Below are 54,076 nucleotides of genomic sequence, written 5' to 3'. Positions count from 1 at the left end.
TCTGTCTGCGGCGGTTCGCTGTCGATGATGGATGCGGGTGTTCCGCTGAAAGCGCCAGTTGCCGGTGTGGCCATGGGTCTGATCCTGGAAGATGACGGTGAATACGCTGTTCTGACCGACATCCTGGGTGACGAAGACCACCTGGGCGACATGGACTTCAAGGTTGCGGGCACCGAAAACGGCATCACCTCGCTTCAGATGGACATCAAGGTTGCCGGCATCACGCCTCAGATCATGGAAACCGCCCTGGCACAGGCCAAGGAAGGCCGGATGCACATTCTGGGCGAGATGGGCAAAGCCCTGTCCGAGACCAACGATTTCTCGGTCCACGCCCCGCGCATCGAGACCATGAACATCCCGACCGACAAGATCCGTGAAGTGATCGGTTCAGGCGGCAAGGTCATCCGCGAGATCGTCGAGGTTTCGGGCGCCAAGGTCGACATCAACGACGATGGCGTCATCAAGATCGCCTCGCCCGACGGGGAATCGATCAAGAAGGCCTATGACATGATCTATTCGATCGTGGCAGAGCCTGAAGAAGGTCAGGTTTACACCGGCAAGGTGGTCAAGATCGTCGATTTCGGCGCCTTCGTGAACTTCTTTGGCAAGCGTGACGGTCTGGTCCACGTGTCGCAGATCGAAAACCGCCGCCTGAACCATCCGTCGGATGTTCTGAAAGAAGGTCAGGAAGTCAAAGTCAAACTGCTGGGCTTTGACGATCGCGGCAAGGTGCGCCTGTCGATGAAAGTCGTCGATCAGGAAACCGGCGAAGAGATCGTTCCGGAAAAGAAAGAAAAGAAAGAGGAAAACGCAGAGTAATCTGCCCCTCTGACAGACAGCGGAAGGCCCCGGTTTCATCCGGGGCCTTTTTGTTTGCGCGGCACAGGACGGTTAACTGCGCCGCAACTTTGGTAAATCAATTATTAACACTTATTGCGTGTATTAGCTCAACCTTAAGGGGGATATTGCCGTTTTCAAGGAAGCTGTTCGACCGTGGCATCGATTACTGTTTACGAAATCAGCGCAGACCCGTTCAGCAACCGCAGTGTTGATATTACTGCTGCGTATTCGGTCGAAGTCACGGATAATGACGCCCTGCTGCAAGATCCCGACCCGGATGGCAGCTCGCAACTTGACCTCGCGTCTCTTCCCGGCTTTTCCGGCTCGACCCAGAATTTCAGTACTTTCGAAAACTACACAGGCACGGTCGATGGCGCGCCGGTCACGTTCATCCTGATCCAGTTTTCAAACCCGCGTTACATCATAGTCACTTCGGGTCAGGCCGAACTGAATGACACGATTTCAGATACCAGTTTTGCCGGCACCGCGCCGTCATCCGCGTATGACACTTTGCCTTCTTTCGTGTGTTTCACCACAGGATCTCTGATCCAGACACCGACTGGGCTGCGCAGGGTCGAGGCGCTGGAGCCCGGCGACCCGGTCATCACCGCCGGCGGCCATGCACGCCCGGTCCGCTGGATCGGCAAGCGCCGGTTGTCCGCGGCTGAGTTGCGGCGAAACACGCACCTGTCCCCTGTACGGATCAAGGCGGGCTGTTTCGGGCCGAACAGCCCAAGCCGCGATCTCGTCATTTCCCCACAGCACCGGATTGCCGTGACCTCGACCATGATGGAGCTTATGCATTGCGAGCCGGCGATGCTGGCCCCCGCAAAGGGGCTGATCAATGGGCATACCATCGTTCAGGAAACGCCCGCACATGGGGTGGAGTACATTCATATCCTCTTTGATCAGCATGAGTTGGTGAATGTCGAAGGACTCTGGTCCGAGTCCTTTTACCCCGGTGATACAAGTCTTAGGGCAATGGCATCCGCCACCCGAAGCGAGCTGTTCGAACTGTTCCCGGAACTGGCCAATGGTGAAGGCTGTTACGGTTCGACCGCATTGCCGGTCCTCAAACCCTTCGAAGTCCGGGTGCTGTCGGCGGATCTGGCGGTTCCGGGCTGGAAGATCCGCCCCGATGAATCCGCGAAAGCCGCCTGACCGCAGGTCAGTGCGCGACGCCACCGGGGCCATGTTTCAACAGGTGCCACTGGCCGTAGCTGTCTTTCAGATCCAGTTTGATCGCCGCATAAGCTCGGGTCGAGGCGCTGCCGATCTCGGCAATGGTGAATTCGATCCCGCCGGGAATATCGATGCGTACACGGTGTTCGCCGCCACCATGCGGGGCCTGAATCGGGCGCCCGGTCGACTTTAGAACGTCGCCAACGGCAACGCTGGCCGTTCGTCCTTCGATATCCATCTTAAGCTCGATCGGCAGGTACAGCGTGTCGTGCACCGTCTCACACATGGCTCGGAACACGTACCAATGGGTTGCCATCTCTTCGGTTTCTTCGCCGTGAAAGACTTTTTCCAGCGCATCGCGCTGCGCCGGTGAGGCCGCGGGGTCGACGATCACCTGCATTTCACCGCCACCCTCGAATATTGGCCCGGGCCATGCATAGATCAACGCAGCCTTGGTTCCACTCAGATCCGTTTCGCCAAAATATCCGGTGGATATTTCAAGCACCTCGAAGCCGCGGCAATCGCCATGCGTCGGCAATTCCTCGAACTGGCAGGGGCAGGCATAGCCGCAGTTGCAGTTTCCGAAGCTTTCTCCCTCGACGTACCAATCTGTAAAAGCCATGGTTTTCTCCTGTTCAGGACAGTCAGAAAGCCCGACATCGTTGGTCCCATGCCCGTATGTTTCCGCAAAACAAACTAGCACAACTTGATTGCAATCTGAACCTGACGCGCGCAAACGGCTGCGAATGGCCTAAACCTTGGTTCTATTCACCCTGTTTCAACCAAAAACCAATCGCAGGGCGCCTCTGCCATCCCCAGTTCCACTGCATCGCCACAACGCAAAAAGGAGATGCGATATGGAAACCTTGAAACTGCTGACACTGACGGGATTGATCGCAACCGCACCAGTTCTTGCTTTGGCCAATGTCGGACTGGGCGACAAATTGGGCACAAGCGAAGCCGATATCCGCGCGGCGCTTGAAGCCCAGGGGTACCAGATCGAAGAGATCGAATTCGAAGGTGGGAAGATCGAGGTTGAACTCACCAAGGATGGCGTGGAAACTGAACTGGTTCTGTCTGACACGGACGGGGTGGTGACAGCCATCGAGCTCGAAGAGGACGACGACTGAACCCGCAACGTCCATGGGGCCGCATGAAAGTTACTCAAACGTCTTTGCTCTGGCTTCTTCTGGTGGTGCAGGCCCTCTGCGCCGCCTTTTTCATGACGGATGCGCTGCTGGATTGGACAGGCGGCGACGGCGCGGGATTTCGTCACCTTCATTCGTTCGAGCTGTTTTTGTCGCTGGCGCTTGTCGGCGGCCTGAGCGCCACGATCGCCCTGATCCGTTCCCAGTCCAGACGGGTGCGCGACATGCAGCGGCAACTGCAAGTGGCGCAAGGGGCTTTTGCCCAGGTCATCGAAACCCAGTTCAGCGCGTGGCAGCTTAGTGAGGCTGAGCGTGACGTTGCCATGCTGACGATCAAGGGGCTTTCCATCGCGGAAATCGCCGGAATGCGACAGACGAAAGAAGGGACGATCAAGGCCCAAAGCGCTGCGGTCTATCGAAAGGCGGGCGTTTCCAGCAGGGTGCAGTTGCTCAGTTTCTTTGTCGACGAACTCCTGTCAGAACCGTTGGTCAGGGATGTGCCCTGAAACAGTGGCAGAGCCTCGTGCCTATTCACTCACACATTCCTAAAAACCTGTGAAACGAAGTGAAGGCCCGGCGCCTTTCTTTTTGGGCCAGCCTCGTCCACATCCATGGCATGCGGACTTTGGGACACTGGAGATGGTTATGTTCACGCGCCTCATTCTCGCCTCTTCGGCTCTGGCGATCAGCGCAACGGCGCTTGCCGCGCAGAGCCTGGGCGACGGCACCTATATTCACGGCTTCATCGGCTACAGCCAGCTACAGGACAGCGATTTCACCGGGACGATCGGTGGCGCGACGCAATCGGTCGATACCGAATTCGACGCAGGTTTCGGACTGGGCCTCGCGGTAGGCAAGGAAATCCCGCAATGGTCCAACGATATCATCGGAACGCGGATCGAGCTGGAACTGTCATATCGCGACAGTGACGTGGATGGTGTAAACTTTACTGGCAATGGTCCGGGGCCCGAGGGCAATATCTCGGGCGACGTCACGCAGACCTCGTTATTTGCCAATCTGCTGTTCGATTTCAAACAGGCCGGCGCGCTGACACCGTTTGCCGGGTTTGGGCTGGGTGCCACCTATACGAATCTGGATTTTTCTTACGGGCCGGGTGTGGCGCTGGACGACACCGACACCACCTTGGCCGCCCAGCTGATCGCCGGTGTGGCATATGACATCAACCCGTCGACAGCGTTCACGATTGACGCCCGTTACGCCCGCGCCTTTGATGTTTCGTCGCAGCGCCTGGCCCCCAACGGAGCTTTGACCGGCAACGTAGAGAACGATCTGGATACTTTCAGCATCAATTTCGGACTTCGCCATAATTTCTGATTGCTTCGGGTGTCAGGTTTCTCTCCGGTTTCCTGCACCTCTTTGCCCTCGCGCCTCAGGCGCGGGGGCACCCGGAAAACCCCGAAAAATGCAGTACGCGCAGGACATTTCGGTGGTCGCTCGACCTGCAACAACCGCCTGCTTCATCTGGCTAAAAATATCCTCGGGGGGAATCGTGCCTGCGGGCACGATGGGGGGCAGACAGCCCCCCTGACCCGGCAACCGGCTTACGACGGCGCTTTGGTCTTGCGCAGATAGGGGAAGATCGTTTCGAACTCGCCAAACTTGGCCTTGGCGTCTTCGTTCGACACGGTTGGCGGGATGATCACGTCTTCGCCCGGCACCCAGTTGGCAGGTGTCGCAACGCCCTTGGCCGACATCTGCAAACCGTCAAGCGCGCGCAGAATTTCGGCAAAGTTCCGGCCCACGGTCATCGGGTAGGTCATCGACAGCTTCAGCTGCTTGTCCGGTCCGATGATAAAGACGGAACGCACCGTGGCACTGTCAGCCGGTGTACGGCCGTCGGGCAGATATGCTTCGGCGGGCAGCATGTCGAAAGCCTTGGACACAGCCAGACCGTCGTCGGCGATGATCGGAAAGCCGGGTTCGGCCTTGCCGTATTCCTCAATGTCCTTCTTCCACTTTTTGTGGTCTTCGACACCATCGACCGATACGCCGATCACCTTGGTGTTGCGCGCGGCCCATTCGTCATTCAATTGCGCAACGGCCGAAAACTCGGTGGTGCATACAGGTGTGAAATCCTTTGGGTGCGAGAACAGAATGGCCCAGCTATCGCCAATCCAGTCGTGAAACTGAATGGTGCCCTGATCCGTTTCTGCCGTGAAATTCGGAACGGTGTCGTTGATACGCAAACCCATGGGGCATCTCCTTCTCTGTGAAAAACCTGAATCGGTTGTTTGGAACCTAATCACTTTGTGTGCAGGTTAAACCGTCCATCGCGCTTGAGGATACGGATTTCGTGGGCATTGCCAGAAAATAATTTGATCAAATTCACTATTGCTCAGCCTGTGCATGGGTGACAGAGTGGCCCCGAACAGCCGATTTCAGGCAGACCTTCAGGAGGGCTCAGGATGATCGAAAAGCGGGATTTCTATATTAATGGTCAGTGGGTGGCCCCATCGCAGCCCAATGACTTCGAGGTCATCAACCCGTCAACCGAAGACCCCTGCGCCGTGATCTCGCTTGGCGCCGAAGCCGACACGAATGCGGCCGTTGCCGCGGCCAAGGCCGCCCTGCCGGGCTGGATGGCCACGCCAGTGGAAACCCGCATCGCGCTGGTGGAAAAACTGGTCGAACTCTATGCAGCCCGGGCAGAGGATCTGGCGCAGGCGATGTCGCTGGAAATGGGCGCCCCGATCGATCTGGCGCGCTCAGCGCAGGCGGGTGCCGGCATCTATCACCTGAAGAACTTCATCCGCGCCGCCAGGTCGTTTGAATTTGAACGCCCGCTGGGGGATCATGCGCCGAATGATCGCATCATTTACGAGGCGGTTGGCGTTGCCGCTTTGATCACGCCGTGGAACTGGCCGATGAACCAGATCACGCTCAAGGTTGGTGCTGCTGCGATTGCGGGCTGCACGATGGTGCTGAAACCGTCGGAACAAAGCCCGCTGAACGCGATGATCTTTGCCGAGATGATGGACGAGGCAGGCTTCCCGCCCGGTGTGTTCAATCTGGTCAACGGCGACGGTGCGGGCGTTGGTTCGCAACTTTCGGGCCATCCGGATGTAGACATGGTCAGCTTCACCGGCTCGACCCGCGCAGGCACCGCGATTTCCAAAAATGCGGCTGATACCCTCAAGAAAGTACATCTTGAGCTAGGAGGCAAAGGGGCCAACGTCATCTTTGAGGACGCGGACGAAAAAGCGGTCAAGCGTGGGGTGCTGCACATGATGCAAAACACCGGCCAAAGCTGCAACGCCCCCAGTCGGATGCTGGTGCAGCGCCCGATCTATGACAAGGCTGTGGAAACCGCGGCCGAGGTCGCAAACATGGTCAAGGTTGGCCCTGCCTCAGAGGAAGGCCGCCATATCGGACCGGTGGTGAATGAAGTTCAGTGGATCAAGATTCAGGACCTGATCCAGAAGGGCATCGATGAAGGGGCGCGGCTGGTCGCAGGCGGCACCGGACGGCCAGAGGGGCTGAACAAGGGCTACTATGTCCGCCCCACGGTCTTTGCCGATGCAAACAACCAGATGACCATCGCCCGCGAAGAAATCTTTGGCCCGGTTCTGACCATGATCCCCTTCGACACCGAAGAAGAGGCTGTCGAAATCGCCAATGATACACCCTATGGCCTGACCAACTATGTTCAGACGCAGGACGGCGCGCGTGCCAATCGCATGGCGCGGGCGCTGCGGTCGGGCATGGTCGAAATGAACGGACAATCGCGCAGCGCGGGCTCACCGTTCGGCGGCATGAAGCAATCCGGCAACGGGCGTGAAGGCGGCGTCTTTGGGCTTGAGGACTTCCTCGAGATCAAAGCTGTCGGCGGTTGGGCGGCAGAGTAACTTACCTGCAAAGCAGACAGATCGGGCGGGGCAACGCGGTTGGCCCCGCCTGCAACCCCTTATAGGGGCCGCACCACAAGCTGGGGTACGCCATCGGACGTGTGGCGCCGGGATTGACCGTCCCACCCAATCTCGCCGGTGACGCGCTGTCGAAATGCGGAAAAGCTGTCAAAGCGCACCACATCGACCGGCGTATCGAAATGCAGGGTCACTCGGCGACGCGCGCCATCACCAAGCATGGTCAAACCGCGAATTTCGGCCGTGAACGCCTGACCCAGATAGCGCCCTTCGACCCGATCACCCACGCGCAGATGCATCCGGTTTCCGGCCATTGCGTGCAAGGTGTTCCAGTCTCGAACGCCATGCTGATGGGCCAGCAGTTCCAATGCCGCACTGTGCGACAGCGAAACGCCCTTCGTTTTCAAGTCTTCCCGCAGGCGTTTCGCCTGCGCTTTCAGCTCTTCAACCGGAGCAACGGTTTGGGATCGTATCATCATGTGCCTCGTGTCCTTGAACGGGCGCGAAGTCAGGACGGGGCTCGCATTTCCATCCGCGCGCCGGGAAAGGGCAACAGATGCTTGTCAAACCGGGTTTCACCAAAGCCAATGGCCGCGAACGGCAGGGGACCCGAACCTGAGGTGCCTTTTGGCAGCGGCCGGGCCGTCTGTCAATCAGGCGTCTGCCTGCGCCGCCTCATAGGCCAGCATGGCACGCTTGACAGGCAAGCCCCAGTGATAGCCCCCCAGACCACCTGATTTGCGCAATGCCCGATGGCAGGGGATCAACCAACTGACCGGGTTGCGGCCAACTGCCGTTCCCACGGCGCGAACGGCTTGCGGCGAGCCGACTCGCTGGGCGATCTCGGAATAGGTCGTGACCTGCCCGGACGGGATATGCATCAGCGCTTCCCACACCTTGATTTGCAAAGGTGATCCGATCAGGAAAACCGGTGTCGGCTCCAACCGGTCGCTGGCAGCGCCAAAAGCACTCAGCGCCCAAGGACGCAGACGCATCGGATCTTCGACAAACGTCGCCTTGGGCCAGCGCGAGATCATGTCTTCCATCGCGGCCTCTTCGCCGGTCTCGGCGCCGAAGGCAATGCCGCAGATGCCCTTGTCGGTCCCCATGACCAGCGCGGGGCCAAAGGGGCATTCGAACCACCCCCAATAGATCGTCAGACCTTCGCCTTTGCGGGCATATTCGCCGGGGCTCATGGATTCCCACGTCAGGAACAGGTCATGCAGACGTCCGCTGCCGGACAGGCCCACATTGTGGGCCGTTTCCAATGTCGTAAACCGTTCACGCAACAATGCCTTCGCATGGCCCAGCGTCAGGTATTGTTGATACCGTTTCGGTGACACTCCGGTCCAACGCGAGAACAAACGCTGGAAATGGGCCGGGCTCATATCCATCTGGCGTGCCAGTTCATCAAGGCTCAGGCCTTCACCACCCTGATCGATCAACTCGATTGCCCGGCGCATGACGTTGTAATGATAACCGCTTTCTGGGGTCTGGACGTTCATGGTTCCACCTCATCATCTGACAAAACCATAGCGCGCTGGCCACGCTGTCGCGACCCGGAACTTGCGCATTGGCTTTGTGCTTGTGTCAGGGCGCGGTGGACGGCATTAAGGCCCGGATGGCAAAGCAACTCGACTATCATACGATCCGCGAGATTTTCACGCGCTTTCAAAAGGCCGACCCGGAACCCAAGGGCGAGCTGGAGCATGTGAACGTCTATACTCTGGTCGTCGCCGTGGCCCTTTCGGCGCAGGCCACGGATGCGGGTGTCAACAAAGCGACGCGCGACCTGTTCAAGATCGCCGACACGCCGCAAAAGATGCTGGATCTGGGCGAGGACGGCCTGATCGAGCACATCAAGACCATTGGCTTGTTCCGCCAGAAGGCCAAGAACGTCATCAAGCTCAGCCGTATCCTGGTTGACGAATATGGCGGCGAGGTTCCCAATTCCCGGGCTGCCCTGCAATCCCTTCCGGGTGTGGGCCGCAAGACGGCCAACGTGGTTCTGAACATGTGGTGGCGGCAACCGGCGCAGGCGGTGGACACCCATATCTTTCGCGTCGGCAACCGCACCGGTATTTGCCCCGGCAAGGATGTGGACACGGTCGAACGCGCCATCGAAGACAATATTCCCGCTGACTTTCAACTTCATGCGCATCACTGGCTGATCCTGCATGGCCGGTACCACTGCAAGGCGCGCAAGCCGCAATGCCCGACCTGCATCATCCGTGATCTCTGCCAATTCGAGGACAAAACCCTATGAAGACTTATCAACTGACCGGCATCGGAAATGCCGTTGTGGACGTGATTTCCCAGGCCGATGACAGCTTTCTGGAGCTGATGGGCATCGAAAAAGGCATCATGCAGTTGATCGAACAGGAACGCGGCGAGGTGCTGTACGCCTCGATGGAAAGCCGAGTTCAAACGCCGGGCGGCTCGGTGGCCAATACCATTGCGGGCGCAGGCGCGCTTGGGTTGGATGCAGCATTCATCGGCCGGGTACACGATGACGCTCTGGGCCGGTTCTATGCAGATGCGATGAATGAAGATGGCGTCGACTTCGTGAACCCGCCTGTTCCGGGTGGCGAATTGCCGACGTCACGCTCGATGATCTTTGTGTCGCCTGATGGCGAGCGGTCGATGAACACTTATCTGGGCATTTCCTCGGAACTGTCGTCTCAGGACGTTCCGGATGAGGTCGCAGGAAACAGCCAGATCATGTTCCTTGAGGGGTATCTGTTCGACAAAGAGAAGGGCAAGGCGGCATTCCTTGAGGCCGCACGTGCCTGTCACAAGGGTGGCGGCAAGGCCGGAATTGCCATTTCCGACCCATTCTGTGTGGAACGGCATCGGGTGGATTTCCTGCTGCTGATTGAAAACGAGCTGGATTTCGTGATCGGCAACGAGGCCGAGATCAAATCCCTGTTCGAAACCGACGACCTGGAAGAGGCGCTGCGGCGCACGTCGGCGATCTGCCCGCTGGTGGTCTGCACCCGGTCGGGCGACGGGGTGACGGTTATGAACGGCGACGCTCGCATTGACGTACCGGTCGAGAAGGTCGTCCCCGTTGATGCAACAGGTGCGGGCGACCAGTTTGCCGCCGGGTTCCTGTTTGGCATGGCAACCGGCCGCGATTTCGAGACCTGCGCCCGTATTGGCAATGTCTGCGCCCGCGAGGTCATCAGCCATATCGGCCCGAGACCCGAGGCGGATATGCTGGAATTGCTGCGGGAGGAAGGGCTGCTTTGAGCCCAAAGCGGACTTAAATGTGCTCGCCAAAATGAATTGCGGCGATAGACATTCTCTTGAGCGGTCTAACCCATCACTAAATGCATTCACCGCCATCGATAACCAGGGCTTGCCCCGTCATAAAAGCGGATTCATCTGAAGCTAAATAGACGATCCCATGGCCAATCTCTTCAACTGTCGCCCATCGACTCATGGGGATCGCCTGCTCGATGTAGCTTTCCAGTTTGGCACGGCCTCCCATCTGCTTTTCGAAGCCTGCATTGAAAGGGGTGTCTACAAATCCTGGACATAGGGCATTGAAACGGATTGCATGGACAGCGTAGTCGGCTGCCATCTGCCGGACCATCGCAACAGCAGCGTGCTTTGTAGTCGCATAGGCGATCATACCCCGGTCATATTGAACCCCAGAATTGGAGGCCGTGACGATCACGCTGCCTCCACCTTGTGATTTCATATGGGCGACGGCTGCACGCGCGGCAATGAAGTGAGCGCGGACATTCAATGCCCAAGAAGCATCCATTCCATCTGGTTCCACTTCTTCCAGCGTTCCTTCGATCTGCAACCCAGCGTGAGAGTGCAACACGTCAAGCCGACCGAAGTTTTTAACTGCTTCGTCTATGGTTCTGGTAAGGGCATCGTCATCGGTCACATCAAGCTGTATGGCAGATGCTTGATTTCCCTGCGCTACGATCGCGGCCACAGTGGCTTCAGCAAGGGTTGCATCGCGATCGGTTACCACAACATGCGCACCCTCTTGTGCCATTGCCATTGAACCCGCCCGACCAATTCCTGATCCCGCGCCCGTCACGAGCGCGACCTTACCTGCAAGCCGCATGTCACTTGGCTCCTTTATTTAATTATTCGATTTTGAGGCGCCTCGGCGCAAAAGCAGCTGCGCTGCTACGAGCAACAAGAGCGACGCGCCCATAACCATAGTGCCGATGGCATTGATCTCGGGTGTTACGCCGCGCCGGATGGATGAGAATATGTAGATTGGCAGGGTTGTTTCTGAGCCAGCTACGAAGAACGCGATGATGAAATCATCAAATGAGAAAGTGAAGCTGAGCAGGAAGCCTGCCAAAATTGCCGGTGCTATCAACGGCAGGGTCACCTGTCGAAAGGTGCCCCAGGGCGTCGCAAAGAGGTCAGCCGAAGCTTCCATGAGCGCGCGGTCCATACCCGATAGCCTTGCACGTACGATGATTATGACCAGCGCCATTGTGAACATGGTGTGTGCGGCGACAAGCGTGGGCATCCCCATGGAAAGTTGCGGGGGATTTGCTCCATCGGGCCATAGGCTTGCAAGAAGCGGGTTTAGCCAGCCGAATACGGTGACCAGGGCAATGAGTGTCGCGATGCCGATGACGATACCGGGTATCATTATTGCAATATAAATCATCGCATCAAACAAAGTTCGGAGCCATCCCTTAACCCCTTGTAAAGCGATGGCCGCCATGGTTCCGAGAGTGGATGCGAGGCAAGCAGTTATGAATGCCGCAAGCAGACTGGTCTCGAGCGCGTCCATTACAAATGGGTTGTTCAGCGCTTTACCATACCATTGGGTCGAGAACCCCATGAACTGGCTTGCGTGTCGTCCGGCATTAAAGCTGAAAAGCGCGATGATGCCGATTGGAATATAGAGAAAAAGGTAGACGCAAATCGCGTATAAGCGCATCGGACCCTCACATCAGCGAGACATCTTCGCGCTGGCCACCCAGGCGCGAGATGAATTTCATGTAAATTGAGACAGTGACAAGCATTACGACAACCAGAGTCATTGCGACCGCCGATCCGTACGCCCAGTTCCGAGACTGCAGGAACAGGTCCACCAGCGCATTTCCGACGAAAAAGACCTTTCCGCCGCCCAAGATCGCTGGGATCAGAAACTCGCCCATCAGCAAGATGAAGACCAGCATGCAGCCAGTTGCGATACCAGGTACCGACAAAGGAAGTGTCACCTGACGGAACGTACGCCATGGGGTAGAGCCGAGATCAGCCGATGCTTCCAGAAGGCGTTTATCCAGTTTGTCTAAGCTTACAAAAATCGGGAAAACCATCAGAGGTAGATACCCATAGACAATCCCGACAAGCACAGCGAACGGCGTATTTATCAGGCGGATATCATCGATGCCGATCGACTCCAGTAAAGCGGGCAAGCCACGCCCCCCAAGGATGAAAATCCAAGCGTATGACCGGATCAGGATCGATGTCCAGAACGGCACGATCACTAGGATCAACAGCGAAGTTCTCCACTTTGGTGAACAACGCACCGCAAGAAAGTAGGCGAGCGGGTAGGCAATTACCAACGCAGCGATAGTCCCCAGAGGTGCAAGGATCAAAGTGTTCTTAAACGCCGTCCATCGCGCAGGAAGGTTGGCATATTGTTCCAACGTGAACGCTGGAACGTAGCCTCCGGCGGCACCCCGTTCGCCAAAGGAAAAGACGAAGACGACCAGCAGAGGAAGGGCTAGCATTACCAAAAGCCATATTCCTGCTGGAGCCAGCAACAGTGCTTTTCTGCCTCGTTCGGTCATTTTGTCCTCGTCTTTTCCGATATTGGCGGCCTTGCCGCTTAGGCCGACTTGAAGCGGGCGAGCAACTCGGCACGGTTTGGATCGGTTAGTGTAGCCGCCGCGCCGAACTCGAGTGCATTCAGAAGGTCAGCTGCCGGATAAAGGATCGGATCTTCCAGTAGTTCCTTCGGCAGCAACGCATTGGTGCGAGCATCAGCCGATGGATAGCCGTGAGCGAGGACTTCTTTCGCATTAACTTCCGGGTTCAGCAGGAAGTCGATCAAGGCATAAGCGGCATCCATATGGGGTGCGCCCTTAGGAATAGCGTAGTAGTCGGACCAGAGCTCACCGCCCTCAGTTCCCAGAACGTAGGCGATTTCAGGCATGTCGACATTCATCTGCTTGCCGTCACCTGTCCAGCACATCGTCATCCAGGCGTCACCGTTACGCATCGGTGGCTGATAATCCGACGAGATTGCAAACAGATGCGGTTTGGCATCCAGCAACAATTTCTCGGCATCCGCCAGTTCCTTCTCATCGACCGAGTTGAAGGAGTAGCCGAAGTATTTCAGGGCATTACCGATGGTGGTGAGTTGGTAATCATGCACCATTGTCCGGCCTGAGTAACCTTCCATAGTAAGGTCCCAGAACTCTTTCCATGTGGTTGGAGTCGGAGCGCCGTCAAGCTTGCTGGTGTTCACTGCAAAGCCAGTCGTGCCCCAGTTTTTTGGCACCGCGTAAAGCTGGCCATCGACAGAACCGGCATCGGAAAAGCGCTGTTCGAATGAACCTGCGTCGTAGTTTGGCAGTTTGGACGTATCGAGCGGGATGATCAGATCTTCACCCACATACGTAGTGATCGTGTAGTTGGTTGGAACGAAAACGTCCCAGCCGGACCCTCCAGCCTGTAGTTTTGCCAACATCTCTTCGTTCGAGCCAAAAACATTGACCTGAACATGGGCGCCAGTGGCTTCCGTGAAGGCTTCGAAGTTCATCTCGTCATGGTAGTTCGGCCATGTGGCGAGGATCACTCGGTCGCCAATGTCCCCGGCAGCAAATGCCGGGCGTGGACGCAACCCAGGAATGGCCGTGCCCAGAACGGCCGTTGCCATCCCAAGACCTGTCACGCCTAAGAAATGTCGCCGTGTAACCGAACCCTTTTGGTACCGGCGAAGCTCTTCCATGAACTTTTGCTTGGAAATAGTCCCATTATCCTTGGTCATTGTGAACCTCTCTGTTGTTGGATTGCGGGATTTGTTATTTTTCCAGGATCAGCAGTGCGCCTTCGCCCCATGAAACAAAGGCCTGCTCTCCTGCATTGAACGTCCCCTCGTTCAATTCCGCTTGCCTTGGCACAAGTACGTGGAAATCACCCAGTGCTTCGTTGCGCGCAAGGTATTCTGTGTGCTCCCCAAGGAAGATCCGATTTTGAATGGTAACTGGCAGAGCGATTTCAGCTGTGGGTAGCGCGCGGGTCAGCGTGATCTGTTCAGGACGGATACTAACGCACACTTCCTGCCCTGCATCTATTGGAATCTCCGGAGTTCCGCGCACCTTTTGGCCACTCGCTAAACGCACAGTGATTTGGTCGGCTGCTGAGTCAGTCACAGTTGCATCAAAGAAATTTGAGGTGCCTACAAATCCAGCCACGTAGCGGCTGCGGGGCATGTCATAGAGTTCGCGTGGGCTGCCAACCTGCACAATACTGCCGCCTTCCATCACACAAATTCGGTCGGACATTGAAAGCGCTTCTTCTTGGTCGTGCGTGACGAGGACAAAAGTTATTCCCAGTTGTCGTTGCAGGTTCTGCAGTTCAAACTGCATTTCTTTTCGAAGCTTTCGATCCAGAGCAGCCATTGGTTCATCAAGCAGCAAAAGCTTGGGCTCGTTTACGATCGCACGCGCCAAAGCGACGCGTTGCTGCTGACCACCAGACATCTCCCAGATGCGACGTGGGCCAAACCCACCAAGACGGACAGTTTCCAGCGCTTGCTCAACCTTTGTCGCGATTGTTTGTTTGTCTACGCGTGGTCGTTGTTGGCGCAGGCCGTACGCGATGTTGTCGAACACGCTTAGGTGAGGAAAAAGAGCATAGTGCTGAAACACCATGTTGACTGGGCGATGGTGCGCATCCAAGTCGTTGACGACTTCTCCATCGAGCAACACCTGACCTTCGGTTGGCTTCTCGAAACCTGCCAACATTCTAAGCGCAGTGGTTTTGCCGCAACCAGATGGGCCTAAGAACGACAGGAACTCTCCTTTCCCAATGGAAAGATTCAGGTCTTTGGCGGCGACCACATTCCCGAAGGTCTTGGTCACTCCTCGGAGTTCCGCAATCGTCTGCATGGTGACGCTCATGTCAAAGCTCATATACTGCCGTTTTCCTTTTGCTTGATTTTTTGGCACTTGTTGGCATACCACTCAAACAAGGAAAAAGTAACAATAACTCGGAATAACTGTATATACCACAATTGGGGTATAGAGGTGCTTTTCGAAAATCTGGAGCGGCGCGTGTACGATTGGATGGAAGAGGCCGGCAGGGTCGTGGAGAAGATCGGAACCCCAGAATTTCCATGTGCTTTGGCAGATGGCTTGCGGCAGGTCGCACCATTCGATTTTACGGTGGTGTTTGGCCATGTCGGAACCGAAGCGCCTATAGACCTTCACGACGATTTTCCCAAAAGCAAACGGCGTATTTTTGTTGAGGATTACCAAGCAGGGCCCTACGTACTTGATCCATTTTTTTTGGCCGCGACAAAACCGATAACACCGGGTCTGTACCGCATGCGCGATATCGCACCGGACAGGTTCTATCAGGGCGAATACTATCGCAGCTATTACAAAAGGACTGGGTTAGCAGAGGAGATTGGCTACTTTATCGATATCCCGAGCACTGGGATGGTTGTGGTCTCGCTCATGCGATCAGTGAAGCCTTTTTCAGCCAAGGAAATTCGTCATTTGCACGCTCTATGGCCGCTCGTTCGGGCAGCCTGTTGCAAACATTGGAGTGACTTTCCAACACTGGCCCGCGGCGCCGCAGCGAATGGCGTTAGTCGTCGCGTCGATCTTGCTTTCCAGGCATTTGGCGATGGCGTTCTGACACCACGAGAACGCGAAGTCGTTGAGTTCACGTTGAAGGGCCATTCGGCAGAAGCTGTCGGCACAATTCTCGGCATCTCTCCAGGCACAGTCCGCATCCACAGACGCAACATTTACGCGAAACTTAGGATCAATTCGCAGGGTGAGCTTTTTTCAAAGTTCATTGAAAAGGCACTTTAAAAGGTTCCTTGAACACCCACTTTATCCGTTTTGCCGACCTTGCTACCTTGTGACCCGGAAAACACCAAACATTTGGACGGCACTGTCTGATAGCCAAGGAACCCAAAGGGAGAGGGTTGGGACGCCCGGGACCCATGTTGGGCTAAATTAATACCCGAAAACGCTTTCGGGCCATTGTCTATCTAACCGGATCAGCCGTTTTAAAAAATCAGCCGTTTTAAAAATGGCGTCAAGATACGAAAGGCAAAATTTCATGGACGCACCAGTTATCCAGTTGATTTTTATGCTCATCTTGCTGGTTGTCGTGATCTGGCTTTATATCCTGCCGATCACGATGGCAGGGCGGCGCAACCGGTCTGGTTTGATCTGGTTCCTGATCGGTCTGGTTGGATCACCCCTTTTGGCTATTCTTTTGCTGCTGGCTCTGGGTGATGCACCCGAACAACCAACAACCTAATTTTGGGACGATACCATCTGACACTCAAAAGGGCTTAACCGGAGGGTATCTGGACGCTCGTGAGCCATAACGTCCTGCTCAGCATGCAATAAGGGTGCCAATTGAGACACTATACTTCCGGAAGTGAAGACAACTAATCCTTCTCACTCTCCACAACCGTGTACTGTAAACCCAAGGTCGGCCGATTTGATTGGAGAACCACAGACCGCTTTGTCCGCGTTGCGGATCAATCTGAAACGCAACCCAAGCGATCAGAATTCGCTTAGATAGTCGGAAAAAGCCTCGACCACGCGCTCATACACATCACGCTTGAAAGGCACGATTTCAGCGATCAGCCGGTCTGGCTCCTGCCATTTCCAGCAGGTGAACTCGGGGTGGTGGGTTGCGATGTCGATCTGGTCGTCGGTTCCCAGATACCGCATCAGGAACCATTTCTGCTCCTGCCCGCGGAAGCGGCCCTTCCATATCTTGGGCACGATGTCATGCGGCAGGTCATAAGGCAGCCAGCCCTCGGTTTCCGCGATGATTTCAACCAGATTAGCCGTGACTCCGGTTTCCTCCAACAGCTCTCGCAAGGCCGCATCACGAGGGTCTTCGCCCTTGTCCACACCGCCCTGCGGCATTTGCCAGGCGTTCGCGTGGCGGTCGTTGCGCTGTCCGACAAAGATCTGGCCCTGATCGTTCATCAGCATCAGCCCGACGCAGGGGCGGTAGGGCAGTTTTGCAATATCTTCGGGGGTCATGCGCGGCCTCATCGGGTTGTTCCGCCCACCTCTAGCAACCACCGGCGCAACAGCAAAGAGGGTGACGTGGGGTTTCGCGTGACAAAGTTTACGCGAACGTCAATCTATCACGCAAATTCAGGAGGGAGAGTTTTGCCATGACTGTGTACCCAAACATGCTGGCACCACTGGATCTGGGCTTTACCACGTTGAAGAACCGGGTCCTGATGGGCTCGATGCATACCGGGTTGGAAGAAACCGGCGACTGGAACCGGGTGGCCGAGTTCTATGCCGCCCGCGCGCGCGGTGGCGTGGCGCTGATGGTCACGGGGGGAATCGGGCCGAACCTTGAAGGCTCGGTCCTGCCGGGGGCGGCGATGATGACCGGCGACAAGGACGTGGCCAATCATTCCGTCGTCACCGACCGTGTGCATCAGGCAGGTGGCAAGATCGCGATGCAGATCCTGCATGCGGGCCGCTATGCCTATGGGCCGAAATGCGTGGCGCCCAGCCCGGTGAAGTCTCCGATCTCGCCCTTCTGCCCCAACGAGTTGGACGAGGACGGCATCGAGAAACAGATCAGCGACATCGTCAACGCCGCCGTGCTGGCCCAAAAGGCGGGCTATGACGGGGTCGAGATCATGGGGTCCGAGGGTTATTTCATCAACCAGTTTCTGGTGACCCACACCAACAAGCGCACAGACCGTTGGGGCGGGTCCTATGAGAACCGCATGCGCTTGGCTATCGAGGTGGTTCGCCGCACCCGCGCGGCGGTGGGAACCGATTTCATCATCATCTACCGGCTGTCGATGATCGATCTGGTACCCAACGGCTCGACCCATGACGAGGTGGTGCAACTGGCGCAGGAGATCGAAAAGGCCGGGGCCACGATCATCAACACCGGCATTGGCTGGCACGAGGCGCGGATTCCGACCATCGCCACCAGCGTGCCGCGCGCGGCCTTTTCCTGGGTGACCAAGAAGCTGATGGGCAAGGTGGGGATTCCGGTCATCACCTCGAACCGGATCAACACGCCCGATGTGGCCGAGCAGGTGCTGGCCGAGGGCTGTGCCGATATGGTCTCTTTGGCGCGGCCGATGCTGGCGGATGCGGATTTCGTGGCCAAGGCGATGGCCGGCGAGTCGGCCAGGATCGCGCCCTGCATCGCCTGCAACCAGGCCTGCCTGGATCACACCTTCAGCGGCAAGCTGACATCCTGCCTTGTCAACCCGCGCGCCTGCCACGAGACCGAGCTGGTGATCGAAAAGGCCGCCACGCCCAAGCGCGTGGCCATCGTGGGCGCGGGTCCGGCGGGCCTGTCCACGGCGATGACGGCGGCGGAGCGCGGCCATAACGTGACCGTGTTTGACAAAGCCGACGAGATCGGCGGCCAGCTGAACATGGCCAAGCAGGTGCCGGGCAAGGAAGAGTTCTGGGGCTTGGTGGACTGGTACTGCACCATGCTGAACGATCTGGGCGTCAAGGTCGAACTAGGCCGCAAAGTCGGCGGCGACGATCTGGTCGGGTTCGACGAGGTCGTGATCGCCACGGGCGTCAACCCGCGCGACCCGCAGATCCCGGGCGAAGACAGCGACAATGTCGTGAACTATATCGACGTGCTGCGCGACAAGGCCCCGGTGGGCAAATCGGTGGCCGTGATCGGCGCCGGCGGCATCGGCTTCGACGTGTCGGAATACCTGTTGGAGGAAGGCCATTCGCCCACCACCGACCTGCCTTTGTGGATGAAGGAATGGGGCGTCGCCGACCCTGAACAGCACCGCGCAGGCCTGGCGCCCGAAGGCCCGCAACCCGAGGCGCCCAAGCGGCAGGTCACGCTGCTGCAGCGCAAGAAGCAGGCGCATGGCAAGGGGCTGGGCAAGACCACCGGCTGGATCCACCGCGCCACGCTGAAGATGAAGGATGTCAACTTCGTGGGCGGCGTGAACTATGAACGCATAGACGACGAGGGGCTGCATGTCTCGTTCGGAGAAGAGCGCGCCGATCCGACCGTCATCAAGGCGGATACGATCGTTCTGTGTGCAGGACAGGTGCCCGAGCGGTCGCTGGCCGACGCGCTGATCGAACGCGGGATCACCCCGCATGTGATCGGTGGGGCGGACGTGGCGGCCGAACTGGACGCCAAACGCGCGATCAATCAGGGCACACGCCTTGCCGCAGAGTTCTGAAGCCACTCGTTCAGAGTGTCTTCAATCCGACAGCGCGAGCTTTGCACCCAAGGCACCAAAAGCGGTTGCGAAACACCGCTTTATCCACGCCATCACAGCAGGGCGCCGGATCACATAGTCCCGCGCCAGTGCGGCGCATGCCCCATACCCGACAAAAACAATAAATGTCATGGCCATGAAGGCCAGCGCCAGTTTGGCCAGCTCCATTCCTGCATTTGCTGCATTCGCCGGCAGGAATTGAGGCAGAAAGGCCAGGAAGAATAGCGACAACTTTGGGTTCAAAACGTTGATCAGCGTTCCTGTCACGGCAATTCTAAAGTCGCTTTTTGCGGATTTCTCCGCCGCGACGTCCATGGCACCACCGTCCTTCAGGATTCCCCATGCCATGTAGAACAAGTACAAGACGCCAAGATATTTGATGAATTGAAACGCGACGGCACTGGTGTGCAGCAAGGCTGCAAGTCCGATGATGCCGGCCAAGGCCGCCGGAACGATCCCAAGTGTGCATCCGAAGGCTGCGGCAAGACTTGCGCGAAACCCGCGCCCAAGACCGACAGCCAAAGTATAGATGACGCCGGTACCCGGCAGCAAAACAACAATCAATGATGTGACGAAGAATTCCAGCGACATTATTACCCCCTGCGAATGCAGGCAGATTCACTAAGTGCGCCGAAAATGTAAATGCCTTTCCATCACATGAACCGAACGGACGGTTTCAACGACCTGCGGCTATTCCACGGTGATCGTGATCACTTCGGATACAATCGGCGGGGAATGCGGCACATGCCCGGCATCGCCCAGAACCAATTGCAGGGTGTGTTGGCCCGGCGACAGATCCAATGTTACTTCGGTCTGACCGCCTCCGAAGTGCATGTGATTATCGTCGGCGGGCAGGCCATTGGCCAACTCATCCTCGCCATCCTCGCCTTCACCCAGCGGGGGACGGTCAAGCAGCAGGTGGTGGTGCCCGGTGTTTTCTTTGTCGGTTCCGGCGGGCGCGACGCCCATGCCGCTTAGGCCAAAGACAACCGTGACCGGTGATTGCACGGTATCGCCATCCGACAGGTTGACGAAATAGACTTTTGCATCAGGATTCGACGGAGTCTCTCCTCCGGCATGCGCAAAGCCCACAGAAAGGCAAAGCGCAGCAATGGCGAAAAAGGTTCTCATGATCTCCTCCCTGGTCACAAAAATGCCATTCTCAATGAGAGATCTTAGCGCGATTGCCTGAAAAACACAGCATCACAATGCCTGAGGTGAGTTTGGAAACCACTGTTTCTGCGTTTCTCATACGCAAACGATCCGATTCAAATCCCTGATATTATCCCATGTCTGCCCCGTTTCCGCCCAGATTCAGCGCCATAGTCAGGACGGAAATCAAGATCTGGGGAACGAGTATGGACCGACTGACCGAAATGGAAGCCTTCGCCAATGTGGTGGACCAGGGTGGCTTCACCGATGCGGCCAAAAAGATGGGCATCTCCAAATCAGCTGTGTCCAAACACGTATCGAGCCTTGAGGCGCGTCTGGGAGCGCGGCTGTTGAACCGCACCACGCGCCGGGTTTCACCAACGGAAATCGGGCTGGCCTATTATGACCGCGCGCGGCGCGTGTTGAATGATGCCGGAGAAGCGGATTCACTGGTCACGTCAATGCAATCGGCCCCGTCTGGTCTTTTGCGCATCAGTGTCGCCACGGATTTCGGCGTCAATCACCTGTCACCTGTTCTGTCCGAGTTCCTTGCAGCCTACCCCGACATCACCGTGAACATGGTTTTGAACAACCGCTATGTCGAGCTGATTTCCGAAGGATTTGACGTGGCCGTGCGCATTGGTGAGCTGGAAGACAGCACGTTGCGCGCCCGCAAACTGACCGAGACGGTCAAACGCATGGTCGCCGCGCCCAGTTATGTCGAAAGATTCGGCCGGCCGCAGAAGATCGATGATCTGAACGAACACAAGCTGCTGCATTATTCCAGCCAATCCTCGGGCAATGTCTGGAAACTGACCGCGCCGTCCGGCGAAAAACGTCAGGTTCGTACCGCCGGGTGGTTGAGTGTCAATGATGGCCAATCCCTGTTGAACGCAGCGGTTTCCGGCCTGGGTATCGCCTATCTGCCCAGCTATCTTTACGCCGAAGCCCTGAAGGCCGGGCTGGTTGTCGATGCAATGCCGTCCCTGCCTGACGAAGTTCAAGGCGTTTACGCCGTCTACCCGCCGGGCCGCTTTACGCAACCCAAAGTGCGGGCCTTCATCGATTTCCTCGTTGATTCCTTCCACGGGAAGGGTCCGATGGACTGGTAATTTCTCCCTGAAGACCAACCTTTGGCCCGCGTATGAAAGTGCGGGCCTTTTTTTACGGGTCGATCACTGACAGTCCCATGGACCGGGCGGAAGTGCGCAAGCTGTCCGTCAGCACATTCTGACCCGGCGGTGGGGTCTCGGAACTGCGTGCCAAAAGAGCAATATCGCGATTTGCATTGGCGATGGACAGCGGTCGCAAGCGCACCTCGTCGCGGTAGATCCCCTGTCTGCGAGCATAAAGATCAGGCAGTACCGCAACACCAACACCCGAAGCCGCCATCAGAACAATGGAATCAAGCGTCGTGCCTTCATACTCATCCGAAACAACCCCACCGCATTCCGCCGCCAATGCATAGACGATGCGCGACAGGCGGTGGCTTTGATCCAGGGTGAGGAAGATCCGGTTCTGAAGATCGGTGGCACTGACACCCTGCAAGTCCCGCGCCAGAACGTCATCAACGGCAACCGCGACCCAAAGAGGTTCGTTGAACAACCGGTGTTGCACGGTATTCGGATGATCTTCGGGCGTGGACAATATCAGATCAAAGCGACCGGATTTCAGACCCTGTTCCAGATCCAGTGTGTTTTCCTCGCGAACCGCAATACGCAATCCGGGACGAATCCGGTGCACCTGTTTGATGGCTTGCGGCAACAGATAAGGCCCGATCGAAGGCAAAACCCCCAGTCGCAATCGTCCTCCGACGGGCATATCGTTCGACATGGCGTGGCGAAGGTCCTTGACCTCTGCCAGGATCTTCTGTGCGCGCAAGATGAATTCTTCTCCTTTCGCCGTCACCTGGATACCACCCCGGTTACGCTCAAAGATCCGAACGCCAAGCTCTTGTTCTACAGTCGCAATTTGCGTCGACAGGCTGGGCTGGCTGACATTCAGCACCTCGGCAGCCAAACTGAATCGCCCAAGGCGACTGACCGTAACGATGTATTCCAACTGTCGCAATGTGGGACGCATTTCATAGCCTAAAACTATATATAACTTAGAAAGATAGTATTTGGCGAAATCAGTTTTGCAAGGCACCTAACCCGAAAACGAGGGATCAGGAGTCAATTATGCCCGGAGTGATCGAGACGCTTTCCAGCAACCTGCTTGTGCCGACCATACTGTTTTTTGCCCTTGGGCTTCTGGCTGCCTTTGTACGCAGTGACCTGTCCATTCCGGCGGGCGCGGCCAAGTTCATGTCGCTTTACCTGCTGCTGGCCATCGGGTTCAAAGGCGGTGCCAGTCTGGCCGCGCATGGCATTCACCTGCAACTGTTCCTGACGCTGCTGGGCGGTGTCGCCTTGTCCTTTACCATCCCCTTCGTGGCCTTTGGCCTGCTCAGGGTGATGACACGGCTGGATGCGCTGAACGCGGCGGCGGTGGCAGGGCACTATGGTTCGATCTCGATCGTCACCTTTGTTACGGCCACCAGCCTGCTGGATCTGGTGGGGCTGACCCATGACGGATTCATGGTGGCCGTTGCGGCTGCGATGGAGGTGCCCGCAATCCTGTCGGCGCTTTGGTTGGCGCACAAGACCGGAAGCAATGGCGTCAAGGATGACAAGCTGTGGCGCGATCTGCTGGCCAACGGCTCGATCGTGCTGCTTACCGGTGCCTTCCTGATCGGAGCCATCACCGGTGGTGAAGGCATGCAGATGATCGCGCCCTTCATCGTGACGCCTTTCACAGGAATCCTGTGCCTGTTTCTGCTGGATATGGGCCTGTCGGCAGGGCGCAGCCTGATCAGCAACCGAGACAAGCTGTCGGTTGGCCTGTTCGCCTTTGGTGTTTTGATGCCCCTGATCGGCGCATTTATGGCCTGGGCGGTAGGTGCCGTGATCGGCTTGCCACAGGGCAGCTTGTTCCTGTTCATGGTGCTGTCAGCCTCGGCTTCGTATATCGCGGTTCCCGCCGCGATGAAGATCGCCCTTCCAAAAGCCGAGGCCGGGATCTATCTGACCTTGTCGCTGGGGGTGTCGTTTCCGTTCAACATCACCGTCGGATTGCCGCTGTACCTGTGGTGGGTCAGTTGACCAGCAACACGGCTTCGACCCGACGGTTGAGATCGCGCCCTTCCGGAGTTGCATTCGATGTGAGCGGAGACAGATAGCCAACACCCTGCGCTTCGATCCGGTCGGGTGCCACGCCATGTGCATCAATCAGGCGGGTTCGCACCGCTTCGGCCCGGCTTTTGCTGACCGCAATATTCGCCTGCAAGGCACCGGTATCGTCAGTGTGCCCCACCAGTGCCAGACGCGTTTCCGGGTTGTCGGTCAAATATCCGGCCAACAAGGTCAGTGAGTCAAACGGACCCTCGCCCAGGGCAACCTCGCCCGTAGGGAAATGCAGATCATCCAGGATCACGTGGCCCGTTGCCGCCAAGGCCTCCAGCACCCCGACCGAACCTTCTGCGGCTTGCTCGACCACCACAGGGTCCGGGTCCGGTGCATCTTGAGGCGTCACCCGGATCATCTGAACATAGCCATCCGGGGGGTTGCGGCTGACCAGCAGACTAAGGGCAACCGGCCCCTTGGTGGCCGACAAGAACCGGTAATCCTGAATGGCGACATACATGTCCGGGGTTGGCACGACCTCGGTGCCAAAACGGAAATCGAAACCGCCACAAACCCGCGCGTCGCATTCGAACAGGATCTTGTAGCCCTGCGCCTCGATCTGGTCCCGCAACGGTGCCAGCAGCTGCAATGTCGTGCTCGACCCCGCCTGAAGCCGCCACGTATAGCGTTCCACGCGCCCTTCGAGCGTTTCTGCGGGAACCGAGCCATTTGCATAAGGCCCCGTCGGCAGGTCATAGCTGTCCAGTGGCGATGTTCGGTCGCTGATCTGTCGGGCACTGGCCGGCAAGGTCAGGTCCTGCGCGGCAACAGGTCCTGTCATCAGCAGGGCAACAAGGGCGGTGGCGCGGATCATCGAAACTGTGCGTGATATTCTTCGTTGGGCACCATCGCCGTTGCGCTGGCGACCCGGTTTGACATGTTGAAAAACCCGGCGACATTGGCGATGTCCCAGATGTCGCGGTCGGAAAAGCCTGCATCGCGCAGGCGCTGGCGGTCGGGCTCTTCGATCTCGGCGCTTGCGGTGGTCATCTTTGCGGCAAAGTCCAGCATCGCCCGTTGACGCGGCTCCAGCGGGGCGACGCGATAGTTCATCACCAGCATTTCGCCCAGTTGCGGATTGCCCGAAAGCTGACGCACCGCCGCCCCATGGGCGACCAGACAGTAGAAACATTTGTTGATTGACGAGACGACGACCGCGATCATCTCGCGTTCCAGTTTGGTCAGCCCGCTGTCAGCCAGCATCAGGTCGTTATACATCGCGGTGAAGGCGTTCAGCTTGTCGATGTCGAATGCGTTGGCTTTCAGCACATTCGGCACCATGCCCAGTTTTTCGATACAGATATCAAAGTATTTCTGCGTTTCCGGCGGCAGCGGATCGACCATGGGCAGGTTCAGCGCGGTAGGCATGTCTTTTTGTGTCACGGCGGCCTCTTCGGTTCAGACAAGATGACGGTAATGGTATTCGCCCGCGATCTCCATCCCGAGGGCACGATAAAGACCGTTGGCGCCCGCATTGGCCTTGGTGCAGATCACGCTGAGGTTCTGCGCACCGTGATCACGCGCCCAGAATGCGGCCGCGCGCATGGTCCAGTGGCCCAGCCCCTGACGACGGTGTTCGGGCAACACTTCCAGCGCGTGGACCATCGCAGTGTCTGCATGCATCGCCACAAAAGCCACGCCGCTGGGTTTGTCGTTGTGACGCAGCAAAAATCCTGTCTTGGGTCCCTTGGCACGTTCCATCACCGCGATCCGCTCGGGTCCGATCCCGCCCGAGGCCCAGATTTCGCGCATGATCTCAAGCGGTTCCCAGATCGAAAACACCATTACCGGTGGGATCGGCTGATCGATCAGCCGAGAGATGGGGCAGACATAAATGTTGACCGGGTCAAGAATGTCGTATCCCCTCTGGGCCAGCATTGCATCCAGAGCTTCATCCCCGGGCCGCAGGCAAAAGATGCGTTTTTGCCCCATGGACAGCATCGCGGCCTCAGCGGCGTCGATATCGTCTTCGTTGGCCGGGCCCAATGCACTGGCCGCAGACACGCGCGACCCTCCGCCCCGCCCCTCACGCAGCAGAAACGGGCCAAGCCGCTGATAGCGTGCGGCGGGCCATGTTCCGTCGACTATTTCCGCCCAGTTATTGCTCAAAGCTCAAGCTCTTTCGCCAGGCGGGTGGTGGCCGCGTCGATCCGGCCTCCGTCGGTGCCGCGTACAACCACGTTGGCCCCGAAGGCACCGTTGATCTGAAACGGATAGCACCCGATGGACAAGTCACTGAAATCTTCGGCCAAGGCCGCCAGGGTTGCGGCGATATCACCTTCTCCGCGGTCCACACGCAGAGTTTGCGACAGCAAAGGGCGGCCTCCGGTCAATGTTGGCAACACGCTCGCCACCATCGCCTGAAAAACCGACGGCACACCTGCCATGACATGCACATTCGCAAGCGTGAACCCGGGCGCTGTCGAAACCGGATTTTCGATCAGCGTCGCCCCGTCCGGAATACGCGCCATGCGCAGGCGGGCGGCATTCAGTTCCAGCCCGGATTTGTCGTAATGGGCCTGCAACAGCGCGCGCGCGTCATCGCGCACATCAATGGGTGTATCGAAAGCGCGGGCAATGCAATCGGCCGTGATATCGTCATGGGTCGGGCCGATGCCGCCGCTGGTGAAGACAGTGTCATAGGCATCGGACAACGCTTTGACGGCCGCTTCAATGGCAGGGGCATCATCGCTGACAATGCGGACCTCTTTCAGGTCGATGCCGTGTTTGGTCAGCTCCTGCGCCAGAAAATGCATATTCGCATCGCGGGTGCGACCCGACAGGATTTCATCCCCGATCACCAGCATCGCTGCGGTTGGATTGGCCATGGCGCTGTCCCCTCTTGATCGTTTTCAGGGGCAGGTATAGGCCGTGAGACATGCGTTTTGAAACCCCTCTTGTCCCCGCCCGGCTGATCCGCCGCTACAAACGCTTTCTGGCCGATTGCAGGCTTGAGGACGGGAGTGAGGTAACGGCCCATTGCGCCAATCCGGGATCGATGATGGGGCTGGCCGAACCGGGTGAGAAAATCTGGCTGGAACCCAACGACGATCCGAAGAAAAAGCTGAAATTCGGATGGCGGCTGGTGGACCACGAGAACGGGCATTTTACCGGGGTCGATACCTCGGTCCCGAACCGGGCGCTGCGGGCTGCTTTGGAAGCCGGTGAGATTCCCGAACTGGCCGCCTATGACACCATCCGGCCGGAGGTGAAATACGGCGACAACAGCCGCATCGATTTCCTGCTGACGGAGCCGGGCCTGCCGGATGCCTATGTCGAGGTGAAAAGCGTGACACTTTCACGTCAGCCCGGACTGGCCGAGTTTCCCGACAGCGTCACAGCCCGTGGCACCAAGCATCTGGGCGAGTTGGCCGCGATGGCGTCACAAGGGCACCGGGCGATCATGCTGTATTTGGTTCAGCGAACCGATTGCGACCGGTTTGCTTTGGCGGCCGATATTGATCCAGCCTACGCGGCGGCATTTGAGGCGGCGCAGGCGCAAGGGGTGGAACGGATCGTTTGCGGGACGCGGATAACGCCGTCGGGGGTTTGGGTGCAGACTGAAATGAGGATTTTGGCCGGCTGAGTCAGTCCGCAACGACAGCATCAACCTCAATCTCGACCAGCCACTCGGGATTCACAAATCGTTCGATGGCCATGATAGTATCTACAGGGCGAGCATCCAGACAATACAGCTTTCGGGCTTCGATCGCCTGTTTCCAGTTTTCGATTTCGGTCAGGATGACACGCGTTCTGACAATATCGTGCAGCCCTGACCCGGCACGCTCAAGCGCATCTTTGATGATTTCGAAACATTGTCTGGTTTGCAGATAGACATCGCCGACACCCACAGTGTTGCCGTCAGCATCGACTGGTGCGGTTCCCCCGACCGCGATGAAGTTCCCGACCCGAACCGCTCGGCTGAACCCAACGATGCTTTCCATGGGGTTTCCGTTAGAGATCAATTCTCGTTTCTGTGACATGCATCCGGTTCCCTGATTTTCTCAAGAAAAAGTGCAATCATTAGATACTGATCCGCCTGCCGTGAAAAGTGTCCAAGCCAGTAGCCGTACGGATTGCAGTCGAGGCGGTGGGGTCCGAGATGCTGCAATGCAGCCCCTACTCTTGAATCCTGAGCCAACGGAACCAAGTTTCCCGCATGGTTTACGCAGTCTGAACACGCGCCCTCTGGTACTTTCTGCACAAGCAGCGTAAAAGGAATGCTGCGCGCAACATTTGGAGCTTAGCGTCGATGAAAGAGCATCGTGGCCGCCTGACCAAGGACGGCATTCGCATCTATGAACAAGGTGACTTCGCCGGGATGCACGCGGCAGGGGCTTTGGCGGCGCGGATTCTGGATGATATTGCCGAACATGTGTTTCCCGGACAAACCACGGGCGCCATTGACGGGCTGATCACGCAGATGGTCGAAGACGCCGGTGCGACCTCGGCCACCATAGGTTATAAAGGCTATCAGCACGCCAGCTGCATCAGCGTGAACCACGTGGTCTGCCACGGTATTCCAGGTGAGAAAAAGCTGAAGGACGGCGATATCCTGAATATCGACGTCACCGTCATCGTCGATGGCTGGTTTGGCGACACCTCGCGCATGTATGTGGCGGGCAAGCTGCCGCGCAAGGCGGAACGGCTGATCCAGGTGACCCATGACGCACTGTTCAAGGGCATCGAGATGGTCAAGCCGGGCAATACCTTTGGCGACATCGGCCATGCCATCCAGTCCTATGTCGAAGCACATCGGATGAGCGTCGTGCGTGATTTCTGCGGTCATGGTCTGGGTCGTGTGTTTCACGCGCCACCGAACGTATTGCACTATGGTCGCCCGGGCACCGGTGCCGTGCTGGAAGAGGGTATGTTCTTTACCATCGAACCCATGGTCAATCTGGGTCGCCCGGAAACCAAGACTCTGGCCGACGACTGGACAGCCGTGACCCGCGACAAATCGTTGTCGGCACAGTTCGAGCATTCGGTGGGCGTCACCTCGGATGGGGTCGATATCTTTACCCTGTCACCCGCTGGCAAGTTTCACCCGACCTATTCCTCCTGATCCGCGGCCTGCTCACGGAGGAGTTTCAGCAGCACCGTTTCAGCCCCCCACGGCGTGACCGCGTCGTGGATGAAGACCGGCGCGCGCAAGGGTTTGCGCTCTGGGCTGGTGGAAACTTCTGCATCACTGGAAAAGGTCCAGGCAAAAGGTGTCAGGGTGCGGTCCATGCGTGCACACTAGCACAACCGCGGGTCAAAGTCCCAACAACCCATGCGCCTGTGACATGTCCGTGATCACCTCGGCCCCCAGATCCGCCAGCTTTTCACCGCCTCCATGAGGCGCATAAGCAAGGCAACGCATGCCGGCGCGGATCGCCGCCGTGACACCACTGTGGCTGTCTTCGATCACCACCGGAGCCGTCGCGCCAAAGTGCTCGGCGGCCAGGCGGAACATCTTTGGGTCCGGCTTTCCGGTGCCCAGCACATGGGCCGAGAACATCACGTCTTTGAAACGGTCCCAAAGCCCGTTCTGACCCAGAGTGATCTTCATCTTGTCCGGGCTGCCATTCGACGCGACGCAACAGGGGATACCCTTTTGATCCAGCCCCGCAAGCAGGTCTGCGATGCCGGGGACCAATGGCACACCTGCGCGTAGGCGGTCGTAGGTTTCGGCATAGACCTGATCTATCCAGTCTTCGGGCAGAACGGCGCCCATCGCGCGGGCCTTGTCCCGCACCCCCACCATGGTTCCGCCCACGAACAGGGACATGCATTCACGCAGTGCCAGTTGCAGGCCATGATGCGCCAGATTGTCCACCAGCACCTGGTTCGAGATCACCTCGCTGTCCACCAGAACGCCGTCGCAATCGAAAATGACAAGATCGTGCATATGGGATTCCTGCTGTGCCTCGCGCTCGGCCTATCCAAGCTGTCCCGTCAATGCAAACACAGGCCCCGGGCCAAACCGCACGGAACATCTCAGCCTGGCACATCTTTCCACATCAAGGAAATATGCGTGTCGCCATATTTGCGACTGTCTTGCAATGTGAACCCGGCCGGCGCCTGCATCGGGGCATTTTCTTCCCAGACCAACAAGGCATCATCCGCGATCCAGCCATTGGCCAAGGCGGCGACGGCCTTCTGCCCCATGGATTTCCCGTAAGGCGGGTCCAGAAAAACCAGATCGTATGGAGCGCCGGGATTGTCGCCCAACCGGGTCGCATCGCGACGGACCAAGTCGGTACGGTCGGCGCTGCGGGTCAGGTCGATATTCTTGCGTATCAACCCCTGAGCCACCCGCCCGTCATCGACGAAGGTGACATGCGACGCCCCCCGCGACAGCGCCTCGAGCCCCAGCGCCCCGGTTCCCGCGAACAGATCCAGCACCCGCAAACCGTCAAAATCGATCTGGTGGTTGAGCACATTGAACAGGCTTTCACGCACTCGGTCGGTGGTGGGGCGCAGATGCGCGCCCGCATCACCCTTGCCAACCGAGGCGAGGGCGCGGCCCCGGAATTCTCCGGCTATGATCCTCACGCCTTGAGCAGCGGTTTCAGGTCCGCGTTGGGGTCTGCCACGACTTCGGGATCAGCGGTCTTGCCCATTTCGATCAATCTTTTCCCGACCATATATGCCCGCGGGTCATTCATCGCGTCCACAGCAATCAGCCTGTCGCCTTTGTAATACCAGAAAGACACGGTCTGACCCTCGCCCTTGCGGGTCACCACGCGATCATATCCGGTGTTCAGGCCCGCGATCTGAAGCTTGACGTCGTACTGGTCCGACCAGAACCATGGGGTCGCCACATAATCCTTGGCGGCACCTAGCATGTTCTGCGCCACAATTTCGGCCTGGTCGATGGCGTTTGGGACGCTTTCCAGACGGATACGCCCTTCGCCATGCGGAAAAGAGGCGCAATCGCCCGCCGCCCAGATCGACGGATCAGACGTGCGACCATGGGCATCGGTTTTGATGCCGTTGTCCAGTTCGAGCCCTGCCATCTCGGCCAGTTGGGTTGAGGGGGTGATGCCCACACCAACCACGACGAAATCAACGTCCAGCGTCGTGCCGTCCGTCAACACGGCCCCCACAACCCTGCCATTTTCGCCAATCAGACGATCCAGCCCGACGCCTTCGCGGATGTCGGCACCGTATTCGCTGTGTAACGCGCGGAAATACGCGCTGGTTTCTGGCGCAGCGACCCGTTGCAGGATGCGGTCGGCCATCTCGACCAAGGTGACCTTGACGCCGCGTTTCGCGCAGACGGCGGCGGCCTCGAGCCCGATGTAACCGCCGCCCACAATCAACGCGCGGGCGCCTTCGGTCACTTTGGGTTCCATCTCGTCAATATGGGCCAGGTCGCGCACCACGTGCACGCCGTCCAGATCACCTCCGATGGCGGCAGGCAGGCGGCGCGGATCTGACCCGGTGGTCAGCGCCAGTTCGTCATACGGGATGACTTTATCCCCAACAGTGACCGTCTTGGCCTTGGGGTCGATGCCGGTCACGCGCTGGCCAAGCCGCAGAGTGATGTTGTTTTCGGCATAGAAGCTTTCGGGTCGCAGGAACAGGCGCTCCAGTTCCATCTCTCCAAGAAGATAGGCCTTGGATAAAGGCGGGCGCTGATACGGCAGATGCGGCTCGGCCCCGATCAGAGTAATCTCTCCGTCGAACCCGTCCTTGCGCAACCGCGCCACCAAGGACGCTCCTGCCTGACCCGCGCCAATCACGACAATATGGCTCATGCTTTGCCCACCCTGCAGATTTCCCGTGGTCTCTCTGATTTGACCACCTATATTGCGGCTTAGCCCAATTCTGCAAATCCAAACGACAGGAGCTGAAAAATGATTTCAACAGGAGACACTCTGCCCGAGGCCACACTGATCCAGATGGGGGCCGACGGGCCAGAGGAAGTTCGGATTTCAGACAAGACCAAAGGGCGCAAGGTTGTCATTTTCGCTGTGCCCGGCGCCTATACCGGCACATGCACCACCGCACATGTGCCAAGCTTCATTCGCACCAAAAAGCAGTTCGACGACAAGGGCGTGGACGAGATCATGTGCCTGTCGGTCAACGACCCGTTCGTCATGCAGGCCTGGGGTGAATCCACCGGCGCGACCGCAGCCGGACTGACCATGGTTTCAGACGCGGCCTCAGAATTCACCAAAGCCATCGGCATGGATTTCGACGCCCCGCCCGTTGGCCTGTTCGCACGCTCGAAACGGTATGCGATGCTGGTCGAGAACGGCAAGGTCACGGCCCTGAACTTGGAAGATAACCCCGGTGCTTGCGGGATCTCGGCGGGTGAAGGTCTGCTGGAGGTGATCTGAATTTGGCCGGCCCCGGTCTGTCCGGGGCCGCGTGAACCCAATTTAACTTGAAGCACTGCCTCAATGCGCGAATACTCGTCGCACAAAATTGGGGAGACTTTTATGAAACTTAAGGTATTTCCATCCATCCTGACCAGCGCAGCCCTTTTGGCAGCCTGCGGTCCGGCCCCAACCCCGCAACAGCAAGCCGCCCGGCAGCACGAAATTGCCTGCCTCAGCGGCACATTGGGCGGCGCCTTGATCGGCGGCGCGATCGGCAACCAGTTCGGCGGCGGATCGGGCAAGACGATCCTGACCGCAGCCGGCGCTGCTGCCGGTGGCATTGAAGGCCAAAGGTTTGCATGCTGAGGAGATTGGACATGAAACGGACGATTTTTGTATTCACGGCTGCATTCCTAGCCTCGGCGACCAATGCCGAAACCGTGGCCAAGCTGCATGAAAAAGAATTGAATGCCATCGACGCAAACAATGACGGGTTCCTGTCCAAAGACGAATTCGACGCTTTTTCAGACTATGCGTTTCAGGCCATGGACGAAGACAAGAACGGCACACTGGGTCTGGCCGAGGCCAAGCCGTTTCTGGACATAAAGCAGTTCCAGGATGTTGACCGCAACAAGGACAGCTTTATCTCAAGATCGGAATATGATGCACAGATGAATGAAGATTTTGGCGTGGCAGATCAGAATGGCAATGGTCAACTGGACTAAGCCCGCTTGAGGGAGCTTGCTATGAAAAAATGGATCGGAATGGGTGCTTTGGCACTGGCCGCGGCCTGTGACGTTCAGCAATCTCCTGTGGTGACGGGGCCTGACGGACAGGCCCGCATCCAGATCAATCCGTCTGGCCTGACCTGCTATGAAAACCGGTGTCTGGATATCAACCCAGCGGCGCGCAGCGTGCGCCAGATCGGGAACAAGACCACTGGCATCCCAAGGTCCATCGATGTCAGCGATGGCACCGTCACACCTGCGGAATTCAAGCAGATGGGCACGGCTGCGTCGCTTGCCGGTGGCCAAGGGTCAGGCAACGACCGCTAGCACAGACTGTCCATCTTTCGGGCCAGTTTGGCGTCCAGTGACGACAGGCCGCCTACGTCATGGGTGGACAGAACCACCTCGACCGTGCGGTAGACGTTGGACCATTCTGGATGATGGTTCCATTTCTCGGCCCAGATCGCCACTTGCGTCATCCAGCCAAATGCGTGCACGAAGTTGTCGAAAATGAAGGTCTTGGTGATCGCGTCGCGGCCTTCGACCATGGTCCAGCCGTTTTTGAACAGCGGATCCAGCAGCGGGCCACGGGTCTCGGCGGACAAAAGTTCAGTCATTGCTGTTCCTCCGGGTTCGATTTCCTGAACGGGCCGTAATCCGTCAGAATCTCGATCTCTTCTCCCACTGCGCGGCCTTCGGCGTCCAGATATTTTTTGACGGCATCGGCAAACCCCGGATCGCCGACCCAGTGCAAGCTATGCGTGCGCGTCGGCAAATAGCCCCGCGCCAGCTTGTGTTCACCCTGAGCGCCCGCTTCTACCCGGGCCAGACCGTGGGCAATGGCAAAGTCTATCGCCCTATAGTAGCACAGTTCGAAATGCAGGCAGGCATGATGTTCAATGCAGCCCCAATACCGCCCAAAAAGCGTTTCGCGGCCTATGAAGTTCAGCGCACCCGCAATGGCATGACCATCCCGTTCAGCCAAAACCAGGGCCATGTCCTTCGCCATCGTCTCTTGTGCGATGTCAAAAAACTGACGCGTCAGATAGGGCGACCCCCATTTTCGCGCCCCGGTATCCTGATAGAACCGCCAAAATGCATCCCAGTGTTCCGGGCGCAGGTCATCGCCCGTCAATGTGTGGATTTCACCGCCAAAACCATTGGCCTGCGCGCGTTCCTTGCGGATGTTCTTGCGCTTGCGTGAGGACAAGGCCGCTAGGAAGTCATCGAATTCGGCGTAGCCATCATTCAGCCAGTGAAACTGCTGCGAGCTGCGAAGCATTAGCCCCATCTGCTCTCCGGCCAATGCCTCGGCTTCTGTACAGAAGGTTACGTGAACCGAAGAGACCTGATTGTCGGCCGCCAGTTGAACGGCACCCTGCACCAAAGCCGACATTCCGATCCTGTCATAACCCGGGCGCACCAGAAACCGCCGCCCGGTGGCGGGTGTGAACGGCACCGCAATTTGCAGCTTGGGATAATACCGTCCGCCTGCGCTTTCATAGGCATGGGCCCAGCTGTGGTCAAAGATGTATTCGCCCTGGCTGTGCGATTTGGCATACATCGGGGCCGCTGCGATCAGGATCCCGTCAAGAAAGGCGGTCAGGTATTGCGGTTGCCAACCCGTACCGCGCCCGACCGAGCCGCTTTCCTCGAGCGCCAGCAAAAAGCGATGCGTGGTGAAGGGATCAAGGGGCCGCCCACCATCAGCGGCCTCGGGGCAGGCGCAGGCATCCCACTCGGCCGCTGAAATCCGCGACAGAGACCCAATGACCTGAACTTCGATTTGGGCCTGATCCATGTTTCCTCCGCACCAGCCCTTTATCTGTGACCGAGGCGGCAAGGTTCAAGCTGAATGCGCGGCCAGATACCCTTCGAAGGTCACATTGTCGGCAACCATGCGGGCCTCTGCCTCTTGTTCAGGCGTTCGGACGGTCCAGCACAGGATCGGCACGCCCTGCGCCTTCAGTTCGGCCACACGCGGGCGGGAAAGATCTTCCGCCTCGTGACTGATGAAACCGGCCCCGACACGGTCAAAATCAGGAATGTCGCGCAGGGTGTCGCAGACGTCTTGCGGCAGAAGCTCGACACTGGGCTCATAGGCGCAAGTCGTGATGCCGCGCGGCAGATGCGGGGCCAGCCGCGCCAGTTCCGCAACCGAGTTTGGATTGAAGGACATCAGGGCCACCGGGCCGTCATAGCCCTGCAATGCGCGCACGGTGTCGTGCTCGAGGGCGCCGATATTCATACCCATAACGCCGTCCTGATCCTTCAGCTCGATCAGCAGCGGCACCTGGCCTGCGACCATATCCAGCACTTCATCCAGCGTTGGAATGCCGTCATCCCCATACAGAAGGGTCAATTCAGACGCCGCCGCCGCCGACACCTGCCGGATCGGCCCGGGCTGGCCGGTCAGACGCCCCATGTCGTAATCATGGAACACGACGGCACGATCATCAGATGTCAGCTGAAGGTCGATCTCGATCCCGTATCCGGCATCAATGGCGGCACGAATGGCCGCCCGGCTGTTTTCCGGGCGGTTGTTCGAGACGTCATGCAGCGCCCGATGAGCAATCGGGGCCTGCAAAAACGCAGTTGGCAGGGGCGGTATCATTCGATCTCGAATATGCCTTCGATCTCGACCGCCACGCCCAAAGGCAGCGACGCAGCACTTACGGCAGAGCGCGAGTGGCGACCGGCGTCGCCCAGCGCTTCGACCAGAAAGTCGGATGCGCCGTTGATCACTTGCGGCTGCGCAGTGAAATCTGCGGTCGAGTTCACGAAACCGGTCAGCTTGATGACACGCACCAGTTTGTCGATATCTCCGCCACAGGCCGCCTTGACCTGTGCCAGCAGATTGATCGCGCAGACCCGCGCCGCTGCGGCTCCGGTCTCGACATCCATATCATCGCCCAGCTTGCCGGTGATCAGCTCGTCTGATTTCGATATCTGGCCGGACACGTACACGATATTGCCCACACGCACATACGGCACATAATTTGCCGCTGGAGCGGGTGCGTCGCCCAGCGTGACACCGAGGCTTTCCAATTTTGCAGCGATGCTCATTGAGAGGGTCCTTCCCTGATTGACTCTGCCGGACGCTAACCGGGAAGCACAGCCGTGGAAAGACGGAATGCGGCAAATTCCGGCTTGCATGCGATCTGAGCATATCTTTACTTATTATGACTTGTAGATACTCAATTACTTTACCCGGACCTGACGGACAGGTTACACGCTAGGTGTTTCATTTGAGACCTGAAACGACTATGTGACAGGAACTTGTGCCATACTGGCGTGAGAGTATTGGTGAATTGTGATTGTTGGCCTGACAAAACAGATGTCGGGCATTTGGGAGAAGCAAAGATCGTGTCGAGCAGATTTCGCCTGAAACACCTGGTTGTCCTGTCGCTCATGGCCATTCTGTCCGCCTGTGCAACGACCCCGCCCGAGGGTGCCTCTCGCAGCGACGTGTTTGATCCTTACGAAAACGCGAACCGGGGAATTCACAAGTTCAATCTGGGCGTTGACCGGTTTCTGTTTCGCCCTGCGTCCAAAGGGTACGTGAAGATCGTTCCTGATCCCATGGTCACCAGTTTCAGCACATTCGCCGAAAACATCTCGCTGCCCGGACAAGCGGTCGACTACCTGCTTCAGGGCAACCCGAAACAGATGGGCAATGCGCTGCTGCGCTTTGTGATCAACATGACCGTCGGTGGCTTTGGCCTGTCTTCGCCTGCTGATGAGCTGAACCTGCCGCCCGTCGATACTGACTTCGGCGAGACCCTGCACGTCTGGGGGGTCGGTGAAGGGGCTTATGTTGAACTGCCTTTCTATGGCCCGTCGACCCAAAGGGATGCCATCGGCGTCGTGATCAACCTGTTCTCGAATCCGATCAATTTTACCCCGGTCCGGCCCGCCGACAATCTGGGCGTCTATGCCGAAGTCGTTCGCCGCATGGGCGATCGTGGGCGGTTCTCGGATACCGTGGACTCGATTCTTTATGAAAGCGCAGACAGTTATGCGCAGGCGCGCCTGATCTATCTGCAAAACCGTCGCTTCGAACTGGCAAGAGATGACGAAGACGCCTATCTGGATTTGTATTCTGACCCCTATGCCGAAACCGGGACAGACCCGGTCAGGGACCCCTATCTAGACCCCTATGAGGACCCCTATGCTGAATAACGAGTTGAATCGCCGTAACTTTGTCGCAGCTGGTCTGGCCTTGGCGGTCCTGCCCAAATCCGCGTTTGCCCAGACCGAGGCAACAGCCAAGGCGCTGGTCAACAGCGTGGTCAACGACATCAACAGGGTTATCGCATCGGGCAAGTCTGAGAATGCGATGCTGCGTGATTTCGAGAAGATCTTTGTGCAATATGCCGATGTCCCGATCATGGCGCGTTATGCCCTCGGTGCCGATGCCCGAACGGCCACCCCATCCCAGTTGAGGCAATTCACCAAGGCGTTTCAGGGCTATATCTCGCGTAAATATGGTCGCCGCTTCCGCGAGTTCATCGGCGGTGAGGTCAACGTGCGCAATGCCCGCAAGATCAAGGCCGGATATGAAGTGCGCACAATGGTCAAGCTGCGCGGGTCGGCTCCGTTTGATGTGACGTTCCTTGTTTCGGACAAGTCGGGGCGTGAAAAATTCTACAACATGTTCATCGAAGGCGTGAATCTGTTGCTGACCGAACGCACCGAAATCGGCGCGATGCTGGATGCCCGCAAAGGCAACCTGGACCAGTTGATCAAAGACCTGAATAAGACGGGCTGATCCGTTTCACTTGCGGCCGGGCATTGAATTGCGCCTTTGACAACAGTTGGACAAAGGCGTCTGACCACCTGTTTTTTCAGCGCGCCGCGGCTACTTGTCGAGGTTACGGCATGTAACTGCGCACCAACGCGCCCGCAATCAAAGCCCACCCATCGGCGATCACAAAAAACGCCAGCTTGAATGGCAAGGATACGATGGCCGGAGGCACCATCATCATGCCCATCGACATCAATACAGCGGCCACGACAAGATCGATGATCAGAAACGGCAGGAAAATCAGAAACCCGATCTGAAACGCCCGTGCGATTTCCGACAGCATGAAGGACGGCATCAAGACCGACAACGGCGCCTGTGCGGACAATTCCATTGCCTCACCACCGGGGCGCAAAGCCGCCATGGCATAGAATGTGTCCGCATCCAGTCGGGCCGCCATGAAGGCACGGAACGGCTCTAACGCGCGCTCCAACGCTGGTTCCACTTCCATCGTCTCTTCCATCATCGGTCGTATTCCTGTCACCCATGCTTCTGAAAACACCGGGTCCATGATGAAATAGGTCAGGAACAACGCCAGGCTGACCAACAGCATATTGGGCGGAGATTGTTGCAGGCCGATCCCTTGCCGCAGGATCGACAGAACGGTGATCAGGAAGGGAAAGCAGGTGATCATGATCGCCAGCCCCGGAGCGATGCTCAGCACTGTGATCAGTAGAATCAGCTGGATCGTCCGGGCTGAAATCGACCCGCCGTCGCCCAAGGACAAGGTCAAATCCTGAGCAGCGGCCAGTGAGGGCGTCAAAACGGCCACCAAAGCCAGGCAGATTACATAGCGCATCAACCGATTCCGTTGTGCAAATCCGCAATCTCGGTCAAGCGCACTGCAAGTTGCCCTGCCTGATCGCCTTCCATTTCTTCCAGCAGCCCGCGCGCCACCAACTGATCCCCAACATAGAGGTCAACCGGATCTTCGATCCGTTTGTCCAGGGTCAGCACGGCATTCTCTCCCATGTTCAACAGGTCCTTGATCAATGGGCGCGCACGACCAACGGAAACGGTCACTTCAATCGGGACCGAGTCGAAGGGGTTGGGTTTTTCAGATTTCGGGATCTGGGTGTCATTCATTGGACAAAGCCTCTCTTGTCTCAAAGACATAAGCGTCAAAGGTCTGTTCGATGGCGGCGAGCAAAGCGGTGCAATCAACCTCACGCCGGCTCGTGCCGACCTGAAGGCGGGCCTGTCCCGGCTCCAGCTCGGTGTGTTCGATCACCTGAGGAGTGGAAGGCAGATCTTGCGGCAACAGCGCTGCGACACTCTCGGCACATCCCGGCGGCACCAAAATCTGCATCGGCTGCTCTACCCGCGAACGCGCCATTTCACAGAGTTGCTCCACAATGCGGGCTGCCAGACCGCGATCGGCCATCTCAGGCAGTACGGTCTGAACCAGACTGGTGAACATGGGCTCCAACGACAGGGTCATACGGGCGACGGCTTCGTGATAGGTGAAAGACATATCCTCAAGCGATCTTGCCATTTCAGCCGAAATCTGGCCGCGGCTTTGCTCCTGCGCCTGCGAGGCATCTTCCCAACCGGCCCCATACCCGTCTTCGAAGGCAGCGAGCCGTTGTTCTTCCAGCGTGTCCTCATTCAAGATCAGAACAGGCCCGGTACCGGTCTGGGTGGTGAAATCCTCAAGAAGATGGGCAATCGACATCACACCCGCTCCTCACCTTCTTCAAGCCAACTGCGCAGGATCTCGACAGTCTCTTCCTGCTTGTCACCGATCATGGCGCGCAGCCGGTCGACAGGATCCTCTGTGGCGTTCGAGCCGAGGGCCGGAACACCGCGCTCTGCCGGCAGGGACGAGAGCTCTGCCGGTTCCTCCAGAGCGATTTCACCTGTCAGTGCCAGGGTATCCGAGTCCGCCCCTCCCGCAGCCGCCTGCAGCGCCGGTGTCGGTGTTGCATTTGTCAGGATCGGGCGGATCACGAACAAGGCCAGCACGAGCGAAACCAAAGCCAGCACAGCCATCTGTATCAAGGACATGACATCCAGATGGATGTTCTGCCAGAGCGACGACGAAACCAGAGTGCCCTGTGGTTCGACCGACGGCAAATCCATGGATTTCAGTGTAATAACGTCCCCGCGCGCCGCATCGTACCCGACTGCCGACGCCACGAGCTCTTCCAGAGCGGTAAGCTCTTCCTGAGGCAAGGGCGTGAAGACTTCGGCACCGGAGGCGTCCACCGATCTTTTCCCATTGACCAGAACTGCAACCGTCAGACGCTTGATCGCGCCGGGGGCTTTATGGACTTCCAGCTCTGTCTCGGAGACTTCGTAGTTCACCCGCTCACGAGTCTGGGTAGCCGTCGAGTTCGATTCGTCCCCGCCCGCCGCATCGCCATCCGGCAGGTTCGACGCCACGGTGACATCCGATGACTGATTTCGGGCGCTGTCCGAACGTTCTTCGACATCCGTGCTGATCGCCACGCGGCCTTTGGGGTCAAAGCGCCGCTCGCGAATGGATTCCGTCTTGGTTTCGGTATCGACACTGACTTCGACCACGGCGTTGCCGGTACCGACACGCGCCTCGACCAGACGCAGAACGCGTTCCCGCAACTGGCGCGACTTGTCGTCCGAAGTGTCCGCAGGCGCTGCGGTATCCTGCCCGCCAATCACGGCCCCGTGCGAATCAACCACCGTAACGTTCTCGGGCGTCAGGCCGCTGACGGCCGAGGCAACGAGGAACCGGATGGCCTTGGCCTGATCCCCGGTAATTTCGGTCCCGGATGGCACGAGGTAGACCGAAGCCGTTGGTGACACGCTGCGCTGAAACGGGTTTGCCGTCCCGTTGGCAATATGGACGCGCGCCTGACTTATATGCGGGCTACCGACAATCGTCCGCGCCAGTTCACCCTCTTTCGCGCGCCAATAGGCAGCATCGAACATCTGAGAGGTAGTGCCAAACCCGCTTAGCGAATCAAGCAGTTCGTACCCTTTATTGCCGTTTGCGGGCAGGCCTTCGCTGGCAAGGGTCATTCGCAGCTCGTCGCGCTGCGCGCCGGATACGTAGATCGATCCGCCCCGAATTTCATATGTGACGCCGCGCTGGTCCAGCGCGCGTACTATTTCCCCGGCGGCACCGCTTTCCAGACCCGCATAAAGCAGCGTCATGGACGGAGCCGTTACAAGGCGCGACATGCCAAGGATTCCCAGAAACACCAGCGCAACCGCACCGGCGACGATGATTTGTTTACGCCTGTCCAAATTAGCCCAGACAGTTCCGATCTGCTGCACGCTCACCTCCGACTCGCCGGCATTCTGCCCGACGCACCCTCTGTTTGGACGATTGCTCTTAACAATCGGTTAGTCCCTGCGCGGTTATGACGGGGTCGGAACGGATGAATGAGGACGTCATGACCGACGCAACCGACGAACTGGCGGAACCCACCGGGAAAAAAGGGAAAAAGGGAATGCTGATCGGTATGCTTCTTGCCATCGCCGGCGCTGCGGGCGGGTATTTCCTGACGTCATCCGGATTGATTCCGCTGGGTGGCAAGGCCGTGGTTGAGGCCGGTAAGGACGAGGCGGAAAAGGAACCTGCCAAAGCGCTGGCAGATGTCGGGTTCATTGATCTGCCGCCGGTTGTTGTATCGGTGAATTCCGGCAAGTCACGACATTTGAAGTTCCACGCTCAGCTCGAAGTTAACGCGCCGTACATAGCTGATGTGAAAAAAATGCAGCCACGAATCATAGATGTCCTGAACGGATACCTGCGAGCCGTCGAATTGAAGGACCTGGAGGATTCGCTGGCATTGACGCGCATCCGAGGTCACCTGCTGCGACGCATTGGAATTGTCGTTGGCGAAGGGCGCGTTCGCGATGTGCTGGTGATGGAATTTGTACTGAATTAGGAGGCGGAATTGGAGCTGATTGCGGATATTTTGCTGGTCGCCGGTGCGTTGGGCGCGGGTCTTTATTGTTTTGTGCTGTCGCGCCGCCTCAGGCGGTTCACCGATCTTGAACAAGGCGTCGGTGGCGCGGTGGCCGTGTTGTCGACCCAGGCAGAAGAGCTGAAGAAATCCCTGGACAGCGCGCGAAATGCCTCTGATCAATCGGGGGATCAGCTGAAGGCGCTGACGCAAAGGGCTGAGACCGTGGCGCAGCGCCTGGAGCTGATGATGGCATCTCTGCATGATGTCATCCCCGAAGAAGAAACTGCTGCCCCGGAAAAAGCAAAGCCTGTCCAAGACGAGCCCCAGCCTGAAGAGGAACAGGGCACCAAGCACGAGAAAGCAGCGGAACCCGTCGAAACTCGTGCGCGTGAAGAGCAAGCCAAGGCGCCAGAGGGCCTGATGTTCTTCCGCCATGACCGCAAGCAGAACGGGGCGCAGGTATGAGCCTTGCGCGCAACGCCAAACACGATACACGCCCGCGCGGTGGTGTGCTTGCTGTCATCTCATTGCTGATGATCGGCTCGGCAGCCATTCGCGTTGGCTTGGAGGCAGGACCCGCGCTCGCCAAACCGGCGACACCCGAAGCCGTGGAAAACGAGCCTGCCGCGTCCGAAACACGCGATGTTCAGGTTGTGCTGGCGGAGCTTTTGCGCCGGGAGGATCGCGTCAAACAGCGAGAGGCTGAATTACGCGATCAGGAAAAAGCACTGGAGATCGCAACCCAGGCCGTTGAAACGCGTCTGACGGCCCTGAAGGAAGCAGAAGATGCCCTGCGTGCCACGTTGGCGGTTGCGGACAAAGCGGCAGAGAACGATCTGGCGCGCCTGACGGATGTTTACCAGAACATGAAACCCAAGGACGCAGCCGCGTTGTTTGAAACCATGGACCCGACCTTTGCCGCAGGGTTCCTGTCCCGCATGCCGGCGGACGCAGCGGCTGGCGTACTGGCGGGCCTGAGCCCCGAAGCGGCCTATACAATCAGCGTTGTCATGGCCGGACGCAACGCCTCGGCCCCACAGGAGTAGTCGCTCGTGTTGCCCGGTAACGCACAGAACTCATCTGGAGATCTCAAATGATTGGAATTGTTGGAATTGTTGTCATCTTCGTAATGGTCTTCGGCGGCTATCTCGCGGCAGGTGGCAAGATGACCATCATCATGAAATCTCTTCCCTTCGAAATGATGATGATCGGTGGTGCTGCCGTAGGAGCCTTTCTGATCAGCAATGACATGGGCGGCGTGAAACATACGATCAAAGACATGGGCAAGGTGTTCAAGGGCCCGAAATGGAAGCCCGAAGACTATCGTGACCTTCTGTGCCTTCTGTTTTCGTTGATCCGCATTGCCCGAGCCAACCCTGTTGAGGTCGAGCAGCATATTGAAGACCCCGAAAACTCCAGCTTGTTTTCCGCATACCCCAAGATCCAATCAGACAAGGAGGCCGTCGACCTGATTTGTGACACCATGCGGTCGGCGGCAATGAATTATGACGATCCGCATCAGGTTGAAGAGGTTCTGGAGAAGCGCATGGAGGCGAATTTTCATCACGCCATGCACTCAAGCCATGCACTTCAAACAGTGGCAGACGGCCTGCCCGCGCTGGGGATCGTTGCTGCGGTTCTGGGCGTGATCAAGACGATGGGATCAATCGATCAGCCGCCCGAAGTGCTGGGGAAGCTGATTGGGGGTGCCCTTGTGGGCACGTTCCTGGGCGTTTTTCTGGCCTATGGTCTGGTCGGCCCCTTCGCAGGCAAACTGAAAGCCGTGGTTGAAGAAGACAACCACTTTTATCAGCTGATCAAAGAAGTATTGGTGGCCAACCTGCACAACCACAATGCTGCCATGTGCATTGAGGTCGGACGCCAGAACACCCCAACCCATAACCGCCCTGGCTTTTCCGAGCTGGAAGACGCATTGAAAGAGCTCAAGCAGGCTGCAGCATGAAGCGCATCGGGTTTCTGATTGCGGTTTTGGTCACGGCTGCATCTGCCGTGACCGCACAGGACGTGGTGGTGCGATCCGGTGAGCATGACGGATTCACACGTCTGGTTTTCGACGTGCCACCGGATACCCGCTGGGTGCTGGCGCAACGGAAGAACGGCGCCAGCCTTACAATTGCCCTGGACGACGTGACATTCAAGACCAGCTCGGTTTTTGGGCGTTTGACCACGAACCGACTGGCCTCATTGTCGCAGGAAAACCCCGGCAGCGCGTTGGAGCTGGAGTTCGGGTGCGACTGCGTGGCGTCGGCGTTTCTGTACAGAAACTCGATGATCGTATTGGACATCGCACCAGGGGAATTGTTGCCGCCGCTTCTTGAGAATGTACCGCCACCCTTGATCGGAAAAACGGCCAAAGGCAAACCGCCCTCGGTGGAGACAGGGTTGCACCTGCCGCTTCTCACCATGACTGAGCAGGGGATAAAAGACCAGCTGTCCACTCGTCTTCTGCAAGGGACCGATCGCAAGCTGCTGGACTTGGAGCTTGCTCCTGTCGGGCCACGCAACACCGCCCCGTCCGGTACACGCGTTGTGCCGCCCCAATTGAGTTCGAACCTACGTCTGACCACGGTTCTGGACGATTTGCAGAATGTTCTGAACGCAGAACTGCAACCAATTGACCAAAGACCGGCCTGCATCTCGACTGCTGAGCTGAATTTTGCGTCCTGGTCAGGGAACACGCCTTTTCCGGATCAGGTGTCAGCTCTCCGCTCTGGGCTGTACAAAGAGTTTGACAAACTTGACGGCGAAAAGGTCATGACCCTGGCCAGACTCTACGCCTCTTTCGGTTTCGGAGCCGAAGCGTTGAGTGTCTTGAGGCTGTTGGAGACGCCGCCAGCGGGCTTCGAACCCGTTGCGGCAATTGCGCGGGTTGTAGATAACCGGCCGCCGCTGCCCAGGAATCCATTCAACGACCTGCAACGATGTGACAGCGATGCCGCGCTTTGGGCTGTGTTGTCCGAAGGGGAACTGGCACCTGACGCAAACGTGGAAGCAATCGAACACGCGTATTCAAGACTGCCGGATCATCTTCGCCGCCAGCTGGGGCCGCGGTTATCAGGAATACTGGTGAGAGCACAACACCTGGAGGCTGCCCGCAGAATCCTTCGCTCGGTTGACCGGATTGAACCGGAAACGACATCCAGTGTCGCTCAGGCCAAAGCCAGCGTTGCCAAGGCGGAAGGAAACAGTGACCGTGAAGAAGAGTTGTTGACCGAGGTTATAACCTCTACCGACGCCGCCGCTGAATCTCCGCTGGCTTTGGCGCGCTTGGTGGAAAAACGTTGGTCTGAACGCAAAGCTGTTTCTTCTCAGGAGCTTGATCTGGCGGCATCTTATGCGGTCGAGCTCAGGCGATCGGAGCTGGGCCCGATGATGAACCGCACCTATGCGATCGCTCTGAGCCTGAGCCAGGAATTCGACCGTGCATTTGACGTGATCAAAGCGCAGCCACCCGGACCCGGTAGTGACGGCGCGATCAATCGGCATCTGCAATTGCTTGCTGAAAGATCGGATGACGCAACCTTTCTACGCCAGACGATGGAGGTAATGCAGCCGGACATGACGGTGGTGCTGACAACCGATACTGCAATTGCATTGGCAAGCCGCCTTGCTGATCTGGGCTTTGCTGAGCATACATTTGCGCTGGCGAACAGACCGGAAGATCAGTCGCGGCGCTCGGATCGGGCTCGGTTGCGGGCTCGGGCCGCTTTGCTGTCGGGGCGCCCTCATCAAGCCCTGTTAGAGCTGGCTGATGACAATTCCGAAGAGGCGATAGCCTTGCGCGCGCGCGCGAAGGTTTCAACAGAAGAATTTGCAGCTGCCGCCGATATGCTCCGAGATCTCGAACAAATCGAAGCGGCAAACCGGTATTTCTGGCTGGCCGGGATGTCGGATGAAAGGTTGGAACCTGCGGACGGGAAATACGCGGCATTGAACCAAACGACCCAAGCTTTGTCTGACCTGCCGGATCGGTTGGCGGAAAAACCGCTGGCGGATGCGGAAAACCTGTTGAAGGACAGCCAGTCGGCCCGCCAGCGGATCGATGAGATGTTGAACGCAGTTGGGGTAAAATGACGTATATCGCGACTGTTCCGGCCGCACCCGGCAAAGTGAACGCTGGTCCCTAAACCGGTATACCCTGCGATGCGTTTCAACCGCTGGCAGCGTTGGGAGCCCGGCGCCGTTGCTTCAAAGCGGGTCCAATCAGAACGCCCGATCAGGCGGGGATGCAAACATGGCTCCAACTTCTTTCAAGGATGTTGTGTTCCAGACATGACACAGAAGAACAGGCCGCCGAATTTCAGGCCACGTTCCTCAACCAAAAAGGTCACGACGGCTGACCGCCCGTAAAGCAACCGGTGCCGTGGCATTTGCGGCATAAGCGTGAAAACGAGACGCCACATCCGAAATACGGCGGTAAAAGTTCTGCGCCTTCAATGAGTTCCGTGGTCAGAGAAATCGCGGACGTGTCTCCTCATCAAACCTGGCCAACCGGCTTGGGATGGCAACGTCTTTGGACACAAATTCTGCAAGCCCGCCTTTTCCGACACGCTGACAGGCATCGGTATTGCCAGTACAGTATTGCCCGCCACTGGCTGGCGTTTCCTCAGCTCCCGGTGCCGGGCACCGGGAGCTGAGGCGTCAAAAACAGCGGACAACCGTCCTTGATTCAGTACGGAGCCTCAACATCATTCATCGAGACATAGACGGTTTTCATTTCCGAGAAGTGATTGATCGCCAGTTTTGAGTTCTCGCGCCCGACGCCGGACATCTTCGATCCACCAAACGGCGCTTCGACCGGGGCAAGGTTGTAGGTGTTGATATAGCAAGTGCCAGCTTCGAATCCGGCCACAATTCGATGCGCCCGGGTCAGATCATTGGTGAAGACACCTGCGGCCAGACCGAACTCAGTGTCATTGGCGCGGGCCATCACCTCTTCTTCAGTCTCGAAATCCAGCACCGACATGACGGGGCCAAAGATTTCCTCGCGCGCGATGGTCATGTTGTCCGTGACGTCAGCAAAAACCGTGGGCTGCACAAAATAGCCGTCTCTTTCGATCCGTTCACCGCCATAAACCAACCTTGCGCCTTCGGCTTTGCCCTTTTCGATATAGCCCAGGGCGATGTTCATCTGGTTCTCGCTGACCATCGGGCCAAAGCTGACGTCCTCGTCCATTGGATCGCCGATTTTCGCGTGATCCAGACGTTCTGACAGACGTTTCAGGAAGGCCTCTTTGATACCTTTCTGAACGAAGACGCGGGTGCCATTGGAACAAACCTGGCCCGAAGAGTAGAAGTTGCCCAGGATCGCACCTGAAACAGCGTTTTCGATGTCGGCATCGTCAAAGACGATCATCGGGGATTTGCCGCCAAGTTCCATGGTCACATGCTTCATGCCGTCCGCCGCAGCAGCATAGACCTTGCGGCCTGTCGGCACAGAACCTGTCAAAGAGACCTTTGCCACGCGCGGATCGGTGACCAGCGAAGCACCGACATCGCCGTAACCCTGGATCACGTTGTAGACACCCTTGGGCGCGCCGGCCTCGACAAGAATTTCGGCCACTTTCAATGCCGAAAGGGGCGTGGTTTCCGAAGGTTTGAATACCATCGTGTTGCCGCAGGCCAGTGCAGGTGCACCTTTCCAGCAGGCGATTTGCGTGGGGTAATTCCATGCGCCGATCCCGACGCAAACGCCCAGCGCCTCGCGGATGGTATAGACGAAATCCCCCCCGCCCAGCGGAATATGCTCGCCAGTCAGAGAGGCGGCCAATCCACCAAAATACTCCAGCGCATCGGCCCCCGAGGTGGCATCGGCCACTGTGGTTTCCTGAATCGGCTTGCCGGTATCATGGGTTTCCAGAACGGACAGGTCGTAATTGCGTTCGCGCATAATATCAGAGGCGCGGCGCAGGATGCGGCCACGTTCCGTCCCGGAAAGGGCCGCCCATGCTGCCTGAGCGTTTTTTGCGCTGTTTAGAGCCTGTTCCACGATCGCCGGCGTCGCCGAATGCAAACGTGCAATCACTTCGCCTGTAGCGGGATAGATCACTTCGATGGCCGCGCCGTTTGTATCTTCGACATATTCGCCATCAATGAAATGGCTGGCCCGGGGCTGAAACTTCATACCGTGTCCTTTTCTTTCGCACCCGTCAGGACGGGACAAATGGTCAGTCGAAAATCGGCCTATCGGTTATTGATTGACCAGTCAATAAAATCATCGAAGGGGTGGCTTCACGCCTGCCAAACCCCGCAAACCTTGAAATTTTTGGTTAATGTTCTATTTATGTTCTACATAGTCAGAGGACAAACCGATGACCCAGCAAACACGCCCCACAGCCCTGAACGGGCCGAACAACGACTATCACTTGCTTCCGGTCACCGATCGGCAGATGCGGTATGCGCGAGCGATTGCCGAGAAGTCAGCCCTTGAGATTCCGGTCGAGGCACAGCGTGACCGGCGGCTTTTATCTGACTGGATTTCAGCCCACAAACCACGCGGGACCTCGCAGTTCGACAATTACCCGACGGGAAAACAAGTCGCGTTTGCCGAGCGGATTTCACGCAGTAAACGTCGCCCGATCCCATCCGAGTGTTTCCGCGACAAGAAAATGATGTCGCGCTGGATCGATCACAACAAATAGCCCCGAATTAGGGTCTATCCGGATTGTGGTTGCGGGCATAAAGCGAAACTGCTGCGGCAACAAACATACCCAGTAGGATATAGCCTGTTACGGCCTCGGACACGGCGAGCCCACGGCACATACCGGTCGGGGACATGTCGCCATATCCGACTGTGGTAAAGGTAACATAGGAAAAATACAGGATATCCCCCGGACCCTGCGCACCAATGACACAGTGGTCGTTATACCCAAAGGCCCCGTAAACTGCGGCGAACAGGAATGGAACAACCTGTATGAACGAAACACCCATCAGAAACAAAAGCCTGCGGGGCGATTTCACCTGTGTCATGTAATACCAGGACTGTGACACCAGCCAGATCAACAACCCGATCGAGGCGACTGTGCCAATCGTATCGCCTGCAGCCGCCTCGCTCAGGCGGGACAGGCCATACCAGGCCAGGAAGCTAGCAAGAACCAGCCCCAGTGCCGCAATCAGCGTCGATTTCCATTCGTCCAATGTCGTGGGTTTGCGGTGCATGAACGCCCCCTCAATCCGGTCTTCGGGCAATCATCCGACCTAAAGGCATCGCCCGCAACCCGAATTCAATCCTGCCGCAGATGCGCCTCACCCCGTTCCCGCGCCAGCAGGATCTGCTTTTGCCGCTCGCGAAAGCGCATTTTGTCAGCATCGGACGTCTCATCGATGCATTGATGGCATGAAACGCCGTGCTCGTATTCTGGGCGCTTCATATCCTCGGGCAGGATAGGACGCCGGCAGCCATGACAAAGCTTGTGCGGCCCTTCAACAAGCCCGTGGCCAACCGAAACGCGATTGTCGAACACAAAGCATTCACCCTGCCAGGAACTGTCTTCGGCTGGGATTTCCTCCAGATACCGCAGGATACCGCCTTTGAGGTGATAGACATCTTCGACCCCCTGCCCCAACAAGTAGTTGGTGGATTTCTCGCAACGGATACCGCCCGTGCAGAACATGGCGACTCGCTTGTTGTGAAAGCGGTCCTTGTTCTGTTCCCACCATTCCGGGAAATCGCGGAAACTGGCTGTTTCAGGGTCTATAGCGCCTTCAAACGTCCCGATTGCCACTTCGTAATCGTTTCGCGTGTCGATCAGCACCACATCGTCAGAACGGATCAGGTCATTCCACTCCTGCGGGTCGACATAGTTGCCGACACGGGCGCGCGGGTCCACGTCGGGCTGGCCCATGGTCACGATCTCTTTCTTCAGCCGCACCTTCATCTTGCCGAAAGGCGGGTGGTCCGAGGTCGCTTCTTTCCACTCCATATCAGCGCAACCGGGCAAGGATCGGACATGTGACAGCACAGCGTCGATTCCGGCCCGCGGACCAGCGATCGTGCCGTTGATCCCTTCCTGGGCAAGCAGCAGCGTACCTGTGACAGACTGCGCGCGGCACAGGTCCAGCAAGGGGTCGCGCAACGCGGCCGGGTCCGCGAAACGTGTAAAGTGATAGAGGGCAGCGATTGTGTACATACGCGCGATCTACCTTTGCAGACCCAGAGTCGCAAGGGATTGCATTGACGCCCCGCGCGCCGCCGCCTACCGATAGAGCGGTAAAAGGAGGCCGCCATGACCCATGCCCTGCTCGTGATCGATGTCCAGAACGACTTCTGCCCAGCCGGGGCACTGGCCGTGGCAGAAGGGGACGAGATCGTCGCACCGATAAACGCCATGATGGATGAATTCGATGCCGTGATCCTGACTCAGGACTGGCATCCGACGGGACATTCTTCGTTTGCCAGTTCCCACGATGGCAAAAACCCGTTCGACCTGGTCGACATGCCCTATGGCCCACAGGTTCTGTGGCCCGACCACTGCGTGCAGGGCACGCGCGGCGCCGGTTTTCATCCCGACTTGCGCACGGATGGCGACCTGATCCTTCGCAAAGGATTCCGCAGTACCATCGACAGCTATTCCGCATTCTTCGAGAATGACCACCAGACACCGACAGGCCTGAAAGGCTATTTGGATACACGCGGTATCGACCGTTTGACCCTTGTGGGATTGGCCACCGATTACTGCGTGCGTTATTCCGCGGTAGATGCCGCCAGGTTGGGTTTCGATGTCACGGTCCGCATGGGCGCGTGCCGCGCGATTGATATGGACGGTTCGCTGGCAGCCGCCGAGCAGGCGATGCGAGATGCCGGAGTCGTATTGACCTAAGGTGTGGCCCCTGCGGCGGCCAGAAGCTTGATCATCACGAACAGAACAACCGCCAGACCCAGCGCAAACCCAATGCGCCCTGGTATCGTGCGACGTTCCGGGTTGGTCCGGTCTGACGGAGGTGACGGAACGCGCATCGGCCGGCTGCGCACGATCCCAGCCATGGGTTGCGCGGTTCGCACATAATGCAGGAAATCCCAAAGGTTGAAATCGCCGCAATATTCACCCTGAATTCCACGCGTCCTGATGTTGTCAAACAGCGACCGCAGAATTCGCACCCGATCCGCATGATCCTCGGCCGGAAATACACCTGGCACGATGCCACTGTTGCGCGACTCGAGGCTGAACCCGGCATCCATGAAAATCTTGCGGATTTTCGGCGATGTTCCACGCAACGCGTCCGCGGCTCTGATGTCGCGGAACACCGCACATACCTGGCGTTCCGTATCAGAGGCAGACCCCAGCTTTTCGGGGTCCAGATCTTCCAGCGCTACGTTAACAATATCAAAATCGTACTCGATACCCATTCACAAACTCAGTTTCGACTTTCCATCCCCTCTTCTCACTAACCGGTAAAAACAATGCACAATATGCCGGTATTGTGACGTCAAACTGGCATTGTCACCAAATCAGTGACTCTTGCCATTTCCAGAGTCGATTGATCTAACTACGGAAATCGCAGGAGTTCCCCATGGTCGACATCGCGACCCGCGTCTACAATCACAAATGGAAGATTGACCCGATTGTACGGTCTTTGATCGATACTGATTTCTACAAACTGCTGATGTGCCAGTCAGTGTTTCGAAACAAGCCCCAAACAGATGTCGTTTTTTCGTTGATCAACCGGTCGAATCACGTACCTCTGGCGCGTTTGATCGATGAAGGCGAGCTGCGGGAACAGCTGGATCACATCCGCTCTCTCAGCCTCAGCCGTGGGGAAAGCACCTGGCTGCGCGGCAACATGTTCTACGGAAAACGGCAGATGTTCCGCTCGGACTTCATGGAGTGGTTCGAGAATTTGCGCCTGCCGCCCTATCATCTTGAACGCAAAGGCGACCAATATGAACTGACCTTTGAAGGCAAGTGGCACGAGGTCATGCTGTGGGAAATTCCCGCGCTGGCGGTGTTGATGGAGCTGCGCTCGCGCGCGGTGCTGAACGATATGCGCCGGTTCGAATTGCAGGTGCTTTACGCCCGCGCGATGACCCGGGTTTGGGAAAAGATCGAAAAGTTGAGCTCGATAAACGGGCTTGGGATCGCGGATTTCGGCACCAGACGGCGGCATTCCTTCCTGTGGCAGGATTGGTGCGTGCAGGCGATGATCGAAGGGCTGGGCGCATCCTTTACCGGCACTTCGAACTGCCTGATCGCCATGCGACGCGAGGTCGAGGCCATCGGCACCAATGCGCATGAACTGCCCATGGTCTATTCCGCACTGGCCGATACGGATGAAGCGTTGGCGCAGGCGCCTTATGACGTGCTCAGCGACTGGCATGACGAGCATGACGGCAACCTGCGCATCATCCTTCCCGACACCTATGGCACCAAGGGGTTTCTGGACAATGCTCCTGACTGGCTGGCGGGATGGACCGGCATTCGCATCGACAGCGGAGACCCGGCAGCGGCGGCCGAGATCGCAATTGACTGGTGGAATGCACGCGGCGAAGACCCGACAGGGAAACGGATCATTTTCTCTGACGGTCTGGATGTCGAGAAAATTCAGGAATTGCACGCCCAGTTCGCGGGCCGCGCCAATATTTCCTTCGGCTGGGGAACTTTGCTGACCAACGATTTTCGTGGGCTTGTTCCCAATGACGCGCTGGCGCCGTTCTCATTGGTCTGCAAAGCGGTATCCGCCAATGGCCGCCCGACGGTGAAACTGTCGGACAACCCGGAAAAGGCGATGGGTCCGAAAGACCAGATCGAACGCTACAAGCGGGTGTTTGGGGTCGGAGAGCAAAAGGCGATCGAGGTGATCGTCTGAACCACGGCGGCGCATTCATCATTTATCGGCAACTCACCTGATGCTATTTTGGAAGGCATTCCCATTGAGCATTAAGGTTGAGATACAATGATTTTTGAACCAAGGAACTTCAACGAAACCGGCGGATCCCGGGATGAGCTTTCACTTTTTTCCTACGCCGCATACCTGATATCCCGCGCGCAGTTTCTGCAAGCCGAAGGCAATGACAGCGACTTTTTACTGTTGGGCCGCGATTGGGAAGAAACCGACGATGCCGTTCTGTCCAAACAGCTTGTCATGCTCGGATTCCGGCCAATTGACGACCGCCAAATATCCGCCCACGAATACATGCGTTTCTTTGATGGCCCCGGCGACCTGAGGCCCTTCGACCTGTTTTCTTTGCCGGAGCCTGAGGGGTATTACCAACGTTTGTTCGAGGCGATCATAGCAGCAGAAGAACAGCCGAACGTCGAATACATCGACGCTGCTTTGAAGCTTGGACTTGCGGCCCCTGATTCAATTGTCGCTCTTGCCGCACTGAGTTCGTGCCTCAAACTGTATTCGCCAGAATCCTTTCCGCCACGTCTTTGGCTTGGTGTGTTTTCGGCACGTTGGACGCAATTGGATCCGCTCTCGCAAGATTTGCTTACTGTGTTGTCGTCCGCTCTGATTTCAGACCCGCCCGCTTCACAGGTTCCACCGGCGCCCGCACAACAATTAGCCGGTGTCCCGGGGTTGCTTCTTGTTCATGGCACTCACTTCGAAGTCAATCCTGACCCCACATGGTACTATCCCCATGTCGGAGATTTGCACAATTACATCAAGCCGCATCGCAACGACATCTATTCAGGGCAGAACTACTATGAATGGGAGGGCCGGTGGTCCGACCGCGGCCGACATATTGCTGCCAAACACTTGAAAAACTGGATAGACCTTGAGGCTTATCACGGCTGCGATGTGGTTGCCCACAGCCACGGCTGCAATGTCGTCATGAAAGCCGCCGAGATGGGGGCGCATTTCAACAAGGTCGTTTTCTTGAGCTGCCCGGTACACTGGCACAAGTACAACCTGAATTCTGGCCGGATCAATGTGCCGTATTCAGTTCGGGTCTGGTTTGACTTCGTGATCCTGGCAGACGGCGGCAGACAAAAGTTTCCCGCCAGTGCCAACGTTTCCGACGAGGTGGTCGGAGGTTGGTTCAGTGGGCATTCTGCCACGCGGACATCACAGATTTGGGGCAATCATACATTGGAAGCAAAGCTGATCTGAATTGCCTGGGTAAAAGCTATCCGTGAAACGCGGCAACTGTCTTTAACTGTGAAAAGCCGTACAAAGCTTCGAACCCTTTTTCGCGGCCATGGCCGGATTTTCCCACACCGCCAAACGGCAGTTCAACACCACCGCCTGCACCGTAGTTGTTGATGAAAACCTGACCGGAGTGCAGCGCTTTCGCCAACCGCATCTGCCGCGCGCCATCCCGCGTCCAGACGCTGGCGACCAGGCCGTAATCCGTACTATTCGCTATATGCAGAGCCTGTTCTTCGGTGTTGAACGGGATCAGAACCTGAACCGGGCCGAAAATTTCGTCCTGTGCCAACTGATGATCTGGCGGCACGTCCGCGAACAAAGTGGGCCGGACATAGGCTCCGGCC

At 57.7% G+C, this 54,076-nt stretch carries 65 protein-coding genes (2 of these 65 only partly in view); 30 read left to right on the top strand and 35 right to left on the bottom strand.

The genetic code is table 11. The features are described 5' to 3' along the window. Together pnp and I9184_RS21140 are read left to right on the top strand one after the other, a co-directional pair. On the top strand, nt 1-819 hold the 3' portion of the coding sequence (gene pnp / locus I9184_RS16765) for a polyribonucleotide nucleotidyltransferase (protein WP_209835219.1). It extends 1,332 nt beyond the left edge of the window; the window shows 819 of its 2,151 coding nt (coding positions 1,333-2,151); its start codon lies off the left edge, out of view; its stop codon occupies nt 817-819. Between the two features lie 174 nt (nt 820-993). Next, a complete protein-coding gene (locus I9184_RS21140) occupies nt 994-2,001 on the top strand; it encodes a Hint domain-containing protein (RefSeq protein ID WP_209835218.1) in 1,008 nt (335 codons plus the stop codon). A gap of 7 nt (nt 2,002-2,008) precedes the next feature. Here the strand turns inward: I9184_RS21140 and I9184_RS16755 are convergent, their stop codons facing one another. Beyond that, nucleotides 2,009-2,644, bottom strand: coding sequence for a DUF1326 domain-containing protein (locus I9184_RS16755; protein WP_171637310.1), 636 nt, complete (start codon nt 2,642-2,644; stop codon nt 2,009-2,011). Between the two features lie 235 nt (nt 2,645-2,879). Between I9184_RS16755 and I9184_RS16750 the strand changes: the two genes are divergently transcribed. The 3 genes from I9184_RS16750 (at nt 2,880) to I9184_RS16740 (ending at nt 4,505) form a co-directional block, all read left to right on the top strand. After that, complete coding sequence (locus tag I9184_RS16750; protein WP_171233448.1) at nt 2,880-3,152, top strand: PepSY domain-containing protein; 273 nt, start codon at nt 2,880-2,882, stop codon at nt 3,150-3,152. Nucleotides 3,153-3,175: 23 nt separating this feature from the next. Then, nucleotides 3,176-3,676, top strand: coding sequence for a LuxR C-terminal-related transcriptional regulator (locus I9184_RS16745; RefSeq protein ID WP_171637312.1), 501 nt, complete (start codon nt 3,176-3,178; stop codon nt 3,674-3,676). Nucleotides 3,677-3,815: 139 nt separating this feature from the next. Continuing rightward, entirely contained in the window at nt 3,816-4,505 is a 690-nt protein-coding gene (locus I9184_RS16740; RefSeq protein ID WP_209835217.1) for an outer membrane beta-barrel protein, read from the top strand. 227 nt (nt 4,506-4,732) lie between these two features. On the opposite strand, the gene I9184_RS16735 is transcribed toward I9184_RS16740, so the two are convergent. Next, nucleotides 4,733-5,383 carry a peroxiredoxin gene (locus I9184_RS16735; protein WP_171637316.1) on the bottom strand — a complete coding sequence of 217 codons (651 nt, stop codon included), beginning with the start codon at nt 5,381-5,383 and terminating at the stop codon, nt 4,733-4,735. Nucleotides 5,384-5,596: 213 nt separating this feature from the next. On the opposite strand from I9184_RS16735, the gene I9184_RS16730 reads away from it, so the two are divergent. Then, nucleotides 5,597-7,036, top strand: coding sequence for an aldehyde dehydrogenase family protein (locus I9184_RS16730; RefSeq protein WP_209835216.1), 1,440 nt, complete (start codon nt 5,597-5,599; stop codon nt 7,034-7,036). A 59-nt stretch (nt 7,037-7,095) separates the two neighbouring features. On the opposite strand, the gene I9184_RS16725 is transcribed toward I9184_RS16730, so the two are convergent. Both I9184_RS16725 and I9184_RS16720 read right to left on the bottom strand, forming a co-directional pair. Further along, nucleotides 7,096-7,530 carry a glyoxalase superfamily protein gene (locus I9184_RS16725; protein ID WP_209835243.1) on the bottom strand — a complete coding sequence of 145 codons (435 nt, stop codon included), beginning with the start codon at nt 7,528-7,530 and terminating at the stop codon, nt 7,096-7,098. 177 nt (nt 7,531-7,707) lie between these two features. Next, nucleotides 7,708-8,559, bottom strand: coding sequence for a bifunctional helix-turn-helix domain-containing protein/methylated-DNA--[protein]-cysteine S-methyltransferase (locus tag I9184_RS16720; protein WP_209835215.1), 852 nt, complete (start codon nt 8,557-8,559; stop codon nt 7,708-7,710). A gap of 116 nt (nt 8,560-8,675) precedes the next feature. Here I9184_RS16720 and nth point away from each other — a divergent pair, with 116 nt between their 5' ends. Together nth and I9184_RS16710 are read left to right on the top strand one after the other, a co-directional pair. Then, entirely contained in the window at nt 8,676-9,320 is a 645-nt protein-coding gene (gene nth / locus I9184_RS16715) for an endonuclease III (protein WP_171637323.1), read from the top strand. Then, entirely contained in the window at nt 9,317-10,306 is a 990-nt protein-coding gene (locus tag I9184_RS16710; protein WP_209835214.1) for an adenosine kinase, read from the top strand. The genes nth and I9184_RS16710 overlap by 4 nt, the downstream gene beginning before the upstream one ends. A gap of 76 nt (nt 10,307-10,382) precedes the next feature. On the opposite strand, the gene I9184_RS16705 is transcribed toward I9184_RS16710, so the two are convergent. The 5 genes from I9184_RS16705 to I9184_RS16685 are packed head-to-tail and all read right to left on the bottom strand — an operon-like array spanning nt 10,383 to nt 15,177. Then, on the bottom strand, nt 10,383-11,141 hold the full coding sequence (locus tag I9184_RS16705; RefSeq protein ID WP_170343551.1) for an SDR family NAD(P)-dependent oxidoreductase: 759 nt from the start codon (nt 11,139-11,141) through the stop codon (nt 10,383-10,385). Between the two features lie 18 nt (nt 11,142-11,159). Next, a complete protein-coding gene (locus I9184_RS16700) occupies nt 11,160-11,981 on the bottom strand; it encodes an ABC transporter permease (protein WP_010442232.1) in 822 nt (273 codons plus the stop codon). A 7-nt stretch (nt 11,982-11,988) separates the two neighbouring features. Continuing rightward, nucleotides 11,989-12,840 carry an ABC transporter permease gene (locus tag I9184_RS16695; protein ID WP_093962199.1) on the bottom strand — a complete coding sequence of 284 codons (852 nt, stop codon included), beginning with the start codon at nt 12,838-12,840 and terminating at the stop codon, nt 11,989-11,991. A gap of 38 nt (nt 12,841-12,878) precedes the next feature. Continuing rightward, the gene (locus tag I9184_RS16690) at nt 12,879-14,042 is read right to left on the bottom strand and encodes a spermidine/putrescine ABC transporter substrate-binding protein (RefSeq protein WP_093962198.1); all 1,164 of its coding nucleotides are present in this window, start codon (nt 14,040-14,042) and stop codon (nt 12,879-12,881) included. A gap of 34 nt (nt 14,043-14,076) precedes the next feature. Continuing rightward, nucleotides 14,077-15,177: an ABC transporter ATP-binding protein gene (locus tag I9184_RS16685; protein WP_245218179.1), complete on the bottom strand. Its 1,101-nt coding sequence runs from the start codon at nt 15,175-15,177 to the stop codon at nt 14,077-14,079. A 153-nt stretch (nt 15,178-15,330) separates the two neighbouring features. Here I9184_RS16685 and I9184_RS16680 point away from each other — a divergent pair, with 153 nt between their 5' ends. Next, nucleotides 15,331-16,098 (top strand): helix-turn-helix transcriptional regulator, encoded by a 768-nt coding sequence (locus tag I9184_RS16680; protein WP_348539544.1) that lies wholly within the window; start codon nt 15,331-15,333, stop codon nt 16,096-16,098. A 253-nt stretch (nt 16,099-16,351) separates the two neighbouring features. Further along, the gene (locus I9184_RS16675; RefSeq protein WP_058283652.1) at nt 16,352-16,555 is read left to right on the top strand and encodes a hypothetical protein; all 204 of its coding nucleotides are present in this window, start codon (nt 16,352-16,354) and stop codon (nt 16,553-16,555) included. 251 nt (nt 16,556-16,806) lie between these two features. Here I9184_RS16675 and I9184_RS16670 read toward each other — a convergent pair whose 3' ends face one another. After that, nucleotides 16,807-17,298 carry an RNA pyrophosphohydrolase gene (locus I9184_RS16670; RefSeq protein WP_171724691.1) on the bottom strand — a complete coding sequence of 164 codons (492 nt, stop codon included), beginning with the start codon at nt 17,296-17,298 and terminating at the stop codon, nt 16,807-16,809. 137 nt (nt 17,299-17,435) lie between these two features. Here I9184_RS16670 and I9184_RS16665 point away from each other — a divergent pair, with 137 nt between their 5' ends. Further along, nucleotides 17,436-19,463, top strand: a complete 2,028-nt coding sequence (locus I9184_RS16665) for an NADPH-dependent 2,4-dienoyl-CoA reductase (protein ID WP_209835213.1) — start codon at nt 17,436-17,438, stop codon at nt 19,461-19,463. A 21-nt stretch (nt 19,464-19,484) separates the two neighbouring features. On the opposite strand, the gene I9184_RS16660 is transcribed toward I9184_RS16665, so the two are convergent. Next, entirely contained in the window at nt 19,485-20,093 is a 609-nt protein-coding gene (locus I9184_RS16660; RefSeq protein WP_209835212.1) for a LysE family translocator, read from the bottom strand. 99 nt (nt 20,094-20,192) lie between these two features. Beyond that, entirely contained in the window at nt 20,193-20,633 is a 441-nt protein-coding gene (locus I9184_RS16655; RefSeq protein WP_209835211.1) for a DUF4399 domain-containing protein, read from the bottom strand. Between the two features lie 227 nt (nt 20,634-20,860). Between I9184_RS16655 and I9184_RS16650 the strand changes: the two genes are divergently transcribed. Next, a complete protein-coding gene (locus I9184_RS16650) occupies nt 20,861-21,766 on the top strand; it encodes a LysR family transcriptional regulator (protein ID WP_152459401.1) in 906 nt (301 codons plus the stop codon). 52 nt (nt 21,767-21,818) lie between these two features. Here I9184_RS16650 and I9184_RS16645 read toward each other — a convergent pair whose 3' ends face one another. Then, entirely contained in the window at nt 21,819-22,736 is a 918-nt protein-coding gene (locus I9184_RS16645; protein WP_171172024.1) for a hydrogen peroxide-inducible genes activator, read from the bottom strand. A gap of 98 nt (nt 22,737-22,834) precedes the next feature. Between I9184_RS16645 and I9184_RS16640 the strand changes: the two genes are divergently transcribed. Continuing rightward, nucleotides 22,835-23,797, top strand: coding sequence for a sodium-dependent bicarbonate transport family permease (locus tag I9184_RS16640; protein WP_171637331.1), 963 nt, complete (start codon nt 22,835-22,837; stop codon nt 23,795-23,797). On the opposite strand, the gene I9184_RS16635 is transcribed toward I9184_RS16640, so the two are convergent. From I9184_RS16635 to I9184_RS16620, 4 genes are read right to left on the bottom strand one after another with little or no spacing between them, the layout of a single operon-like run. Next, complete coding sequence (locus I9184_RS16635; protein WP_209835210.1) at nt 23,790-24,692, bottom strand: OmpA family protein; 903 nt, start codon at nt 24,690-24,692, stop codon at nt 23,790-23,792. The genes I9184_RS16640 and I9184_RS16635 overlap by 8 nt on opposite strands. Next, a complete protein-coding gene (locus I9184_RS16630) occupies nt 24,689-25,261 on the bottom strand; it encodes a peroxidase-related enzyme (protein ID WP_348539543.1) in 573 nt (190 codons plus the stop codon). Before I9184_RS16630 ends, I9184_RS16635 begins: the two co-directional genes overlap by 4 nt. A gap of 15 nt (nt 25,262-25,276) precedes the next feature. Continuing rightward, nucleotides 25,277-25,987, bottom strand: a complete 711-nt coding sequence (locus tag I9184_RS16625) for a GNAT family N-acetyltransferase (RefSeq protein WP_209835209.1) — start codon at nt 25,985-25,987, stop codon at nt 25,277-25,279. Continuing rightward, nucleotides 25,984-26,706, bottom strand: a complete 723-nt coding sequence (locus I9184_RS16620; protein ID WP_209835208.1) for a molybdopterin-binding protein — start codon at nt 26,704-26,706, stop codon at nt 25,984-25,986. The genes I9184_RS16625 and I9184_RS16620 overlap by 4 nt, the downstream gene beginning before the upstream one ends. Nucleotides 26,707-26,756: 50 nt before the next feature. Here I9184_RS16620 and sfsA point away from each other — a divergent pair, with 50 nt between their 5' ends. Beyond that, nucleotides 26,757-27,464 carry a DNA/RNA nuclease SfsA gene (sfsA, locus tag I9184_RS16615; protein ID WP_209835207.1) on the top strand — a complete coding sequence of 236 codons (708 nt, stop codon included), beginning with the start codon at nt 26,757-26,759 and terminating at the stop codon, nt 27,462-27,464. 1 nt (nt 27,465) lies between these two features. Here the strand turns inward: sfsA and I9184_RS16610 are convergent, their stop codons facing one another. After that, nucleotides 27,466-27,861, bottom strand: coding sequence for a RidA family protein (locus I9184_RS16610; RefSeq protein ID WP_245218178.1), 396 nt, complete (start codon nt 27,859-27,861; stop codon nt 27,466-27,468). Nucleotides 27,862-28,130: 269 nt separating this feature from the next. On the opposite strand from I9184_RS16610, the gene map reads away from it, so the two are divergent. Continuing rightward, on the top strand, nt 28,131-28,943 hold the full coding sequence (gene map / locus I9184_RS16605) for a type I methionyl aminopeptidase (RefSeq protein WP_171637336.1): 813 nt from the start codon (nt 28,131-28,133) through the stop codon (nt 28,941-28,943). Here the strand turns inward: map and I9184_RS16600 are convergent. From I9184_RS16600 to I9184_RS16585, 4 genes are all read right to left on the bottom strand, one after another. Continuing rightward, on the bottom strand, nt 28,931-29,110 hold the full coding sequence (locus I9184_RS16600; protein ID WP_209835206.1) for a hypothetical protein: 180 nt from the start codon (nt 29,108-29,110) through the stop codon (nt 28,931-28,933). The genes map and I9184_RS16600 overlap by 13 nt on opposite strands. Before the next feature lie 25 nt (nt 29,111-29,135). Next, nucleotides 29,136-29,771, bottom strand: coding sequence for an HAD family phosphatase (locus I9184_RS16595; protein WP_171724699.1), 636 nt, complete (start codon nt 29,769-29,771; stop codon nt 29,136-29,138). 89 nt (nt 29,772-29,860) lie between these two features. After that, the gene (gene rsmD / locus I9184_RS16590; protein WP_171724700.1) at nt 29,861-30,418 is read right to left on the bottom strand and encodes a 16S rRNA (guanine(966)-N(2))-methyltransferase RsmD; all 558 of its coding nucleotides are present in this window, start codon (nt 30,416-30,418) and stop codon (nt 29,861-29,863) included. Further along, a complete protein-coding gene (locus I9184_RS16585) occupies nt 30,415-31,626 on the bottom strand; it encodes an FAD-dependent oxidoreductase (RefSeq protein WP_209835205.1) in 1,212 nt (403 codons plus the stop codon). Before I9184_RS16585 ends, rsmD begins: the two co-directional genes overlap by 4 nt. A 99-nt stretch (nt 31,627-31,725) precedes the next feature. Between I9184_RS16585 and I9184_RS16580 the strand changes: the two genes are divergently transcribed. The 4 genes from I9184_RS16580 to I9184_RS16565 all read left to right on the top strand — a co-directional run bounded on the left by I9184_RS16580 (nt 31,726) and on the right by I9184_RS16565 (nt 33,248). Then, complete coding sequence (locus I9184_RS16580; RefSeq protein WP_209835204.1) at nt 31,726-32,211, top strand: peroxiredoxin; 486 nt, start codon at nt 31,726-31,728, stop codon at nt 32,209-32,211. A 102-nt stretch (nt 32,212-32,313) separates the two neighbouring features. Continuing rightward, the gene (locus tag I9184_RS16575) at nt 32,314-32,559 is read left to right on the top strand and encodes a glycine zipper 2TM domain-containing protein (protein WP_171637346.1); all 246 of its coding nucleotides are present in this window, start codon (nt 32,314-32,316) and stop codon (nt 32,557-32,559) included. Between the two features lie 11 nt (nt 32,560-32,570). Beyond that, nucleotides 32,571-32,918 (top strand): hypothetical protein, encoded by a 348-nt coding sequence (locus tag I9184_RS16570; RefSeq protein WP_209835203.1) that lies wholly within the window; start codon nt 32,571-32,573, stop codon nt 32,916-32,918. A 21-nt stretch (nt 32,919-32,939) separates the two neighbouring features. Then, entirely contained in the window at nt 32,940-33,248 is a 309-nt protein-coding gene (locus I9184_RS16565; RefSeq protein WP_171637348.1) for a hypothetical protein, read from the top strand. On the opposite strand, the gene I9184_RS16560 is transcribed toward I9184_RS16565, so the two are convergent. From I9184_RS16560 to I9184_RS16545, 4 genes are read right to left on the bottom strand one after another with little or no spacing between them, the layout of a single operon-like run. Then, nucleotides 33,245-33,538 carry a 4a-hydroxytetrahydrobiopterin dehydratase gene (locus I9184_RS16560; RefSeq protein ID WP_152459417.1) on the bottom strand — a complete coding sequence of 98 codons (294 nt, stop codon included), beginning with the start codon at nt 33,536-33,538 and terminating at the stop codon, nt 33,245-33,247. The two genes, I9184_RS16565 and I9184_RS16560, sit on opposite strands and share 4 nt — an antisense overlap. Beyond that, the gene (locus I9184_RS16555; RefSeq protein ID WP_171637349.1) at nt 33,535-34,722 is read right to left on the bottom strand and encodes a GNAT family N-acetyltransferase; all 1,188 of its coding nucleotides are present in this window, start codon (nt 34,720-34,722) and stop codon (nt 33,535-33,537) included. The genes I9184_RS16560 and I9184_RS16555 overlap by 4 nt, the downstream gene beginning before the upstream one ends. 45 nt (nt 34,723-34,767) lie before the next feature. After that, the gene (locus I9184_RS16550; protein ID WP_171637350.1) at nt 34,768-35,535 is read right to left on the bottom strand and encodes a glycerophosphodiester phosphodiesterase family protein; all 768 of its coding nucleotides are present in this window, start codon (nt 35,533-35,535) and stop codon (nt 34,768-34,770) included. Then, the gene (locus I9184_RS16545; protein ID WP_171724704.1) at nt 35,532-35,987 is read right to left on the bottom strand and encodes a RidA family protein; all 456 of its coding nucleotides are present in this window, start codon (nt 35,985-35,987) and stop codon (nt 35,532-35,534) included. The genes I9184_RS16550 and I9184_RS16545 overlap by 4 nt, the downstream gene beginning before the upstream one ends. 345 nt (nt 35,988-36,332) lie before the next feature. On the opposite strand from I9184_RS16545, the gene I9184_RS16540 reads away from it, so the two are divergent. Both I9184_RS16540 and I9184_RS16535 read left to right on the top strand, forming a co-directional pair. Beyond that, nucleotides 36,333-37,103 carry a VacJ family lipoprotein gene (locus tag I9184_RS16540; RefSeq protein WP_209835240.1) on the top strand — a complete coding sequence of 257 codons (771 nt, stop codon included), beginning with the start codon at nt 36,333-36,335 and terminating at the stop codon, nt 37,101-37,103. Further along, a complete protein-coding gene (locus I9184_RS16535; RefSeq protein WP_209835202.1) occupies nt 37,093-37,692 on the top strand; it encodes an ABC transporter substrate-binding protein in 600 nt (199 codons plus the stop codon). Before I9184_RS16540 ends, I9184_RS16535 begins: the two co-directional genes overlap by 11 nt. A 103-nt stretch (nt 37,693-37,795) precedes the next feature. Here the strand turns inward: I9184_RS16535 and fliP are convergent, their stop codons facing one another. Genes fliP through fliF form a run of 4 tightly spaced genes read right to left on the bottom strand, consistent with a single transcriptional unit; the run spans nt 37,796 to nt 40,983 of the window. After that, a complete protein-coding gene (fliP, locus tag I9184_RS16530; RefSeq protein WP_209835201.1) occupies nt 37,796-38,524 on the bottom strand; it encodes a flagellar type III secretion system pore protein FliP in 729 nt (242 codons plus the stop codon). Continuing rightward, complete coding sequence (locus I9184_RS16525) at nt 38,524-38,811, bottom strand: FliM/FliN family flagellar motor C-terminal domain-containing protein (protein ID WP_152459423.1); 288 nt, start codon at nt 38,809-38,811, stop codon at nt 38,524-38,526. The genes fliP and I9184_RS16525 overlap by 1 nt, the downstream gene beginning before the upstream one ends. Next, nucleotides 38,804-39,400, bottom strand: coding sequence for an ABC transporter ATP-binding protein (locus I9184_RS16520; RefSeq protein ID WP_209835200.1), 597 nt, complete (start codon nt 39,398-39,400; stop codon nt 38,804-38,806). The genes I9184_RS16525 and I9184_RS16520 overlap by 8 nt, the downstream gene beginning before the upstream one ends. Continuing rightward, nucleotides 39,400-40,983, bottom strand: a complete 1,584-nt coding sequence (fliF, locus tag I9184_RS16515; protein ID WP_209835199.1) for a flagellar basal-body MS-ring/collar protein FliF — start codon at nt 40,981-40,983, stop codon at nt 39,400-39,402. Before fliF ends, I9184_RS16520 begins: the two co-directional genes overlap by 1 nt. Before the next feature lie 119 nt (nt 40,984-41,102). Between fliF and I9184_RS16510 the strand changes: the two genes are divergently transcribed. Genes I9184_RS16510 through I9184_RS16490 form a run of 5 tightly spaced genes read left to right on the top strand, consistent with a single transcriptional unit; the run spans nt 41,103 to nt 45,716 of the window. Then, nucleotides 41,103-41,600 carry a flagellar basal body-associated FliL family protein gene (locus I9184_RS16510; protein ID WP_245218177.1) on the top strand — a complete coding sequence of 166 codons (498 nt, stop codon included), beginning with the start codon at nt 41,103-41,105 and terminating at the stop codon, nt 41,598-41,600. 9 nt (nt 41,601-41,609) lie between these two features. Beyond that, on the top strand, nt 41,610-42,086 hold the full coding sequence (locus tag I9184_RS16505) for a hypothetical protein (RefSeq protein ID WP_209835197.1): 477 nt from the start codon (nt 41,610-41,612) through the stop codon (nt 42,084-42,086). Then, nucleotides 42,083-42,667 carry a hypothetical protein gene (locus I9184_RS16500; RefSeq protein ID WP_209835196.1) on the top strand — a complete coding sequence of 195 codons (585 nt, stop codon included), beginning with the start codon at nt 42,083-42,085 and terminating at the stop codon, nt 42,665-42,667. Before I9184_RS16505 ends, I9184_RS16500 begins: the two co-directional genes overlap by 4 nt. Before the next feature lie 47 nt (nt 42,668-42,714). Further along, nucleotides 42,715-43,584 carry a flagellar motor stator protein MotA gene (motA, locus tag I9184_RS16495; protein ID WP_171637362.1) on the top strand — a complete coding sequence of 290 codons (870 nt, stop codon included), beginning with the start codon at nt 42,715-42,717 and terminating at the stop codon, nt 43,582-43,584. Then, nucleotides 43,581-45,716, top strand: coding sequence for a hypothetical protein (locus I9184_RS16490; RefSeq protein ID WP_209835195.1), 2,136 nt, complete (start codon nt 43,581-43,583; stop codon nt 45,714-45,716). The genes motA and I9184_RS16490 overlap by 4 nt, the downstream gene beginning before the upstream one ends. Nucleotides 45,717-46,311: 595 nt before the next feature. Here I9184_RS16490 and betB read toward each other — a convergent pair. After that, on the bottom strand, nt 46,312-47,766 hold the full coding sequence (betB, locus tag I9184_RS16485; protein ID WP_209835194.1) for a betaine-aldehyde dehydrogenase: 1,455 nt from the start codon (nt 47,764-47,766) through the stop codon (nt 46,312-46,314). A gap of 187 nt (nt 47,767-47,953) precedes the next feature. Here betB and I9184_RS16480 point away from each other — a divergent pair, with 187 nt between their 5' ends. Further along, nucleotides 47,954-48,283, top strand: coding sequence for a hypothetical protein (locus I9184_RS16480; RefSeq protein ID WP_152459432.1), 330 nt, complete (start codon nt 47,954-47,956; stop codon nt 48,281-48,283). A 7-nt stretch (nt 48,284-48,290) separates the two neighbouring features. Here the strand turns inward: I9184_RS16480 and I9184_RS16475 are convergent, their stop codons facing one another. Beyond that, on the bottom strand, nt 48,291-48,800 hold the full coding sequence (locus I9184_RS16475; RefSeq protein WP_171637370.1) for a potassium channel family protein: 510 nt from the start codon (nt 48,798-48,800) through the stop codon (nt 48,291-48,293). Nucleotides 48,801-48,865: 65 nt separating this feature from the next. Next, on the bottom strand, nt 48,866-49,771 hold the full coding sequence (locus tag I9184_RS16470) for a rhodanese-related sulfurtransferase (protein ID WP_209835193.1): 906 nt from the start codon (nt 49,769-49,771) through the stop codon (nt 48,866-48,868). 96 nt (nt 49,772-49,867) lie between these two features. On the opposite strand from I9184_RS16470, the gene pncA reads away from it, so the two are divergent. After that, a complete protein-coding gene (gene pncA, locus I9184_RS16465; protein WP_209835192.1) occupies nt 49,868-50,461 on the top strand; it encodes a bifunctional nicotinamidase/pyrazinamidase in 594 nt (197 codons plus the stop codon). On the opposite strand, the gene I9184_RS16460 is transcribed toward pncA, so the two are convergent. Then, complete coding sequence (locus I9184_RS16460; protein WP_171637376.1) at nt 50,458-50,988, bottom strand: hypothetical protein; 531 nt, start codon at nt 50,986-50,988, stop codon at nt 50,458-50,460. The two genes, pncA and I9184_RS16460, sit on opposite strands and share 4 nt — an antisense overlap. Nucleotides 50,989-51,152: 164 nt before the next feature. Here I9184_RS16460 and pncB point away from each other — a divergent pair, with 164 nt between their 5' ends. Beyond that, nucleotides 51,153-52,445 (top strand): nicotinate phosphoribosyltransferase, encoded by a 1,293-nt coding sequence (gene pncB, locus I9184_RS16455; protein WP_209835191.1) that lies wholly within the window; start codon nt 51,153-51,155, stop codon nt 52,443-52,445. 87 nt (nt 52,446-52,532) lie between these two features. Next, nucleotides 52,533-53,693: a hypothetical protein gene (locus tag I9184_RS16450; protein WP_209835190.1), complete on the top strand. Its 1,161-nt coding sequence runs from the start codon at nt 52,533-52,535 to the stop codon at nt 53,691-53,693. A 16-nt stretch (nt 53,694-53,709) separates the two neighbouring features. Here the strand turns inward: I9184_RS16450 and I9184_RS16445 are convergent, their stop codons facing one another. Continuing rightward, nucleotides 53,710-54,076, bottom strand: partial view of an aldehyde dehydrogenase family protein gene (locus tag I9184_RS16445; RefSeq protein WP_209835189.1) — the end only. It continues 1,085 nt past the right edge of the window; only the last 367 of its 1,452 coding nucleotides appear in the window; its start codon lies off the right edge, out of view — the gene reads right to left on this strand; the stop codon is at nt 53,710-53,712.

The sequence above is a fragment of the Ruegeria sp. HKCCE3926 genome, assembly GCF_017872515.1.
Taxonomy (GTDB): Bacteria; Pseudomonadota; Alphaproteobacteria; order Rhodobacterales; family Rhodobacteraceae; genus Ruegeria.
This window is presented reverse-complemented; position numbering and strand designations above follow the sequence as displayed.

Excerpts from the sequence above, each read along its gene's own strand:
- I9184_RS16755 (WP_171637310.1), bottom strand. The coding sequence starts at position 2,644 with ATGGCTTTTACAGATTGGTACGTCGAGGGAGAAAGCTTCGGAAACTGC.
- I9184_RS16750 (WP_171233448.1), top strand. The coding sequence starts at position 2,880 with ATGGAAACCTTGAAACTGCTGACACTGACGGGATTGATCGCAACCGCA.
- I9184_RS16745 (WP_171637312.1), top strand. The coding sequence starts at position 3,176 with ATGAAAGTTACTCAAACGTCTTTGCTCTGGCTTCTTCTGGTGGTGCAG.
- I9184_RS16740 (WP_209835217.1), top strand. The coding sequence starts at position 3,816 with ATGTTCACGCGCCTCATTCTCGCCTCTTCGGCTCTGGCGATCAGCGCA.
- I9184_RS16735 (WP_171637316.1), bottom strand. The coding sequence starts at position 5,383 with ATGGGTTTGCGTATCAACGACACCGTTCCGAATTTCACGGCAGAAACG.
- I9184_RS16730 (WP_209835216.1), top strand. The coding sequence starts at position 5,597 with ATGATCGAAAAGCGGGATTTCTATATTAATGGTCAGTGGGTGGCCCCA.
- I9184_RS16725 (WP_209835243.1), bottom strand. The coding sequence starts at position 7,530 with ATGATACGATCCCAAACCGTTGCTCCGGTTGAAGAGCTGAAAGCGCAG.
- I9184_RS16720 (WP_209835215.1), bottom strand. The coding sequence starts at position 8,559 with ATGAACGTCCAGACCCCAGAAAGCGGTTATCATTACAACGTCATGCGC.
- nth (WP_171637323.1), top strand. The coding sequence starts at position 8,676 with ATGGCAAAGCAACTCGACTATCATACGATCCGCGAGATTTTCACGCGC.
- I9184_RS16710 (WP_209835214.1), top strand. The coding sequence starts at position 9,317 with ATGAAGACTTATCAACTGACCGGCATCGGAAATGCCGTTGTGGACGTG.
- I9184_RS16705 (WP_170343551.1), bottom strand. The coding sequence starts at position 11,141 with ATGCGGCTTGCAGGTAAGGTCGCGCTCGTGACGGGCGCGGGATCAGGA.
- I9184_RS16700 (WP_010442232.1), bottom strand. The coding sequence starts at position 11,981 with ATGCGCTTATACGCGATTTGCGTCTACCTTTTTCTCTATATTCCAATC.
- I9184_RS16695 (WP_093962199.1), bottom strand. The coding sequence starts at position 12,840 with ATGACCGAACGAGGCAGAAAAGCACTGTTGCTGGCTCCAGCAGGAATA.
- I9184_RS16690 (WP_093962198.1), bottom strand. The coding sequence starts at position 14,042 with ATGACCAAGGATAATGGGACTATTTCCAAGCAAAAGTTCATGGAAGAG.
- I9184_RS16685 (WP_245218179.1), bottom strand. The coding sequence starts at position 15,177 with ATGAGCGTCACCATGCAGACGATTGCGGAACTCCGAGGAGTGACCAAG.
- I9184_RS16675 (WP_058283652.1), top strand. The coding sequence starts at position 16,352 with ATGGACGCACCAGTTATCCAGTTGATTTTTATGCTCATCTTGCTGGTT.
- I9184_RS16670 (WP_171724691.1), bottom strand. The coding sequence starts at position 17,298 with ATGACCCCCGAAGATATTGCAAAACTGCCCTACCGCCCCTGCGTCGGG.
- I9184_RS16665 (WP_209835213.1), top strand. The coding sequence starts at position 17,436 with ATGACTGTGTACCCAAACATGCTGGCACCACTGGATCTGGGCTTTACC.
- I9184_RS16660 (WP_209835212.1), bottom strand. The coding sequence starts at position 20,093 with ATGTCGCTGGAATTCTTCGTCACATCATTGATTGTTGTTTTGCTGCCG.
- I9184_RS16655 (WP_209835211.1), bottom strand. The coding sequence starts at position 20,633 with ATGAGAACCTTTTTCGCCATTGCTGCGCTTTGCCTTTCTGTGGGCTTT.
- I9184_RS16650 (WP_152459401.1), top strand. The coding sequence starts at position 20,861 with ATGGACCGACTGACCGAAATGGAAGCCTTCGCCAATGTGGTGGACCAG.
- I9184_RS16645 (WP_171172024.1), bottom strand. The coding sequence starts at position 22,736 with ATGCGTCCCACATTGCGACAGTTGGAATACATCGTTACGGTCAGTCGC.
- I9184_RS16640 (WP_171637331.1), top strand. The coding sequence starts at position 22,835 with ATGCCCGGAGTGATCGAGACGCTTTCCAGCAACCTGCTTGTGCCGACC.
- I9184_RS16635 (WP_209835210.1), bottom strand. The coding sequence starts at position 24,692 with ATGATCCGCGCCACCGCCCTTGTTGCCCTGCTGATGACAGGACCTGTT.
- I9184_RS16620 (WP_209835208.1), bottom strand. The coding sequence starts at position 26,706 with ATGGCCAATCCAACCGCAGCGATGCTGGTGATCGGGGATGAAATCCTG.
- sfsA (WP_209835207.1), top strand. The coding sequence starts at position 26,757 with ATGCGTTTTGAAACCCCTCTTGTCCCCGCCCGGCTGATCCGCCGCTAC.
- I9184_RS16610 (WP_245218178.1), bottom strand. The coding sequence starts at position 27,861 with ATGTCACAGAAACGAGAATTGATCTCTAACGGAAACCCCATGGAAAGC.
- map (WP_171637336.1), top strand. The coding sequence starts at position 28,131 with ATGAAAGAGCATCGTGGCCGCCTGACCAAGGACGGCATTCGCATCTAT.
- I9184_RS16600 (WP_209835206.1), bottom strand. The coding sequence starts at position 29,110 with ATGGACCGCACCCTGACACCTTTTGCCTGGACCTTTTCCAGTGATGCA.
- I9184_RS16595 (WP_171724699.1), bottom strand. The coding sequence starts at position 29,771 with ATGCACGATCTTGTCATTTTCGATTGCGACGGCGTTCTGGTGGACAGC.
- I9184_RS16585 (WP_209835205.1), bottom strand. The coding sequence starts at position 31,626 with ATGAGCCATATTGTCGTGATTGGCGCGGGTCAGGCAGGAGCGTCCTTG.
- I9184_RS16580 (WP_209835204.1), top strand. The coding sequence starts at position 31,726 with ATGATTTCAACAGGAGACACTCTGCCCGAGGCCACACTGATCCAGATG.
- I9184_RS16575 (WP_171637346.1), top strand. The coding sequence starts at position 32,314 with ATGAAACTTAAGGTATTTCCATCCATCCTGACCAGCGCAGCCCTTTTG.
- I9184_RS16570 (WP_209835203.1), top strand. The coding sequence starts at position 32,571 with ATGAAACGGACGATTTTTGTATTCACGGCTGCATTCCTAGCCTCGGCG.
- I9184_RS16565 (WP_171637348.1), top strand. The coding sequence starts at position 32,940 with ATGAAAAAATGGATCGGAATGGGTGCTTTGGCACTGGCCGCGGCCTGT.
- I9184_RS16560 (WP_152459417.1), bottom strand. The coding sequence starts at position 33,538 with ATGACTGAACTTTTGTCCGCCGAGACCCGTGGCCCGCTGCTGGATCCG.
- I9184_RS16555 (WP_171637349.1), bottom strand. The coding sequence starts at position 34,722 with ATGGATCAGGCCCAAATCGAAGTTCAGGTCATTGGGTCTCTGTCGCGG.
- I9184_RS16550 (WP_171637350.1), bottom strand. The coding sequence starts at position 35,535 with ATGATACCGCCCCTGCCAACTGCGTTTTTGCAGGCCCCGATTGCTCAT.
- I9184_RS16545 (WP_171724704.1), bottom strand. The coding sequence starts at position 35,987 with ATGAGCATCGCTGCAAAATTGGAAAGCCTCGGTGTCACGCTGGGCGAC.
- I9184_RS16540 (WP_209835240.1), top strand. The coding sequence starts at position 36,333 with ATGGCCATTCTGTCCGCCTGTGCAACGACCCCGCCCGAGGGTGCCTCT.
- I9184_RS16535 (WP_209835202.1), top strand. The coding sequence starts at position 37,093 with ATGCTGAATAACGAGTTGAATCGCCGTAACTTTGTCGCAGCTGGTCTG.
- fliP (WP_209835201.1), bottom strand. The coding sequence starts at position 38,524 with ATGCGCTATGTAATCTGCCTGGCTTTGGTGGCCGTTTTGACGCCCTCA.
- I9184_RS16525 (WP_152459423.1), bottom strand. The coding sequence starts at position 38,811 with ATGAATGACACCCAGATCCCGAAATCTGAAAAACCCAACCCCTTCGAC.
- I9184_RS16520 (WP_209835200.1), bottom strand. The coding sequence starts at position 39,400 with ATGTCGATTGCCCATCTTCTTGAGGATTTCACCACCCAGACCGGTACC.
- I9184_RS16510 (WP_245218177.1), top strand. The coding sequence starts at position 41,103 with ATGACCGACGCAACCGACGAACTGGCGGAACCCACCGGGAAAAAAGGG.
- I9184_RS16500 (WP_209835196.1), top strand. The coding sequence starts at position 42,083 with ATGAGCCTTGCGCGCAACGCCAAACACGATACACGCCCGCGCGGTGGT.
- motA (WP_171637362.1), top strand. The coding sequence starts at position 42,715 with ATGATTGGAATTGTTGGAATTGTTGTCATCTTCGTAATGGTCTTCGGC.
- I9184_RS16490 (WP_209835195.1), top strand. The coding sequence starts at position 43,581 with ATGAAGCGCATCGGGTTTCTGATTGCGGTTTTGGTCACGGCTGCATCT.
- betB (WP_209835194.1), bottom strand. The coding sequence starts at position 47,766 with ATGAAGTTTCAGCCCCGGGCCAGCCATTTCATTGATGGCGAATATGTC.
- I9184_RS16480 (WP_152459432.1), top strand. The coding sequence starts at position 47,954 with ATGACCCAGCAAACACGCCCCACAGCCCTGAACGGGCCGAACAACGAC.
- I9184_RS16475 (WP_171637370.1), bottom strand. The coding sequence starts at position 48,800 with ATGCACCGCAAACCCACGACATTGGACGAATGGAAATCGACGCTGATT.
- I9184_RS16470 (WP_209835193.1), bottom strand. The coding sequence starts at position 49,771 with ATGTACACAATCGCTGCCCTCTATCACTTTACACGTTTCGCGGACCCG.
- pncA (WP_209835192.1), top strand. The coding sequence starts at position 49,868 with ATGACCCATGCCCTGCTCGTGATCGATGTCCAGAACGACTTCTGCCCA.
- I9184_RS16460 (WP_171637376.1), bottom strand. The coding sequence starts at position 50,988 with ATGGGTATCGAGTACGATTTTGATATTGTTAACGTAGCGCTGGAAGAT.
- pncB (WP_209835191.1), top strand. The coding sequence starts at position 51,153 with ATGGTCGACATCGCGACCCGCGTCTACAATCACAAATGGAAGATTGAC.
- I9184_RS16450 (WP_209835190.1), top strand. The coding sequence starts at position 52,533 with ATGATTTTTGAACCAAGGAACTTCAACGAAACCGGCGGATCCCGGGAT.